This window comes from Mycolicibacter hiberniae (assembly GCF_010729485.1).
Classification (GTDB): domain Bacteria; phylum Actinomycetota; class Actinomycetes; order Mycobacteriales; family Mycobacteriaceae; genus Mycobacterium; species Mycobacterium hiberniae.
In genome coordinates, this window is sequence record NZ_AP022609.1 from 2,398,190 (window position 1) to 2,455,860 (window position 57,671).

Consider the following 57,671-nt stretch of genomic DNA (forward strand, 5'->3'; position numbering starts at 1 on the left):
GACGCGGGCCGCGAGCTGTTCCTGGAACTCATCGACGCATCCGACATCGTGGTAGAGAATTTCCGGCCCGGCACGTTGGAGCGCTGGGGGCTGGGCTTCGACGTCCTGCGCCAACGCAACAAGGGCATCATCTTGGTGCGGGTCTCCGGCTACGGACAGACCGGCCCGGACGCCCACAAGGCCGGATACGCCTCGGTCGCCGAGGCCGCGAGCGGCTTGCGGCACATGAACGGCTTTCCCGGCGGGCCCCCGCCCCGGCTGGCGCTTTCACTCGGCGACAGCCTCGCGGGCATGTTCGCCGCCCAAGGTGCGCTGGCAGCCCTGTACCGGCGCACCGTCACCGGCGAAGGCCAGGTAGTCGACGTCGCCTTGACCGAATCCTGTTTGGCCATTCAGGAATCCACTATCCCCGACTACGACATCGGCGGCGTGGTGCGCGGGCCGTCGGGCACCCGGCTCGAAGGCATCGCCCCGTCGAACATCTACCAGTCGGCCGACGGCAGCTGGGTGGTGATCGCCGCCAACCAGGACAGCGTGTTCGCCAGACTGTGCCAGGCCATGGGCACCCCCGAGCTGGCGACCGACCCGCGGTTCGCCGACCACATCGCGCGGGGCCGCAACCAGGACGAGCTGGACGCCATCATCGCCGCGTGGGCCGCGCAGCGGCAGCCCGACGTCATCATCGCGACGCTGAGCGACGCGGGGGTGATCTCCGGCCCGATCAACACCGTGGCCGAGGTGGTCAAGGACCCCCAGCTGCGGGCGCGCGGCATGCTCGCCGAGCACTGGGACGAAGGCGCCGAGCGCACCGTGTTGGGGCCCGGTGTCATCCCGGTGCTGACGGAGAGCCCGGGCACCATCCGCAACGCCGGTTCGGCACGCCCCGGGCAGCACAACGAGGAGATCTACACCGGTCTGCTCGGCAAAACCACGGCGGAGTTGGACGCCCTGCGCTCCGAGGGGGTGCTGTGAGCACATTGCCCGGCCAGGTCAGCATCCGCGAGGTGGCACTGCGTGACGGCTTGCAGATCGAGGCGCCGATCCCGCTGAGCGCCAAACTCGAACTGCTGGCCGCGATCGCCGCCACCGGAGTGCGCGAGGTCGAGGTGACCTCTTTCGTCTCCCCGACCAAGGTTCCCGCCCTGGCTGATGCCGCCGAGCTCGCCGCCGAACTCTGGCGCTACCCCGAGTTGGAGTTCTCCGCGCTGGTCGCCAGTCCCGGCGGCGCCGCCCGCGCGGTGGCCGCCGGGCTGAAGTCGCTCGAGTACGTGGTCTGCGCCTCGGATACCTTCAGCACCGCCAACGTCGGACGGCCCACCGCACAGGCGGTCGCAGCGATCAGCGACATCGCCGGCATCGCCCACGACGCCGGCGCCTCGGTCGAGGTCATCATCGCCACCGCGTGGGACTGCCCGTTCGACGGCCCGACCGCGCCCGGGCGCGTCACCGACATCGCCGCCACGGCAAGCGCGCTGGGGGTCGACCGACTGGCCATCGCCGACACCATCGGCACCGCCACGCCACGCCGGGTCACCGACCTGATCGCGGCGGTGGTGCCGCTCATCGGCGACATCCCGTTGGGAGCACACTTCCACAACACCCGCGGCGCGGGGCTGGCCTGCGCCTACGCCGCTATTCAGGCCGGAATCACCCGGCTCGACGCCTCCGCCGGCGGGCTGGGCGGCTGTCCCTTCGCTCCCGGCGCCACCGGCAACATCTCCACCGAGGATCTGGTCTACCTGCTGGGTGACTGCGGTATCGAGACCGGCATCGACCTAGACGCCGCCATTGCCGCAGCCGGCGTGGCCAGTTCGGTCGTCGGCCATACGCTGCCCAGCGCCCTGCTGGCCGCCGGCGACCGGAAGCGGGACTGAGCGCCTCGATGTCCACCCAGCGTGAGCTCAGTTCAAAAGGACGCCTGACACGCGGGGCGATCGAGCAAGCCGCCAGGGAGTTGTTTGCCGAGCGCGGTTTTCACGGGACCACGCTGGCCGACATCACGTCATCGGCCGGAAAGTCCACGGCGGTGCTCTACCGCTACTTCAACGACAAGGAAGATCTGCTCGCCGCTTTGGCGGAGTCCTTCCTCACCGAGGTTGTCGAGCCCTCGGGGCTGAACATGCGGCTGCCGAAGTCCCCGGAGGACACTGAGTTCTTCTCGTCGGTGGTCAATGCCTATTGGTCGATGTTCAAGCCGAACATCGGTGTCATGATCGCCGTCGCTCAACTGGCGGGGACCAGCGAGAGATTCGCCGCGCTGCAGAACGAGTTCCGGCGGTTCGGCCGGGACATAGTGGCCGAATCGGTGCGACGCGCCCAGCAGCAGGGCTATGCTCTCGACCTCGACGCCGACCACATCGCGGCCGCCATCGCGCTGCTGTTCGAGAACTTCACCGTCGTGTTCGTCGGACCCTCGGGTCCGGACTGGCGGATCAGCGACAGCGACGCCATCGCAACGCTGTCGACGATCTGGAGAAAGACGCTGTACGGCCGTTGACTGTGCCCGCCCAAAAGACCATCTGAAGGAGAAGCAATGGACTTCACACTGCCGGAACACCTTCCCGGACTGCTCGCCGAGATGGACGAGTTCATCGAGCGCGAGATCGCGCCGCTGCAGTCCGATCACATGCAGTATTTCGACCACCGCCGGGAGTTCGCCCGTACCGATGTGGAGCGCGGCGGAGTCCCCCGGCGCGAGTGGGAGGAGCTGCTCGACGAGATGCGCCGGCGCGCCGACGCCGCCGGCTGGCTGCGCTACGCGTTGCCGTCCTCGCTGGGCGGTCGCGACGGCACCAACGTGGACATGGCGGTGATCCGGGAGCACTTGGCGCACAAAGGCCTGGGCCTGCACAACGACCTGCAGGACGAGTCGTCGATCGTGGGCAACTTCCCCCAGGTCATCATGATGGAGCGGTTCGGCACCGACGAGCAGCGCAAGGAGTTCTCCGAGGCCCTGATCACCGGCGAGCGATCGATGGCCTTCGGCTTGACCGAACCGGACCACGGTTCGGATGCCACCTGGCTGGAGACCCGCGCTGAGCTCGACGGTGACACCTGGGTGATCAACGGCGCCAAGCGTTTCAACACCGGTGTGCATCGTGCCACTCACGACCTGGTCTTCGCCCGAACCTCCGGCGAGGCCGGATCGGCACGCGGCATCACCGCTTTCCTGGTGCCCACCGACACCCCGGGGTTCACCGTCCCGTTCTACTGGTGGACCTTCAACATGCCCTCCGATCACGGCGAGGTCGAGCTACGCGACGTGCGCGTTCCCGCCGGCGCGGTGCTCGGCGAGGTCGACGGCGGTCTCGACGTGGCCCAGACATTCCTGCACGAGAACCGGATCCGGCAGGCCGCCTCGAGTCTGGGCGCCGCGCAATACTGCATCGACCGCGCGGCCGAGTACGCCCGCAAACGCATCGTGTTCGGCAAGCCGCTGTCGGTCAACCAGGCGGTGCAGTGGCCCTTGGCCGAGTTGCAGACCGAGGCGCAGATGGTGCGGCTGCTGGTCAACTACGCGGCCTGGCACCTGGACCGCGACCACCACCTGGAGGTCTCGGACAAGGTGTCGATGGCCAACTACCGGGCCAACCGGCTGGTGTGCGAGGCCGCCGACCGAGCAATGCAGATCTACGGCGGCCTGGGCTACTCCCGCCACGAGCAGTTCGAGCACATCTACCGGCACCATCGCCGCTACCGGATCACCGAAGGCGCTGAGGAGATCCAGATTCGCCGCGTTGCGCAGCGGCTGTTCGGGTTCGACCGGCGGCGATGAGCGTCGAGCAGCTGGCCGACCGGCTGGCCGGGGTGCTGGAGCCGGTCTTGGGCCCCGTCACGGTCGAGGGCCTGCGCGCCCTGACCGGCGGCGCCAGCCGGGCCACCTGGGCTTTCGACGCCGTACCGGCGACCGGCGAGCGCCGGTCGTTGATTCTGCGCACCGGTCCGCTCGATGAGATCCACGCCAGCATGGAACTCGAGGCGGAGGCGCAGCGTGCCGCAGGCGAGGCCGGTGCGCCGGTGCCGAACGTGCTGATCGCCGACAATTCTCCTGCGGCAGTGGGGAACCCGTATCTGATCTGCGACCTGATCAGTGGCGAGACGGTCGTTCGACGAATCGAGCGCCAGCTCGACGACCCCGGCCGTGAGCGGCTGCTGACTCAGTGCGCACAGGCACTGGCCGCTATCCACCGGGCCGACCCGGGCGGCATCGCGCTCAGCGCCGAAGATCAGCTCACCGCCTGCCGGGCGCAGCTCGACAGCATGCCCGACACCACGGCACCCTTCGAATGGGCATTTCGACGGCTGGCCGCGCACCGTCCCCCGCCGGTGCCGGCGCAGCTGGTCCACGGCGACTTCCGGATGGGCAACCTCATGGTCAGCGGCGACGGCGACCTGGCAGGCGTACTGGACTGGGAGCTGGTACACGTCGGCGACGGGTGCGAGGACCTGGCCTGGTTCTGCCTGCGGGCCTGGCGCTTCGGCGCGCCCCTGGAACGCGCCGCCGGCGGGCTGGGCGGAATCGACGCTCTGCTGGCCACCTACGAGCAGGCGACCGATACCCGAGTGGATAAAGACCGATTCGACTGGTGGTTGCTGTTGGGCACACTCCGATGGGGCATCATCTGCCGCTACCAGGCGCATCGTCACCTGAGCGGTCAGACCCGTTCGGTGGAACTGGCCACCATCGGCCGGCGAGTCTCAGAGACCGAGTGGGATCTGTTGCGGCTGCTCGACGGGGTCCGGCCGTGAGCGCCGGGGGCCGCCGGCCCACCGCTGCCGAACTGGTCGCCGCGGTCACCGAGTTCCTGGACACGGCGCTGGTGAACAACGCCCAGGCCGGCACCGACGGCCAGGTCAGATTCCACGCCCGAGTCGCGGCCAACGCGCTGCGAATTGTCGAGCGCGAGCTCAACGACACCACCGCCGGTGCCGTCACCGACGCACTGGCGGGCCTGGGCTTCGCCGACGAGGCCGAGCTGGCCGCGGCCATCCGGGCCGGCGACCTCGACGACCGGCCGGCGGAGCTGACAGCCTGCCTGTACACCCTGGTGGAGCATCGGCTGGCAATCGACCATCCGGGATACGCCCAGTAGCTCCCAAGAGTGACTGTGCGACAGTCGCTTCGACGGTGCTGCGCCAAACCCGGTGTGGCCGAGGCACCCGCGCAGTAGCATCTGCACCGTGTCCGACTCCAATGCCGCGCTGCGAATCCTTGTCTACAGCGACGACGCCGCGACTCGTGAACGGGTGATCACCGCGTTGGGCAGGCACCTGCACCCCGACCTGCCGGAACTGAGCTATGTCGAGGTCGCGACCGAGCCGGTGGTGATCCGGCAGATGGATGCCGGGGGAATCGACCTGGCCATCCTCGACGGCGAGGCCACGCCGGCCGGCGGCATGGGCATCTGCAAACAGCTCAAGGACGAGCTCTCCCCGTGCCCCCCGATCGTGGTGCTGACCGGCCGCGCCGACGACGTCTGGCTGGCCAAGTGGTCGCGCGCGGACGCCGCGGTGGCCCACCCGGTGGACCCCATGGCGCTGAGCCATGCGGTGCTGGGACTGCTGCGCACGCCGACGCCCCGCTGACGCGGGCGCCCAGCTTCGGCTCTCCTGCGTCGAGCCTCGCTGAGCCGCCCGGCTGATACGGCGGCCCCAGCTTCGGCTCTCCTGCGTCGAGCCTCGCTGAGCCGCCGGATTAGGGCAGCTCAGGGGCGAATTCCCCTGTCGCCGTTACCGCTACAGGTGACGCCCGTCACAGTTGGCGGCAATTTCGTATTCTTCCCCAACCGCCTCGTGGCAGCGGGCTAGGCTGTGCTTGAAGTCACATCGGCGCCCGGAAGGGAACTACGTCACTGAGCATGAACCTGTACCTGCCGATCCTGGTCCTTGCCGCGCTCGCCGCCGGTTTCGCCGTATTTTCAGTGGTCATCACCGCCCTGATCGGCCCCTCGCGCTACAACCGGTCGAAGCTGGAAGCCTACGAATGCGGCATCGAGCCCACCGACCAGCCCGTGAGCGGCCCGCACGCCCCGCCCGGGCAGCGGTTCCCGGTGAAGTACTACCTGACCGCGATGCTGTTCATCGTCTTCGACATCGAGATCGTTTTTCTCTACCCCTGGGCGGTTGCCTTCGACGGACTGGGCATATTCGCCCTCGTCGAAATGGTGCTGTTCGCCGCCATCGTGTTCGTCGCCTACGCCTACGTCTGGCGGCGCGGGGGCCTGAATTGGGACTGATTTGGAGTAGGCGGCATACATGGGATTAGAAGAGCAGCTCCCCAGCGGACTCCTGCTGTCCACCGTGGAGGACCTGGCCGGATACTTCCGTACCGGTTCACTGTGGCCGGCGACCTTCGGGCTTGCCTGCTGCGCGATCGAGATGATGTCGACGATGGCGCCCGACTACGACCTGTCCCGGTTCGGGATGGAGGTGTTCCGCGCCTCCCCGCGCCAGGCGGACCTGATGATCGTGGCGGGCCGGGTCAGCCAGAAGATGGCGCCGGTGCTGCGCCAGATCTACGACCAGATGGTGGAGCCCAAGTGGGTGCTGTCGATGGGGGTGTGCGCCTCCTCCGGCGGCATGTTCAACAACTACGCGATAGTGCAAGGAGTTGACCATGTCGTCCCAGTCGACATCTACCTGCCCGGCTGCCCGCCCAGGCCGGAGATGCTGATGTATGCAATCCTCAAGCTACACGAGAAGATTCGCTCGATGCCCTTGGGCGCCAACCGGGAGCAGGTGATCACCGCGACCGAGGAGGCGGCCCTGTCGGCCCCCTCCACCTGGCAGCTGAAGGGGCTGCTGCGATGACCGAACCCAACGGCAGCCCCGAAGACGTGATCAAGGTGCGTCGCGGCCTGTTCGGCCCGCCGGGCAGCGGCGACACGTCCGGATACGGGCGACTGGTGGCCGAGGTCGCCCTGCCCGCAGAGACGCCGCGGCCCTACGGCGGATACTTCGACGAGCTCGTCGACACCCTGACTGCGGGCTTGCAGCGCAACGGGATTGAATTCGATGACGCGGTCGAGAAGGTCGTGGTGTACCGCGGCGAGCTCACCCTCTACGTCCGTCGCGCGCAGCTCCCGGCGGTGGCCCAACTCCTGCGCGACGATCCGGCACTGCGCTTCGAGCTGAGCCTGGGAGTCTCCGGTGTGCACTACCCCGGCGACGTCGACCGCGAATTACATGCGGTCTATCCGCTGCGTTCCATCACTCACAGCCGCCGAGTCCGGCTGGAAGTCACTGCCCCCGATGCGGATCCGCACATTCCGTCATTGTTCGCGATCTATCCGACCACGGACTGGCACGAACGAGAGACCTATGACTTCTTCGGGATCATCTTCGACGGCCATCCGTCGCTGACCCGAATCGAGATGCCCGACGACTGGCACGGCCACCCGCAGCGCAAGGACTACCCGTTGGGCGGCATCCCCGTCGAGTACAAGGGCGCGCACATACCGCCGCCGGACCAGCGGAGGGCTTACAAGTAATGAGCACCGACACACCGCACACCGTCTTGAATGTCGGTGGGCAGGAATGGGATCAGGTTGTCGAGGCCGCCAAGGCCGCTGACCCCGGCGAGCGCATCGTGGTCAACATGGGCCCCCAGCACCCTTCCACCCACGGCGTGCTGCGGCTGATCCTGGAACTCGAGGGCGAGACGGTGACCGAAGCCCGTTGCGGCATCGGCTACCTGCACACCGGCATCGAGAAGAATCTGGAGAGCCGCTACTGGACCCAGGGCGTCACATTCGTGACGCGGATGGACTACCTTTCGCCGTTCTTCAACGAAACCGCCTACTGCCTGGGCCTGGAGAAGCTGCTCGGCATCACCGATGACATCCCCGAGCGTGCCAGCGTCATCCGGGTTCTGATGATGGAACTCAACCGGATCTCCTCGCACCTGGTGGCGCTCGCTACCGGGGGCATGGAACTGGGGGCCTTGTCGGTGATGCTGTTCGGCTTCCGGGAACGCGAGCTGGTGCTCGACATCTTCGAGGCCATCACCGGTCTGCGGATGAACCACCAGTACGTCCGGCCCGGCGGGGTGTCGGTCGATCTACCCGACGACGCGATTCCGCAGATCCGCGACTTCTTGAAACTGATGCCCAAGCGGCTCAAGGACATCGAAGATCTGCTGACCGAGAACTACATCTGGAAGGCCCGCACCAAAGGGGTGGGCTATCTGGACCTGACCGGGTGCATGGCGCTGGGCGTCACCGGCCCGGTCCTGCGCTCGACCGGCCTGCCCTATGACGTGCGGCGCGCCGAACCGTATTGCGGCTACCAGGACTACGAATTCGATGTGATCACCGATGACGGCTGTGACGCCTACGGCCGCTACCTGATCCGCATCGCCGAGATCAAGGAGTCCCTGAAAATCGTCGAACAGTGTGTAGAACGGTTGGCCAAGCTGCACGGAGAGCCGGTGATGGTCTCCGACCGCAAGATCGCCTGGCCGGCCGACCTCAAACTCGGCAAGGACGGGCTCGGCAACTCGCGCGAGCACATCGGCTGGATCATGGGCCACTCGATGGAAGGGCTTATCCACCACTTCAAGCGAGTCACCGAGGACCTGTGGGTGCCGCCCGGACAGGTGTTCGTCTCCGTCGAGTCGCCCCGCGGCGAACTGGGGGTGCACATGGTCAGCGACGGCGGTACCCGCCCCTACCGGGTGCACTACCGGGACCCGTCGTTCACCAACCTGCAGGCCGTGGCCGCCATGAGCGAGGGCGGGCTGATCGCCGACGTGATCGCCGCGGTTGCCAGCATCGACCCGGTCATGGGCGGAGTGGACCGGTGAGCGCGGCGGCCGGCGAGTTCGACCGGGCCGGCGTCAACAAGACCGGGCGCGGCCGGTTGATGCCGCCCACCGCCGGAACCGATGGCAACCGGGTCTTCCTGCAGTTGGGCCGCCAGCCCGAAGAACCCAACCAGTTCAACTACCCGGACGCTCCGACCAGTTACGCCCCCGATGTTCGGGCCCGGCTGGAGGCCGACGCCAAGGAGATCATCGGGCGCTACCCGCAGCCCCGCTCGGCGATCCTGCCGCTGCTGCATCTGGTGCAGGCGCAAGACACCTACATCACCCCGGCCGGGCTGGCTTTCGTCGCCGAGCTGCTCGGGCTGACCAGTGCCGACGTCTCCGGTGTGGCGTCGTTCTACTCGATGTACCGCCGTGATCCCACCGGCAAGTACCTGGTCGGGGTGTGTACCAACACGCTGTGCGCGGTGATGGGCGGCGACGCCATCTACGACGAGCTCAAGAGTCATCTGGGTGTCGGCAACGATCAGACGACTGAGGACGGGGCCATCACCTTGCAGCACATCGAGTGCAACGCGGCGTGCGACTACGCACCCGTGGTGATGGTGAACTGGGAGTTCTTCGACAATCAGACCCCGGAATCGGCCCGCGAGCTGGTGGACAAGCTGCGCGACGACGCCGAGGTGCGGCCCACCCGCGGGATGCCGCTGTGCAGTTTCGCCGCCAACGAACGAATTCTCGCCGGTTTCCCCGACGAGCGCCCCGACGACGGCCAGGGCGGCGCCGGTGCGGCGACGCTGGCCGGCCTGCAGGTGGCCCGTGAGCACGGGATGACAGCGCCGGAGCCAGACGCAAACACCCGTGGGGGCGAGAAATGACACGCGCCGAGGGCACACCGCTGACACCGGTGCTCAGCAGCTACTGGGACGACCCCGAATCGTGGACGCTGGAGACCTACCGCCGCCACGACGGCTACACCGGGATGCGGCGCGCGCTGTCGATGACCCCCGACGAGGTCATCGACCTGGTCAAGGACTCGGGGTTGCGCGGCCGGGGCGGCGCCGGGTTCTCCACCGGGACCAAGTGGTCCTTCGTCCCGCAGGGCAGCGAGGGCGCCGGGGCCCGCCCCCACTACCTGCTGGTCAACGCCGACGAGTCCGAACCCGGCACCTGCAAGGACATGCCGCTGCTGATGGCCACGCCGCACGTGCTCATCGAGGGCATGATCGTGTGCTGCTACGCCATCCGGGCCCGCCACGCCTTCATCTACGTGCGCGGCGAGGTGGTTCCGGTGGTCCGCCGGCTGCAGGCCGCGGTGGCCGAGGCGTACGCGGCGGGGCTGCTGGGCACCGACATCGGCGGCAGCGGCTTCGACCTGGACATCACCGTGCACGCCGGGGCGGGCGCCTACATCTGCGGTGAGGAGACCGCGCTGATCGAGTCGCTGGAGGGCTACCGGGGCCAGCCCCGGCTGCGCCCGCCGTTCCCCGCCGTGGCCGGGTTGTATGCGTCGCCGACGGTGGTCAACAACGTCGAATCGATTGCCAGCGTTCCCGCCATCCTGCGCAACGGAGCCGAATGGTTCCGCTCCATGGGCACCGAGAAGTCCCGCGGGTTCACCCTGTATTCGCTGTCGGGTCACGTCAACCGGCCCGGCCAATACGAAGCGCCGCTGGGCATCACACTGCGCGAACTGCTCGGCTACGCCGGCGGGATACGCGACGGGCACCGGCTGAAGTTCTGGACGCCGGGTGGGTCGTCGACCCCGATCCTGACCGAGGAGCATCTCGACATCCCGCTGGACTACGAGGGCATGGCCTCGGCCGGATCCATGCTGGGCACCAAGGCGTTACAGATCTTCGACGAGACCACCTGCGTGGTCCGTGCGGCCGCGCGCTGGTCGGAGTTCTACAAGCACGAATCCTGCGGGAAATGCACACCCTGCCGGGAGGGCACCTACTGGCTGGTGCCCATCTACGAGCGGCTGGAATCCGGCCGGGGCACCCCCGAAGACCTCGACACCCTGCTCGACATCGCCGACGTCCTGTTCGGGAAGTCCTTCTGCGCCTTGGGCGACGGCGCGGCGATGCCGGTGAAGTCGTCGATCGAGTACTTCCGTGACGAATACATCGCCCACCTCGACGGGGGCTGCCCGTTCGACCCGAAAGCGAGCATGTACGTGGCAGGTGGAATCCGCGGCGGTGTGGCGTGACTCAAAGCGCTCAGCCGGATGGTCAGGAAACGGTCACCCTCACCATCGACGACCAACAGATCACCGTCCCCAAGGGCACCTTGATCATCCGCGCGGCCGAGCAGCTGGGCATCGAGGTCCCGCGGTTCTGCGACCACCCGCTGCTGGACCCGGTGGCCTGGTGCCGGCAGTGCATGGTCGAGGTGGAAGGCCAGCGCAAGCCGCAGCCGTCGTGCGCGGTGGCCGCCGCCGACGGCATGGTGGTACGCACCCAGCACACCTCCGCCGAAGCCGACCGGGCCCAGCACCTGGTGATGGAGCTGCTGCTGATCAACCACCCGCTGGACTGCCCGACCTGCGACAAGGGCGGAGAGTGCCCGCTGCAGAACCAGGCGATGGCACACGGGCGCTCCGAGACTCGCTTCGAAGAGGCCAAGCGGCACTACCCCAAGCCGATCAACATCTCCGCCCAGGTGCTGCTGGACCGGGATCGCTGCATCCTGTGCGCACGCTGCACCCGGTTCGCCAACGAGATCGCCGGGGACAAACTCATCGAGATGATGGACCGCGGCGCCCTGCAGCAGGTCGGCATCTACAGCGACACCCCGTTCGACTCCTACTTCTCGGGCAACACCGTCCAGATCTGCCCGGTGGGCGCTCTCACCGGCGCCTCCTACCGATTCCGGGCCCGGCCCTTCGACCTGGTTTCCACGCCGAGCGTCTGCGAGCACTGCGCCTCGGGCTGCGCTCAGCGCACCGACCACCGGCGCGGCAAAGTGATGCGGCGACTGGCCGGCGACGACCCGGACGTCAACGAGGAGTGGAACTGCGACAAGGGCCGCTGGGCCTTCACCTACGCCACCCAGAGCGACCGCATCACCACACCGCTGGTCCGCGACGACAGCGGAAACCTGGTTCCCACCTCCTGGCCGCACGCGGCGGCGGTTGTCGCTCGGGGCCTGGCTGCGGCCCGCGGCCACACCGGGGTGCTGGTCGGCGGCCGGATGTCGGCCGAAGACGCCTACAGCTACGCCAAGTTCGCCCGGCTGGCACTGCACAGCGATGACATCGACTTCCGGGCGCGGGCGCACTCCGCCGAGGAGGCCGCGTTCCTGGCCGCCCGGGTGGCCGGCCGCGGTATCGAGGTCAGCTATGCCGACCTGGCGGCCGCGCCGGTGGTCCTGCTGGCCGGGCTGGAACCCGAGGAAGAGTCGCCGATCGTCTTCCTGCGGCTGCGCAAGGCGGCCCGCAAGAACACCACCCAGGTGATCAGCGTCGCCCCCTTGGCCGATCGCGGCCTGGCCAAGATGTCCGGCACCCTGCTGCCCGTCGTTCCCGGCGGCGAGGCCGCCGCTCTGGACGACCTGCACACCGCCGACATCGGGCAATCGCTGCGCCAGCCGGGCGCGGTGATCCTGGTCGGCGAACGTCTGGCGAGTTCGCCGGGAGCCCTCTCGGCGGCGGTCCGGCTGGCCGAGGCCACCGGCGCCAAGCTGGCGTGGGTGCCCCGACGTGCCGGCGAGCGCGGCGCGCTGGACAGCGGCGCGCTGGCCGGGCTGCTCCCCGGCGGGCGTCCGCTGGAGGACCCGGGCGCGCGAGCCGAGGTCGCACGGGCATGGGGCCTCGACGGCCCCGACGGCCTGCCGTCGCAGGCCGGGCGCACCACCGACGCCATCCTGGCGGCCGCCGGCGACGGCACCCTGCAGGCACTGCTGGTCGGCGGGGTCGAACCGGCCGACTTGGCCGACCCGGCAGCGGCTTTGGCGGCCCTGGACGCGGTGGGCTTCCTGGTCAGCCTCGAGCAGCGGCACAGCGAAGTCACCGAACGCGCCGACGTGGTGCTGCCGGTCGCGGTCGCGGCCGAGAAAGCCGGCACCTACGTCAACTGGGAGGGCCGGCACCGTCGGTTCGGCGTCGCCCTGGGAGACAGCGGCGCCCTCCCGGACCGGCGGGTGCTCGACGTCATCGCCGAGGAAATGGGCGTGCCGCTGGGTCTGTCCACCCTGGAAGCGGCCCGCGAGGAGCTGGCGGCGCTGCGTAGCTGGGCCGGTGACCGGCCCGCCGGGCCGGACGTGGCCGCGGGCCCGCCGCCGCAACCCGGCAGCGGTGAAGCGGTGCTGGCCGGCTGGCGCATGTTGCTCGACGAAGGACGGTTGCAGGCCGGTGAACGCAACCTGGCGGCCACCGCCCGCACACCGGTGGCGCGCCTGTCGGCCACGACAGCCGCCGACATCGGTGCCGCAGCAGGGGATCCCATCACGGTCAGTACCGAGCGCGGCCGAATCACCTTGCCGCTGGCGATCACCGACATGCCGGACAACGTGGTGTGGCTGCCGATGAACTCGGCCGGCTCGGCGGTACACCGGGACCTGGGGGTCAGCCCCGGCGCGACAGTACAGATTGGACGCACACCATGAGCGATCCTTTGTGGTTGATGCTGGTCAAGGTGCTGGGCATCTTCTTGTTTCTGCTTCTGACGGTTGTCCTGGCAATCGTCATCGAACGCAAAGTCGTGGGCCGCATGCAGATGCGCCCCGGCCCGAACCGGGTGGGGCCCAAAGGCTGGCTGCAGAGCCTCGCCGATGCGATCAAGCTGGCACTCAAGGAGGACATCACCCCCTTCAACGTCGACCGGGTGATCTACGCTCTGGCCCCGGTCATTTCGACGGTGCCGGCGATCACGGCGTTCGCGGTGATTCCCCTGGGTCCCGAGGTCAGCATCTTCGGCCACCGCACCGCGTTACAGCTGGCAGACCTTCCGATCGCGGTGCTGTTCGTCCTGGCGATGTCCTCGATCGGCGTGTACGGAATCATCCTGGCCGGCTGGTCGTCGGGTTCGGTCTATCCCCTGCTCGGTGGAATCCGCTCCACCGCCCAGGTGATCTCCTACGAGGTCGCGATGGGACTGGCGTTCGCCTCGGTGTTCCTCTACGCCGGGACGATGTCCACCTCGGGAATCGTGGCGGCCCAGGACCGGGTGTGGTTCGCGTTCCTGTTGATGCCGGCCTTCCTGGTGTACCTGACCGCGATGGTCGGCGAGACCAACCGGGCGCCGTTCGACCTGCCCGAGGCCGAGGGCGAACTCGTCGGAGGCTTTCACACCGAATACTCGTCGCTGAAGTTCGCGCTGTTCTTCCTGGCCGAATACATCAACATGACCACGGTGTCCGCGGTCGCCGTCACGCTGTTCCTCGGCGGTTGGCACGCACCGTTCCCGTTCAACATGTGGCCGGCCGCCAACACCGGCTGGTGGCCACTGTTGTGGTTCACCGCGAAGCTGTGGGGTTTCATCTTCGTCTACATCTGGCTGCGCGGCACCCTGCCCCGGTTGCGCTACGACCAGTTCATGGCGCTGGGCTGGAAGATCCTGATCCCCGTGGCGCTGACCTGGGTGCTGCTCGCCGCCGGGATGCGCAGTCTGCGCAACGACGGCTACGAGAATTGGCAACTGGCACTGGCCGGCCTGAGCACGCTGACCACGGTCGTGGTGCTGCTGGCGCTGCACCGGCGCTTCAGCGCGTTGAACACCCGTCGCTCCGAATCGGCGCCGGCGCCTCCCGTCGTCGCACCGGAAGGATCATTCCCCACCCCACCGCTGCCGCAACGCCCGTCGTCGCGGGCCAAGGAGGACATCCATGGCTAGCCTCAGAGACGCCCTGGCCGGGTTCGGCGTCACGTGGAAGACGATGTTCAAGCGGCCGATCAACGACGGCTACCCGGAGCGCAAGAAGCCGACGGCGCCGCGGTACCACGGCCGGCACCGCCTCAACCGGCACCCGGACGGGCTGGAGAAATGCATCGGCTGCGAGCTGTGCGCGTGGGCCTGCCCGGCCGACGCGATCTATGTGGAGGCCGCCGACAACACCGACCAGGAGCGTTTCTCCCCCGGCGAACGTTATGGCCGGGTCTACCAGATCAACTACCTGCGCTGCATCGGCTGCGGGCTGTGCATCGAAGCCTGCCCCACCCGCGCACTGACCATGACCAACGAATACGAGATGGCCGCCGACAACCGTGCCGAGCTGATCTGGGAGCGCGAGCAGTTGCTGGCACCGCTGGAACCCGGCATGGTGGCCCCGCCGCACGCGATGCCGCCCGGCGCCACCGAAAAGGACTACTACTTGGGCAGGGTCAGCCCGAACGGACTCGACGCCGACCCTGATCTGTTCGTCATGCTGGACCGAGTGAAGCAGGGCAAAGCCTGATGGGCGGCCAACTGCTCGCCGCCGACATCGTCGTGCGCACCTCCACCGGGGAGGCGGTCACGTTCTGGATCCTCGGCGTGGTCGCCGTCATCGGGGCCATCGGGGTGGTCACCGCCGCCAAAGCGGTGTACTCGGCACTGTTTCTGGCGATGACGATGCTGATCCTGGCGGTGTTCTACTTTGTCCAGGACGCGATGTTCCTCGGCGTGGTGCAGATCGTGGTCTACACCGGCGCGGTGATGATGCTGTTCCTGTTCGTGATGATGCTGATCGGTGTCGACTCGGCCGAGTCATTGGCGGAGACTCTGCGCGGCCAGCGGGTCGCCGCGACGCTTTCGGGCATCGGGTTCGGGATGCTGCTGATCGCCGGGATCGGTGGGGCGACCATGCACCTGCGCGGTATCAGCACACCGGCAGCGACCCCGACCGGATCGGCGGACCTGAGCCAGCACAACGTCGAAGGCCTCGCGGCGCTGATCTTCACCCGCTATCTGTGGGCGTTCGAGCTCACCAGCGCGTTGCTGATCACTGCGGTGCTCGCAGCGATGGTGCTGACCCACCGTGAGCGACTGCAGCCCCGAATGACCCAGCGGGAGCTGTCTATCCAGCGCTTCCAATCCGGCCGGCGGCCCACACCACTGCCCACCCCCGGTGTCTACGCGCGCCACAACGCCGTGGACGTCGCCGCTCGCCTGCCCGACGGGACGTTCTCGGCGCTGTCGGTGTCGGACACCTTAACCCACCGCTGGGTCGACGCCACCGGCAATGCCGAACACGCCGCCGACCCGTCCGCGGGAACTCCAGCCGGCAACGGGGAGGACCAGTGAATCCGGAGAACTACCTGTACCTGTCGGCGATGCTGTTCACCATCGGCGCCACCGGAGTGCTGTTGCGCCGCAACGCCCTGGTGATGTTCATGTGTGTCGAGCTGATGCTCAATGCCGCCAACCTGGCGTTCGTCACCTTCGCGCGGCTGCACTCTGCGCTCGACGGCCAGATGGTGGCGTTTTTCACCATGGTCGTCGCCGCCTGTGAGGTGGTGATCGGCCTGGCCATCATCATGACGATCTTCCGGGCCCGGCGATCGGCCTCGGTCGACGATGCGAACTTACTGCGCGGCTAGGAGTTTGGGAGCCCTATGACGAATCTGAGCCAGCTGAGCTGGCTGCTGGTTGGCCTGCCGACCGCCGGTGCGCTGATCCTGTTACTCGGCGGGCGCCGAACCGACCGGTGGGGGCACCTGCTGGCCTGCGCCACGGTGCTCGGCTCGTTCGGGATCGGCCTGGCCCTGCTGGCCGACATGCTGGGCCGAGGCCCCGACGACCGGTCGATCCACACCCACCTGTTCAGCTGGGTGCCGGTGGGTGCCCTGCAGGTCGACTTCGGAGTGCTCATCGACCAGCTCTCGATCTGCTTCGTGCTGCTGATCACCGGCGTGGGCGCGTTGATCCACATCTACTCGACCGGCTACATGAAGCACGATCCCGACCGCCGGCGCTTCTTTGCCTACCTGAACCTGTTCGTCGCCGCGATGCTGCTGCTGGTGGTCGCCGACAACTACCTGGGCCTCTACGTCGGCTGGGAAGGCGTCGGTCTGGCGTCCTACCTGCTGATCGGCTTCTGGTACGCCCGGCCGGTGGCGGCCGCGGCGGGCAAAAAGGCCTTCGTTTCCAACCGCGTCGGCGATATCGGACTGTCCTTGGCCATGTTCGTGATGTTCGCCGGATTCGGCACGCTGTCCTTCGACGGCCTGTTCGGCGCGGTCGGCGAGGCCGGTCCCAGCGGCCTGACCACTGCCATCGGTCTGCTGCTGCTGGTGGGCGCCTGCGCCAAGTCCGCACAGGTGCCGCTGCAGGCGTGGTTGTTCGACGCGATGGAAGGCCCGACACCGGTATCGGCGCTGATCCACGCCGCCACCATGGTGACCGCCGGCGTCTACCTGATCGTGCGGTCGGGCCCGGTGTTCGACCTGTCCCCCGACGCCCGCCTGGCCGTGGTCGTGGTCGGCGCCCTCACGTTGCTGTTCGGTGCCATCATCGGCTGCGCCAACGACGACATCAAACGGGCCCTGGCCGCCTCCACGGTGAGCCAGATCGGCTACATGGTGCTGGCCGCGGGCCTGGGCCCGGCCGGCTACGCGGTGGCGATCATGCACCTGCTCACCCACGGTTTCTTCAAAGCCGGACTGTTCCTGGGCTCCGGGTCGGTGATGCACGGAATGAACGACGAGCAGGACATGCGTCGCTACGGCGCCCTGCGCAGCTTCATGCCGGTGACCTTCGTGACGTTCGGGTTGTGCTACCTGGCGATCATCGGGGTGCCGCCGTTCGCCGGCTACTGGTCCAAGGACGCCATCATCGAGGCCGCACTGGCCACCGGCGGCACCCGCGGCTGGGTCCTGGGGGCCGTGACCATCCTGGGCGCCGGTATCACCGCCTTCTACATGACCCGCGTGATGCTGATGACGTTCGGCGGCGAACGCCGTTGGGCGGCCGACGAGAGCGAGGTGACCGCGGAGCGGGCACTGCAGCACCCGCACGAATCGCCGTCGGTGATGACCTGGCCGATGATCGTGCTGGCGGTCGGCGCCGTCTTCGCCGGCGGTGCGCTGGCCGTCGGCGGGCGCTTGGAGCACTGGCTGGAGCCGGTGGTCAGCTCGGTGGCGGCGGTCGGCGAACACCACGCAGCGCACGCCATCCCGGCCTGGCTTACCGGAGCCATCACCCTGGGAGTCGTCCTGGTCGGTGTCGCGGTGGCCTACAACATGTACGGCCGCAAGCCGATACCGATCACCGCTCCCACCGACGTCTCGGCGCTGACGGTGGCGGCCCGCAACTATCTCTACGGCGATGCCTTCAACGAGGAGGTGCTGATGCGTCCGGGTAACCGACTTGCCCAAGACCTGGTCAAGGTGGACGACGGGGTGGTCGACGGCTCGGTCAACACCGGAGCGGGGCTGGTGGCGATCGCCTCATATCTGGTGCGGCGCCTACAGACCGGCTTCGTGCGCTCGTATGCGCTGACGATGCTCGCCGGTGCGGTCCTGGTCGTGGCGATGGTGCTGGCGGTGCAGCTGTGAACGCCAACACGAGCGTGCCCTGGCTGAGCCTGCTGTGGCTGCTGCCACTGGTCGGCGCCGGACTGGTGATCGTGTTGCCGGCCGGCCGGCCGGGCCTGGCGAAGTACACCGGCCTGCTGGTCAGCCTTGCCACGCTGGGGGTGGCCGTCGTGGTCACCGTCGGGTTCGACACCACTCCGGTGGCCGCCCCCTACCAGTTCGTCGAATCCCATTCCTGGATTCCGGCGTTCGGGGCGAGCTACACCCTCGGGGTGGACGGCATCGCGGTGATCCTGGCGTTGCTGACCGCCGGGCTGGTGCCGCTGTTGATGCTGGCCGGATGGAACGACGGGGAGACCGGCGCCGATGCTGACGACGCGCCGCGCCCGGCAGTTCGCGCGCGGGGACCGCACGCATTCGCGGCGCTGACGCTGACCGTCGAGGCGATGGTGCTGATCTCGCTGGTCTCGCTGGACGTCCTGCTGTTCTACGTGTTCTTCGAAGCCATGCTGATCCCGATGTACTTCATGATCGGCGGCTTCGGCAGGGGCGCGAAGCGTTCCCAGGCAGCCCTGAAGTTCCTGCTGTACAACCTGTTCGGGGGCCTGATCATGCTGGCCGCCGTGATCGGGGTCTACGTGGCCAGTTCCGGGGCAGGCTCGTCTGGCGGTACGTTCGACTTCCGGGAACTGGTCTCGACCTTCTCGCCGGCGACCACCACCGTGGATCCGGGCGTCCTCAAGCTGCTGTTCGCCGGCTTCATGTTCGCCTTCGCGGTCAAAGCTCCGCTGTGGCCGCTGCACCGGTGGCTGCCCGACGCGGCGGTGGAATCCACTCCCGCGACCGCGGTGCTGATGATGGCGGTGATGGACAAAGTGGGCACCTTCGGGATGCTGCGCTACTGCCTGCAGTTGTTCCCGGACGCGTCCACCTATTTCCGGCCGACCATCATCGCGCTCGCGGTCATCGGAGTGGTCTACGGCGCGATGGTGGCGATCGGGCAACGCGACATCATGCGGTTGATCGCCTACACCTCGATCTCCCACTTCGGGTTCATCATTCTGGGGATCTTCGTGATGACCAGCCAGGGACAGAGCGGTTCGACGCTGTACATGCTCAACCACGGATTGTCCACGGCGGCCTTGTTCTTGATCGCCGGATTCCTGATCGCCCGGCGCGGCGGCACTCGGGCGATCGCCGACTACGGTGGCGTGCAGAAGGTGGCCCCGGTGATGGCCGGCACCTTCATGGTCGCCGCGATGGCCACCCTCTCGCTGCCGGGCCTGGCCCCGTTCATCAGTGAATTCCTGGTTCTCATCGGCACGTTCAACCGGTATTGGGTGGCGGCGGCGGTCGGCTCCACGGCGTTGGTGTTGTCGTCGATCTACATGCTGTGGCTGTACCAGCGGGTGATGACCGGGCCCGTCGCGCACGGCAATGAACGCATCCACGATCTGGTCCCGCGCGAGTTGCTGGTCGTCACACCGTTGATCGCGCTGTTGCTGTTCCTCGGCTTCTATCCCAAACCGGCGCTGGACATCATCAATCCGGGCGTCGAGCACACCTTGACCACGATCGGCCAGACCGACCCGGCACCGCTGACCGCTGAGGGGGCGCACTGACCATGGCGGGCATGCCAATCCCATCTGTCGAATACGGCCTCGTGTTACCGCTGCTGATCGTTTTCGGCACCGCGGTGGCCGGTGTGGCCGTCGAAGCGTTCGTCGCGCGTCGGGCGCGCTATGCGACCCAAGTGCTGCTCGCCGTCGGCGGCCTGGCCGCCGCGTTCGCCGCAATCGTCGAAGTGGGCCGCGAGCTGCCGGCCGACGGCCGTGTCGCGGTGCTGGGCTCGATGGCGGTGGACCGGCCGGTGCTGGTGCTGCAGGCCACCATCGCACTGGTGGGGATCATGGCCGTGGTGTTCATGGCGGAGCGCAACATCGGCACCGGCGTTGCCGAAGGTCCGGGAGCCGCGGCCGCGCCGACGGCACCGCCACGCGCGGGCATGGACTCGTTCACGCCCCAGGCGTCGGCGGTACCCGACAGCGTCGCCGAACTCGACGCCGCCCGGGCCGGGGTGACCCAGACCGAGGTGTTCCCGCTGACCGTGCTGGCGATCGGCGGCATGATGGTGTTCCCCGCCGCCAACGATCTGGTCACCATGTTCGTGGCACTGGAAGTGCTCTCCCTGCCGCTGTATCTGCTGTGCGGTCTGGCCCGCTACCGCCGCCTGCTCTCCCAGGAAGCAGCCCTGAAGTATTTCTTGCTGGGCGCGTTCTCCTCGGCGCTGTTCCTGTTCGGCGCCGCTTTGCTGTACGGCGCCACCGGGACACTGACCCTGACAGAGATCGGCGAGCGGCTGTTCGCCCACAGCGGCGACCCGCTGGCGCTGATCGGTGCCGGCCTGATCCTGGTCGGCCTGTTCTTCAAGGTCGGCGCCGTGCCCTTCCATTCATGGGTGCCCGATGTCTATGTCGGGGCGCCGACACCGGTCACCGGATTCATGGCGGCCGCCACCAAAGTCGCCGCCTTCGGGGCGATGCTGCGCATCCTCTACGTCGCGCTGCCGGCGCTGCACGACCAGTGGCGTCCCCTGCTGTGGCTGATCGCAATCGTGACCATGGTGGTCGCCACCATCGCGGCGATCACCCAGACCGAGGTCAAGAGGATGCTCGCCTATTCCTCGATCGCGCACGCGGGTTTCGTGCTGACCGGCGTCTTGTCGGCGATCCCGGCCGGCATCTCGGCGACGCTGTTCTACTTGGTCGCCTACAGCTTCTCCACCGTGGGCGCCTTCGCCGTGGTGAATCTGATCCGCGGCTCCGGCGGTGAAGAGGAACTCGACATGGCCCGGTGGGCCGGGCTGGGCCGGCGCTATCCGGTGGTGGGCTTGCTGTTTTCGATGTTCCTGCTGGCCTTCGCCGGCATTCCGCTCACCAGTGGCTTCATCAGTAAGTTCGCGGTCTTCAAGGCCGCCGCCGAAGGCGGTGCCGCACCGCTGGTGGTGGTGGGCGTGGTCGCCAGCGGTGTGGCCGCCTACTTCTACGTCCGGGTGATCGTGTTGATGTTCTTCACCGACTCCCCTGCCGATCCGCCGAACCTGGTTCTGCCCAGCGTGTGGAGCAAGGCGGCGATCGCCCTGTGCGCAGCGGTGACGGTGTTGCTGGGAGTGTTCCCGCAACCGCTGCTGGACCTGGTGGACGCGGCAACGCAATTCGCGCAGTAAGCGGGGTATGCCCGTCGCCCCGGGCGGGTACACCCCCGGATATGGGCGACGAGTCATTTCAGCAGCTGGTCAGCATGCTGGACTACACCATGTTCGTAGTCACCACCCGGGCACACGACGAGACCTCGGGCTGCCTGGTGGGCTTCGCCACCCAGACCAGCATCGATCCGGCGAGATTCCTGGTGGGAATTTCCAAACGCAATCACACCTTCGCCGTGGCGGCCGCATCCGAGCACTTGGCCGTCCACGTGCTGGCCCGCCAGGACAAGGAGCTGGCCCGGCTGTTCGGCAGCCAGACCGGGGACGACATCAACAAATTCGAGCACTGCGCCTGGCACCGCGGTCCGGAGGGCATGCCCATCCTCGATGCGGCACCGGGCTGGTTCGTCGGCAAGACCCTGCGCCGCATCGACCTCGGCGACCATCTCGGCTACCTGTTGGAGCCGGTCGCCGCGGAAGCCGACCAGCGCACCGACGACTTGTTGTCGCTTGCCGACGTCGGGGACCTGGAACCGGGCCACAGCGCCTGAGCGATCACCGCCGCAGCGCTCAGGCCGGTTCGCGCGGCGGCAGACCCGCGGCCCGGTAGATCGCGTCGATGACGGCCATGTTCTCGATCGCGTCCTGCGGGGTGGTCCGAACCGGGGCACCGCGCAGCACGGCGGCGGCGAACGCGTCGAGCTGGTAGGCATAGGAAGCCCGATGGCTGAACCGCTCCACCCGCCTGCCCCGCCGGGAGCGAACGCCCAATCGGTGAAAGTACTGGGGCATCAATGGGTTGATGGCGCGCAGCTCGCCGTGTTCGCCGATCACGCGGGCACTGATCTGCAACAGATTCGCCGACCACAGCGAGCAACGGATCGTCCCGGTGTGCCCGCCCGGAAATCGCAGCCGCGCCGTCATCGCCCGGTCCACGAACTGATCACGCAGTTTCGCCTGCGCCTGCACGACGTCGGGGGTCCCTCCGCCGAACGTACGGGCCATGTGGACCGCGTAGCAGCCGGCGTCCATCAACGCTCCGCCGGCCAGCGGGTAGTGGTAACGGATGTCGGAGAATCGCGGCAGGGGAAAGCTGAGCGCGGCGTCGACCCGCTGGAGCTTGCCCAATTCACCCGAGGCGATTATCTCCTCGATGCGAAGTGTCATCGGGTGATAGCGGTAGTGGAACGCCTCCATCACCACCAGGTCGGTGCGCGCGGCGGCCGCGGCGATCGCACGGGCTTCATCGGCGTTGGCGGTGAGCGGTTTCTCGCACAGCACGTGCTTGCCGGCATCCAGCGCGGCGCGGGTCCACCTGCCGTGCAGGTGGTTGGGCAACGGGATGTACACGGCATCGACGGCCGGGTCGGCGATCAGCGCGTCGTAGCTGTCGTGGACCCGCTCGATGCGGTGTTTGCCCGCGAAGGCACGGGCGCGAGTGACGTCGCGCGCTGCCACGGCGCTGACCACCACTTCCGGGTTGGCGGCGGCCGGTTTGACCAGTGCATCCGGGGCGATCCGGGCCGCCCCGAGCACTCCGATGCGCAGCACCGGGGTGGTTCCGGTCATGCCTCGGCGCTCCGGATGAGACGGAAACCGGCCACCCGGCGGCCGGGCAGCGCCGAGGTCGTCATATCGACTACCTTGCGTGCCTGCTCGGGTACCGCCGTGGCGGGGTCGAGCACCGACAGGTAGACCTCGTGGGCGGCCAGCGACTCCACCGCGGTGTCGAGGTAGGCATCCACGTCCTCGACGTGACTGGGTCCCGGCCCGCCCTGGAAAAGCCAACGAGGCGTGGACGCCATGGCGTCCCAGGCGTCGGTGACCGCGGCAGCGAATTCGATGTGGTCGCGCTGGTTGGGCATCCCCGGTGCGAACTCGGGGGCTCCGTAGACCGCGACCACCACGTCGGGGCGATCGTGCGCGATCACCGAGGCGATCTTGGCCCGCAGGGCCGGCTTGTTGACGATGTTGCTGTCCGGGAAGTCCCAGAACTCGACGCCGGCGACCGGGTCCACGCCCACGATCGCCGCGGCCCGCCGTTGCTCGGCCTCCCGCAGTGGGCCCGCCTGCTGCGGATCCATCCCGGCGATACCCCGCTCGCCCCTGGATGCCAGTGCGTAGCGGACACGCTTGCCGGCGGCGGTCCACTTCGCCACCGCTGCCGCGATGCCGTATTCGGGGTCGTCGGGATGCGGAACCAGCACCAGCATCGAGGCCCAGTCCGCCGGGAATGGCAGCGGTTCGTTCGGTGCGGACATGGCCTTAGGTGAGCACACCAAGGGCGATGATGTCCGCCGTCTGGTGTACCCAGTCGTCGTCGAGGGCGTCCTGCGGGCGCAGCATCATGCTGAACAGGGCTGCGCCGCCGATGATCTCGACCAGCCGACCGGCGTCCACGCCTGCGCGCAGATCGCCGCGGCTCACCGACTCGGCCACCCAGTGGCGGGTCACCTCGAACAGGCCCTGGAATCGCGACAGCACCCGCGCGGTCAACTCGGCGTTGGTCGACATGTCGGCGAACAAGCCGGGCAGGGCGGCCCGCACCGCCGGATCGGTGAATGCGTCACGCGCCCCGGCCATCATCGCCTGCAGAATGCCGAACGCGTTCCCGGGTACGGCGATTACCGCGCTCGGCGGAACCGAGAAGACGGCTTCGTGCACCAATTCGGCTTTGCTGGGCCACCGGCGGTAAAGCGCGGTCTTGGTGGTCCCCGCTCGCTCCGCCACAGCCGCCAGACTCAGATTGGCATAGCCGACTTCGACAACCAGCTCCGCCGCGGCCTGCAATATGGCAGCGTCAATGCGGGGGTCGCGAGGCCGTCCGGCGCCGGGTGCCTTGTCAAGGGCTGAAGGTTCTGCTTTCATACCGCTACCTGTCGTATCGTAATTACCCTGACGGAGGATACCGCCGTGGTCGACCAACCGACTGTAGAAGTGGAAAAGGACGTTGGCCGACTCCAACGTTCCAGCCGCGACGTCACCACCCTGCCCACGGTAATGTCTCGCTGGCTTGCCACGCAGTTGCCCGGCGAGATCACGCCGGAGATCAGTGTGGAAAGCGGCGTGGACACCAACGGCATGTCCTCGGAGACCATCATGCTCGCCGCGCACTGGCCGGCCGATGACGGTGCGGAGCAACAGCGCTGGGTGATGCGGGTGGCACCGGCACCCGAAGACGTTCCGGTGTTTCCGGCCTACCGCCTCGATCACCAATTCGAGGTGATGCGGCGGGTGGGCGAACTCACCGATGTCCCGGTGCCGAAAGTCCGCTGGCTCGAACCGACCGGCGACGTGCTGGACCGGCCTTTCTTCCTGATGGATCGAGTGGACGGCGACGTGCCACCCGACGTCATGCCCTACACGTTCGGCAGCAACTGGTTCGCCGACGCGACAGCCGAACAGCAGCGCAGCCTGCAAGACCGCACCGTCGAGGTGCTGGCCAAGCTGCACGCCATCGGCGATGCGGCACAGACCTTCTCCTTCCTCGACGAGCACACCGACGGAGACACTGCGCTGCGGCGCCACTTCGAGAAGGTGCGGCAATGGTACGAGTTCGCGGTACCCGACATGGGTCGCTCGCCGCTGCTGGACCGGGCCATGGCCTGGCTGGAGCAGAACTGGCCGGCCGACGCCGCAGCCGGCGAGACCGTGCTGTGCTGGGGCGACTCCCGCATCGGCAATGTGCTTTACCGTGATTTCCACCCGGTTGCGGTGTTGGACTGGGAAATGGTGACGCTGGGGCCACGCGAGCTGGATGTCTCGTGGCTCATCTTCGCGCACTTGGTCTTTGAAGAACTCGCTGGCCTGGCGGGGTTGCCCGGGCTTCCGCAGGTGCTGCGCGAAGACGATGTTCGGGCCACCTACCGGGACCTGACCGGCGTCGAACTCGGCGACCTGCACTGGTTCTACGTCTACGCCGGCGTGATGTGGGGGATCGTCTTCATGCGCACCGGCGCCCGCCGTGTGCATTTCGGGGAGATGGAGAAGCCGGAGAACCCCGAGTCGCTGTTCTACCACGCCGGACTGCTCAGAAAGTTGATGGGAGTACAGAGCTGATGCTGGGGCCACTCGACGAATACCCGGTCCATCAACTGCCGCAGCCGATCGCCTGGCCGGGCTCCTCGGACCGCAACTTCTACGACCGTTGCTACCTCAACGCCCACGACCGCACCGGCGAGATCTTCGTGATCACCGGATGCGGCTACTATCCCAACCTCGGCGTCAAAGACGCCTTTGTGCTGGTGCGCCGGGGCGATACCCAGACCGCGGTACACCTGTCCGACGGAATCGACTCCGACCGGCTCAATCAGCGCGTCGGCGCCTACCGCATCGAGGTCACCGATCCCCTGCGCTCACTGCGGGTGGTCATGGATGAAACCGACGGCATTGCCCTCGATCTGGTGTGGGAGGGTCTGTTCGACCCGGTACAGGAGCAGCGCCACATCCTGCGGACCGGCACCAGGGTGACCCTGGACGCGCAGCGTTTCGCCCAACTGGGCACCTGGAGTGGGCGCATCGCGATCGACGGCGAGGAGATCGCCGTGGACCCCGCCGTCTGGATCGGTTCGCGTGACCGCTCCTGGGGCATCCGCCCGGTCGGTGAACGCGAGCCCGCGGGACGACCGGCCGACCCGCCGTTCGACGGCATGTGGTGGCTCTACGTACCCATGGCATTCGAGGACTTCGCGGTGGTGATGATCGTCCAAGAGGAACCCGACGGGTTCCGCTCGCTCAACGACTGCAGCCGGATCTGGCGCGACGGCCGCGTCGAACAGCTTGGCTGGCCCCGGATTTCGACCCGCTACCGATCGGGCACCCGGATCGCCACCGGCGCCACCATCGAAGCCACGCGCCCGGATGGCACGCCGGTGGTGTTCGAGGTGGAATCCAAACTGCCGGTCCCCATTCACGTCGGCGGCGGTTACGGCGGCGACATCGACTGGCTGCATGGCGAGTGGAAGGGCGAGAAGTTCACCGAGCGCCTGACCTATGACATGACCGATCCAGCCATCCTGGGGCGGGCCAGCTTCGGAATGATCGACCATGTGGGGCGTGCGGTGTGCCGCGACGGCGACGCCGCCCCGGTCGAGGGCTGGGGCCTCTACGAACACGGCGTGTTGGGCCGCCACGACCCGAGCGGGTTCCCCGACTGGGTCACGATGGCGCCCTAGGGTATAGCCGCCGTCAACGCAGGTTGGCGACGATCTCACCGATCAGCGCCGGCGCGATCGGTGCCGCCTGGTAGACGCAGACCGTGTCGGCGACTCCGTCGACCCGGTCACGGATACGCGCCGCCACCTGCGCCGGCGTGCCGCAGGCGGCAATGGTGTGCAGGATTTCGTCGTTGATCAGCGCACCCATCTGCGCCCACCTGCCCTGCTTGGACAGTGCGTTGAGTTCAGGTTGCAGGTCCTGCCAGCCGTGGGCGGCCAGCACCGGGGCGTAGGCCGGAGTCGAAGCATAGAATCCGAGCAGTGTCCGGGTGGCGGCCTCGGCGGCCTGCCGTTGCGCCTCGGTGGCGCCGGTGGCCACGATGATCTCCGGAACCACGGTGAAGTCCTCGGCACGGCGCCCGGCGCGGTCGAGCCCAGCACGCACCGCGGGCAGGGTGTTCTGGTGCAGAAATCGCTTGGTGGAGAACGGCATCACCAGCAGTCCGTCTGCATGCTCAGCGGCAGCTCGGGTCAGCAGCGGACCCAGCGCGCCGATGAAGATCGGCGGTGCGCCATAGGGGTTCGGCCCCGGCGAGAATGTCGGGGTCATCAACGTATGCCGGTAATAGTCGCCCCGAAAATCCAAGCGGACACCGGTGTTCCAGGACTCGAAGATCGCCCGCAGCGCCGAGACGAGCTCCACCATGCGGTCCACCGGCCGGTCGAACGCGGCGCCGAATCGCTTCTCGATCTGGGTGCGCACCTGCGTGCCCAAACCGAGAATGAAGCGCCCGCCGCTGAGCAGCTGGTGGTCATTGGCCTGATGCGCCAAATGGATCGGGTTACGCGGGAACGCGATCGCGACGTTGGTCATCAGGTCCAGGCCGCCCACGCCGGCAGCCAGCGTCAATGGGGCGAACACGTCATGCGGGCCCTCGAAGGTGAACACCCCGTCGACGCCGGCATCGCGAAGCTCGCGGGCCTGAGCGACCACACCGGTCAGCCCGCTGAGGGCAGCCAGAACCTTCAATGCAATTCCGGGGACTCTACGAGCGGAACTCGGCGCCGACGGCCACGTCGCCCGCCGCCCCGGTGGCCATGTCGGCCAGGGCACGCAGTTCTCGGTTCACCACGGCGGGGTGCTCGAGGATCGAGCAGTGTCCCCCACTGAGTTCGATGAACCGGGCGAGGTTGGGCACGGCGTCGGCGATCCGGTGCGACACCCGCAGCGGCAACAACTTGTCGCGGGTGCTGCCGATGACCAGCGTCGGCACGGTCAGCCCGTCGAGGTTGATGAAAGACCCCTGACCGAGCGAATCGGCCAGCACCCGCACCCAGTGGCCGCGGCCGGCCGCCGGAGTCTTGGCGAACAGGTCGCAGATCAGCGCGTTGACCCAGGGGTCGGCCTCACCGCCGACGGCGAGCATGCGCACAAATCTGCGAACCGCCACATGCGCCGGCCCGGCGATCGGGACGTTGCCGAACGTCAGCAGCGCGCGGCGCGCGGTTTCCACGCGCACCCGTTGCACCGGCGGCGGCACCCGGAACAGGTCCACCTCGGCCAGCAGATTGCCGGAGGTCGTATTGATCAGCGCGACGGCATCGGCCCGCTCCTGCACGCGGTGGCGGAACCTGTCCGACCAGGCGTTGATCGCGATGCCGCCCATCGAATGGCCGGCGATGACGGCCCGCTCCCCCGGCGCCAGGGTGGCCTCGAGCACCGAGTCCAGATCCGATGCCAGGTGGGTCAGGCTGTATCCGCCACGCCGGGGTACCCCGCTGCGTCCGTGACCACGGTGGTCGTAGGCGATCACCCGGTGGTCGGTGCTCAGGTCGGCGATCTGGTGGCCCCACACGCGGATGGCGCAGGTGATGCCGTGCGCGAGCACAATCGGGTAGCCGTCCGGCGGACCGAAGACCTGGGTGTGCAGGCGGGTTCCGTCGGCTGCCCGGACCTCCATGGTGCGGGCCGGCGGCAACTCCGCCGGGAACGTGCCAGCATTCCGCCGCCGGCTGGACCGTTGAGCACTCATCGCCACACCTCATCGGTAATGCGGCAACACTGCCGCATCGCGAGCATACGCCTGAGTGGACTAGGTTTTCGGGGAGGCACTACAGACGGAGGGCTCGCCCATGCGCGCGGTACAGATTTCCCAACTCGACGGGCCGGCTGCGGCGCAGGTGGTCGAGCTGGAGGAACCGGTCGGTGATGACCTGGTCGTCATCGACGTGCACGCGGCCGGGGTGGCGTTTCCCGACGTGTTGCAGTCCCGCGGGCTCTATCAGCACAAGCCGGAGCTGCCGTTCGTGCCCGGTGGCGAGGCCGCCGGTGTGGTGCGCAGCGCCCCGGCCGGCGCACATGTGCGTCCCGGCGACCGGGTGGCGGTGCTGACCATGCTCAACGGCGGAATGGCGCAGGTGATCGCGGTGCCGGCCGCGCAGGTGTTCGCGCTGCCCGACTCGGTGTCGTTGGAGGCCGGCGCCGGACTGCTGTTCAACGACCTGACGGTGCTGTTCGCGCTGACCACGCGCGGTCATCTGACCGAGGGGAGCACCGTGCTGGTGCACGGCGCCGCCGGCGGAATCGGCACCTCCGCGCTGCGGCTGGCCGGACCGCTCGGCGCCGCGCGGGTGATCGCCGTCGTGTCCACCGAGGCCAAAGCCGAGGCTGCCCGCGCTGCCGGGGCCACCGACACCGTGCTCGCCGACGGGTTCCGCGAGGCGGTCGCCGAGTTGACCAGAGGGCGCGGCGTGGACCTGGTGCTCGACCCGGTCGGCGGCGACCGGGTCACCGACTCGCTGCGGTCCCTGGCTCCCGCCGGCCGATTGCTGGTGGTGGGTTTCACCGGCGGCGACATCCCGACGGTCAAGGTCAACCGGCTCCTTCTCAACAACATCGACGTGGTCGGGGTCGGCTGGGGTGCATGGGTGACGTCGCATCCGGGCGAGCTGGAGCGGCAGTGGGAGACCCTGAAGCCGCTGCTGGCATCCGGCCAGGTGGCGCCGCCGAAGCCGCACGTGTTCGGGCTCGATCAAGCAGCTGAGGCGTTGGCCGCACTGGAGAATCGCACCGCGGCCGGCAAAGTCGTGCTGCGCATGCGCGACTAGTTGCCCCTGGCGTCCTCACGCCGGCCGGGCGCGAAGTGGTCGAACGCGGCCCGCATCTCGCCCACCGTCTTGTCGGTGCCCTGCAGCGAAAGCGTCACGTCACCGAATGACGCTGCCCCCGGTCTGCTGCGGCCGCCGACCGCGGCAGCGTCGTTGAGGTAGAGGTAGGCCAGCTGCACCCGGCCGGCGTCCACGGTCCTGACCCGCTCGATCGCGCTCCAGGGAATCACCCGGTTGCCGCCGCGCCGCCGGTAGACACCGTCGGCGTCGATGCGGACCTCCACGCCCGACTGAACCAGCCGGCCGGCGAGCACCGCCACGCCGAGACCGAAGAACACGATCGCGCACCAGCCGAAGATGCCCAGCGCCTCCGGCGACCAGCCGCGGATGGGGCCGACCGGACCGAATCCCCCGACCAGCCACACTCCGGCCAGGACGAACGCGACGGCAATGGCGAGCAGGACGGCGATTTTGCCCCGGTCCAGGTGCGCTTCGAACGGCATGGTGACCTCCCCGGCGACGACTGTACGGGGGGCAGCGGGGCGCCGAAAGCCGGATTCGCACACTTCAGACGGTTCGTCTGCCAAGATGTCAGACAGTCCATTCACTAGACACAATGTCCAGCTAAGCCCCATGCGGCGGGAGGAGCGCGACACGATGGCCTCGACGGCCGATGGCCTGGGACCCCAGCCGGCGCACTACGATCCCGAATGGGTCCGCGCCAAGTACGCGCTCGAACGCGACAAGCGGCTGCGACCCGAAGCCGTGAACCAGTTCATCGAGGTCACCGCGGATTTCTCCCACTACGCCGACGACCCGTGGACCGAGCGCGCCGAGCGGGCCCCGGTACACGACCACGTCCAGGTGGCGATCATCGGCGCCGGCCTGGGCAGCCTGGTCGCGGCCGCGCGACTGCGGGAGTCGGGCTTCGACGACATCCGGTTGATCGACACCGCCGGCGACGTCGGCGGCACCTGGTACTGGAACCGCTACCCCGGCGTGCAGTGCGACGTCGAGTCCTATATCTATCTGCCACTGCTCGAAGAGCTGAACTACGTCCCCACCGAGCGCTACGCGCACGGCCCGGAGATCCGCGAGCACCTGCAGAACATCGCCCGGCACTATCGCCTGTACGACAACGCACTGCTGGGCACCACCGTCACCGGCCTGCACTGGGACGATGCCGCCAAGCGATGGCAGATCACCACCGATCGCGGCGACACCTGCACCGCCACCCTGGTCGCCGTATCGCCCGGTTCGCTGACCCGGCCGAAGCTTCCGGGCATCCCGGGCATCAACGAGTTCCGCGGCCACACCTTCCACACCAGCCGGTGGGACTTCGGCTACACCGGCGGCGACGAATCCGGCGGGCTGACCAAGCTCACCGACAAACGGGTCGGCGTCATCGGCACCGGGTCGACGGGACTGCAGTGCATCCCACACCTCGCCGAGTGGGCGCAGCAGCTCTACGTCTTCCAGCGCACCCCGAGCACGGTTTCGGTGCGCGGCAACCGCCCCACCGACCCCCACTGGGCGGCCGGCCTCAAACCGGGCTGGCAACGCGAACGCATGGAGAACTTCACCCGCGTCACCTGCGGAGTGGAGATGGAGCTCGACCTCACCGATGACGGCTGGACACACAAGGCACTCGAACTGAGCGAGGCCGCCGTAGCGCGCGAGACCCAGCGACTGGGCCGAGAGATGACGGCCACCGAGATCGCCGACTTTCTGTTCCACGCCGACTACCTCGCGATGGAGCGGTTGCGCGCGCGGATCGACCAAACCGTGCGCGACCGCAAGACCGCCGAGGCGCTCAAACCCTGGTATCGGCTGAACTGCAAGCGCCCCGGCTACCACGACCAGTACCTCGACGCCTTCAACCGGGACAACGTCAGGCTGGTCGACACCGACGGGCGCGGCGTCGAGCGCTTCACCGAGACCGCGGTCGTGGTCGACGGGGCCGAGCACGAGGTCGACGCGCTGGTCTTCGCGACCGGCTTCGAGGTGGGCACCGAATTCACCCGGCGGCTGGGTTTCGAGATCATCGGCCGCAACGACGTGCGGCTCAGCGACGCCTGGGCGAAGGGCATGCGGACCCTGCACGGTCTGCAGGCCCACGGCTTTCCCAATTGCTTCTTCCTCGGCTACACCCAGTCCGGTGTCTCGCCCAACTACACCCACACCGCCGAAGAACGCGCCCGCCACTTCGCCTACCTGGTCACGACATTCGTGCAGCGGGGCGCACGCACCATCGAGGCCACCAAGGCCGCCGAGGACCAGTGGCTGGCCGCAATGGAGGAAGCGTCGGAGAAGCCCAAGGCCTTCTACGCCGAGTGCACGCCGAGCTACCTGAGCTCCGAGGGCGATCGGGAGAATCCGCACGGCATGCTCTCGACCAACTTCGGCGGCAAGCCCGTCGACTTCTTCGCAATGTTGCACGCCTGGCGCTGCACCGGCCGGCTCGACGGGGTGATCCTGCAATGACCGGACCGGCATCGGCTGCCGGAACCGACCCGGCCGCTGCGAGATTGACGATGCGCGACCGGCAGCGCATGATGACCCGCGACCACATCATGGCCGCGGCGCTGGAGGGCTTCGCCGAGCGCGGCTACGTCGCGGTCACCATCGACGACATCGTGCGCCGGGCCGGCATCGGCCGGGCAACCTTCTATCTCCATTTCGACTCCAAAGCCGCGGTGCTGCGCGAGCTGCGCAGCACCGCGATGACCGTCTGGGCCCAGCAGGACGCCCCGCGCGGGGGTGCGTCCGGCCGGCCGTCGATCAGGGCGTTCTTCGAGAAGCTGGTCGACTTCTACACCCGGACGCCGCAGCTCTACATGGCCCTGCATCAGGCGAGGGCGGCCGACCCGGAATTCGCCGCCGCGCACCGAGAGACGATGGAGGCCAACGTCGTCGAGTGGACCGAGGCCGGCGTCATGCCCGGCGCGACCGAGGCCAAACTGCGGCTGGCCATCGCCATGATGTACACCATGGTCGATTCGTTCATGCATCTGTGGTTAGTCGACGGCTGGCCGCTGGAGCGCGAGGCCGCGATCGGCGCGATGACCGACGCCCTGCACGCCACGATGCGCTGAAACACCGGCCCGAGCCATTGCGGCATCTATCGTGGCACAACGCGCCGCAGGACCGCTGCGCGCGCAGTTCAGACGAGAGGTTGGCGCGATGACCGCACCGGGACGGCGGCACAGCGTCATGCAGTCGCTCACCGGGCTCAGTGTCCGCTATGTGGAGCGCCTGATGCCCGACCCGTATCTGTTCGCGGTGATACTTACGCTCATCGTCGCGGGACTGGTCGCAACGCTGGTCGATGGCGCCTCGGGCAGCGGCATGCTGCAGGCCTGGTACGCGGGCGTGTGGGGACCGGACAACATCTTCACGTTCGCCTTCCAGATGGTGCTGATCCTGGTGACGGGTTACACGTTGGCCGAAGCGCCCGCGCTGAAGCGGGCCATCGCGGCCATCGCGGAAAAGCCACGCACCCAAACCCAGGCGGCCTTGCTCTGCTTTGCCGTCAGCGCCGTTCTGTCCCTGCTGAACTGGGGTCTGGGCCTGGTCTCCGGCGCGCTGATCGCCCGCCAGGTCGCACGCCGCTTCCCCGATTCGCATTTCGGCTACCTGGTCGCCGCGGCGTTCACCGGGTTCATCGTCTGGACGCAAGGCCTGTCCTCATCGATCGCGCTGGCCAACACCGATCCCGGCAGCCCCATCAACGTGATCCACAAGATCGCCGGATTCACCGTGCCGTTGAGCCAGACCATCTTCCAGCCGTACAGCTGGCTGTCGGCGATCGTGGTGTTGGCCGTGCTCGCGGTCGCGCTGTGGCGCATGGAGCCCTCCGAAAGCCTTGCTCCCGATCCCGCGGTGTTCGACGACCAGGACGCCGTCGACAGTCCGGGCAACCGGACGTTCGCCGAATGGCTGGAAAACCTGTGGGTGCTCAACGTCGTGCTCTTCGCCGCGGGCATCACGTATTTCGCCGCCAGCGGCTTTGTGCTCAATGTCTCCTCGATGATCATGCTGTTCACCGTCACCAGCGCGCTGCTGCACCGCACTCCGATCCGGTTCATCCGGGCGTTCACCGGTGCGGCGAAGGTCTCCGGGCCCCTGCTGCTGCAATATCCGCTGTACGGCGGTCTGGTCGGGCTGTTGGCCTATCAGGGCGCCGAGGGCACCAAGCCACTGCAGACCCTGCTGGCACAGACCCTGGTGAACGGCGCGACTGAGTACACGTTGCCGTTTCTCACGTTCGTCGGGTCGGTGATCATCAGCCTGTTCGTGCCGTCCGGCGGCGGCCATTGGGCGGTGCAGGGGCCGATCGCCGTCGACTCCGCGCTGGCGATCGGCCAGCACTCCCCCGGTTATCTGGGCCTGGTCTCCATGGCCGTCGCTGTCGGCGAGGGCGTGACGAACATGATCCAGCCGTTCTGGCTGCTGCCGTTGCTGGCGATCGCCAAGCTGCATGTCCGCCAGGTCATGGGATTCACCCTGGTGGCATTTTTCATCGGCTTCACCGTGTTGGGAGCGATGACATTGATTGCCCCGTTTGTGGTGTGACGCTTCAGCGCTGCCCCGACGCGGCGGCGTACCGGTGCACCCCGTAGACGGCGACCCCGAGTGCGAAGACCGCCAGCCCGGCCAGTACCGAGGTCCGCGGCATGGCGAACGCCACGGTGACGCACCCCGCCAGCCCGACGAGCGGAATCAGCCGCGGCGGGCGGCCTTCGCGGGCCGACAATGTCAAGGCGGAAGCGTTCGCCACCGCGTAATAGACCAGCACCGCGAACGACGAGAACCCGATCGCGCCGCGGATATCGGTGGTGGCGGCCAGGACTGCGACCACTACTCCCACCGCCAGCTCGGCTCGGTGCGGCACCCCGAACCGGGAATGAACCGCAGCCAGCGCTTCGGGCAGATATCGGTCCCGTGCCATCGCCAGCGTCGTGCGCGAGACCCCCAAGATCAGCGCCAGCAGCGATCCCGTCGCCGCCACCACAGCCGCCACACGTACCGCCGGAGACAGCCACGACGCCCCGGCGTCGACGACAATCTGTGTCAGCGGCGCCGGTGATTCCGCAAGGCGCTGCGGGCCAAGAACATTCAATGCCGCTATCGCTATCAGCGCGTAGAAGACCAGGGCGACCCCCAGAGCGATCGGGATAGCCCGGGGAATGGTGCGGGCCGGATCGCGAACCTCCTCACCCAGCGTGGCGATGCGCGCATAGCCGGCGAACGCGAAGAACAGCAGTCCCGCCGCCTGCAACACCGCACCCAGCGGCGCCGAGGGCACCGGTGTCACCGGGAGCGGCGCGGGACCGCCGGCGAACGCGGTCACGATCACCGCGGCCAGTACGGCCAGCACCACCGCCACAATCGCCCGGGTCAGCCACGCCGACTTCTGCACCCCCGCCATGTTCACCGCCGTCAGCGCCACCACTGCGCCCACGGCCACCGCGTGCGGATGCGCCGGCCACGCGTAAACCCCTACCGTCAACGCCATCGCCGCACACGAGGCCGTCTTCCCGACCACGAAACCCCACCCGGCCAGGTATCCCCAGAAGGGGCCCAGCCGCTCCCGGCCGTACACGTAGGTGCCACCGGAGGCCGGGTACAGCGCCGCCAGCCGTGCCGACGAGGTCGCATTGCAGTAGGCGATCACCGCCGCGATGGCCAATCCCAGCAGCAGCGCCCCGCCCGCCGCCCGCGCGGCCGGAGCCATCGCCACGAAGATTCCCGCACCGACCATGGAGCCCAGTCCGATCAACACGGCGTCGAAGACACCCAGCCGGCGCGGCAAGGGCGCATGCGGCGCACCGCCGGGCGCCGGCATCTGCGGCTCATCCGGCATCGAAGATCCCCACCCCGCAGACACGTCGACAGCTCATCGATTGGTCTGTTCACGATAGGCGGCGACCGCTGCTACGTCATCGATGCCGAGGCTGTGTGGCAGTTCTTCACACCTGTGAAGGACTCGTTGACGCGGTTTGGCGTGACGTTCGCGATGGTGCAGTGTCGATGACATGTTGCCCGTGCTCGACCTGTCTGACGCTGACACCGACCCGGAGCGTTTCCGCGTTGCGTTGCGGGAGGCGGCACACACGTTCGGTTTCTTCTACTTGACCGGACACGGTGTCCCAGCCGCTCAGATCACGGCCCTCCTGGCCCTGGCCAGGACGTTCTTCGCCCTGCCGGTAACCGAGAAGAACCGAATCAGTCAGTTGAAAAGTCCGCAGTTCCGCGGCTACTCACGGCTGGGCGGTGAGCTGACGAACGGCCTGGTCGACTGGCGCGAGCAGATCGACATCGGTCCAGAGCGACCCGTACTGCCCGAGGCGCAGGGCTACTGGCACTTGCAGGGCCCCAACCTGTGGCCCGATCAGCCCGCCGGCTTCCGGGAGGCCTTCGAGCGCTGGGACCGCTTGCTGTCGGCGGTCGGCCTGCGGCTGCTCAGACAGTGGGCGGTGTCGCTGGGGGCAACCGACGACCTGTTCGACGCCGCGTTCGTTCTGCCGGCGACCCTGATCAAGGTCGTGCGCTACCCCGGCCGTGCCGACGGCGAACAGGGAGTCGGTGCACACAAAGATTCGGGGGTGCTGACGCTGCTGCTGGTAGAGCCCGAATCCGACGGATTGCAGGTGGAGCTGACCACCGGTGAGTGGGTCAACGTGCCGCCCGTCCCGGGTGCCTTCATCGTCAACATCGGCGAGCTTCTCGAGGTCGCCACCGGTGGCTATCTGCGGGCCACCCAGCACCGGGTGCTGTCACCGAAGCCCGGCACCGACCGCGTGTCCATCCCGTACTTCCTCAACCCTGCGCTGGACGCCACGATCCCCGTGATCACCTTGCCGCCGGAACTGGCCAGACTGGCCCGTGGTGTCGAGGCCGATCCGGACAATCCCATCTTCAACACCTACGGCGAGAATGCCTGGAAGTCCCGCACCCGAGCGCATCCCGACGTCGCCGCACTTCATCACGGAATCACGCCGCCGATCTCCGGCGCTTCGAGCTACTGAGCATTGGCGTCGCCGTGATCGCAAACCTGTCGATGACGAGACTCCTGCCCTAGTCTTCCCGGGATGTTCGACGTGCGCAGGCTGGTGGTGCTGCAGGAAATCGCACGTGCCGGATCGTTGAGCGCGGCAGCCGTCGCGCTGAATTACACCACTTCGGCGGTGTCGCAGCAGGTCACCGCTCTGGAACGCGATCTGTGCTGCGCCCTGTTGGTGCGCGGCCCGTCGGGTGCGCGCCTTACTCCGGCAGGGCGCAAGCTGCTCGAACATGTTCCGGCGATCATGGGTGCGGTTGCCGCCGCCGAACGCGACCTCGCGTCGATCACCGCCGCGAGACCCGGCGTGGTGCGCATCGCGTCGTTCGCCAGCGCCGCCGCGGTAATCCTTCCGCCCGCGATCGCCCAGGTGCGCCGCGCGCTGCCCGGCGTTGGCGTGGAGTTGGTCGCCGTAGACCCCGACGACGGAGTCGAACTACTGCGCAGCGGAGACGCCGACGCCGCAATGGTCACCGAAGTCCCCGGCGCCCGACCGGAGTTTCCCGGGATCAGCACCATGGGGGTCTACAACGACGAGTTCTTCGTCGTTCTGCCACTCGGGCACCGCCTCGCGGGACGGGCCGAGGTAACGCTGGCAGACCTCGCCAGCGACAACTGGGTGGTGAGCACCCAGACGGGCCAGTGTCCCGACACCCGGGTTTTCCGAAACGCTTGCCAGCGTGCCGGATTCGAGCCGACGGTCAGTTACCGCGCGGAAGAGTACGCAACCGTGCAAGGCCTCGTCGCTGCTGGGCTCGGCGTATCCCTGGTACCGTCGCTGGCCGCGTTGGGGTCGCGCCCCGACGTCGCCGTGCGAAGGGTGGCCGGACATCGCCCCGTGCGCACGGTCGCCGTCGCCACCACCGCTCCCCCGGCGCCGGCCAGTGTTCTGGCAGCCGTGATCGGGTTCATCGCCGCTGCCGGGGCGGCAACCGCGGAAAACGCCGTGTGCAGTGTTGCTGCACACGCTTCCAGCGTCGCTTGAACCAGCTGTTCAACTCCGCCCCGCTTTCCTAAGTTTCTCCTCCAAGCCACAACGCTCGAACTACACCATCAGGAGTCATCAGCGATGCCCATCAGCGACACCGCCGTACCCGTTCTGCGGTCGGTTGAGGACGTTTTGGACACCGCGGCCACCATCGCGGCCTCCGTTGCCGCCGGAGCCGTCCAGCGTGAGATCGACGGCACCCTGCCGACCGACGCGCTGACGCAGATCAGCAACTCAGGCCTGCTGGGCATTCTGGTACCCGCGAGCTTCGGCGGGCCGGACCTGCCCCGCTCCACCGCCGTTGAGGTGCTGCGCGTCCTCGCGCAAGCCGACTCCTCAGTCGGCCAGTTATTGCTGTCGCACTACGTTCTGACCGCCGCTCTTGGCGGCCTCGCGTCGCGTGAACCCGCCCCGAGGATCTACCGAGACGTCCTCAACGGCGCCCAACTCGGCAACGCCAGCGTCGAACGCGGCACCCGCACCAGCGTGGAACGCACCACCACCGTGACCCGCCATTCCGACGGTGGTTGGGTGCTCGAGGGCACCAAGTTCTACGCCACTGGATCACTCGGCGCGACGTGGATCGCAGTGGCCGCACGTATCGGTGGAACCGACCACGGCGCGACCGTCTTCGTTCGCCCCGACGACCCGGGTGTCACCTTGAACCTGGATAAGTGGTCAGCCTTCGGACAGCGCGGAACAGCCAGCGGGGAAGTCGTTCTGGACAACGTGCATGTCGCCGATGACCTCGTCATCGACGAAGGACCCGACCCCGACCCCATAGCGGCGGACCCATCGGTGTTGGGGGCCTTCGATCAGGCGCTGCACACGGCCATCGATGTCGGCGCCGCTCGCGCCGCCCTCGAAGACGGTGCACGGTTCGTCGCATCGCGCAGCAGGCCCTGGTTCGAGGCGCAGGTCGAGCGCGCCGCCGACGAATCACACGTCGTCCGCCGATTCGGCGAGCTGACAGCCAAGCTCTACGCCCTGGAAGCTTTGTTGGCCCACGGCGCGCGCCTGGTCGACGACGCGCTAGCGGCACCGGTGCTGACTCGCCCGGCAGCGGCGGCCGCCTCTCTTCAGGTGGCCGCCGCAAAGGCGCTCGCTCAGGAGTACTCCGTCGAGATCGCCGGCGGAATCTTCGAACTCGCCGGAGCCTCAGCCACCGATGCCAAATTCGCGCTCGACCGGCACTGGCGCAACCTGCGTGTGCACACCCTGCACGACCCCGCGCGATGGAAATACGTCCACCTGGGACGACACACCCTCGACGGAACTCTTCCGCCTCGGCTCGGACTGCTCCTGTGACACCACAATCCGACGGAGCGCTGGTGGCCAGCTTCTACCTCACCGGCAGTATCAACGTCCCCACGACCCAGGCCGCGTTCCACCTCGTCGGCCAACGCCTGCAGCCCGGCGTGCGCCGTGTCCCCGACGGCGAGCCCGGCGACCGCGCGAATTGGGTGCTCAACCTTTCGGCCCACTTCCTGTCCAACGCGACCCTGGACGTCTCCGACAACCGCGCCAGAGTTCGGCCGGCAACGGCGGTCTCCTTCGGCCACGTCGACTACCACTCGTCGGCGCTTGCGTCATACCGAGACTTTCGCACCGCCCGCGACTCCGGTGTCCTGGCGCCCGACAGCAGGTTCCTGGTGTCGATCGCCACCCCGTTCAACGCAGTGAACTCGTTCGTCCACTTCGAATCACAGGTCGAAGTGGCCCTGGCATACGAATCTGCACTGCGGCGCAGCGTCAATGCCATCCAGGATGCGATCCCACCCGCCGACCTGGCCATCCAGTGGGACCTGCCCACCGAACTGGCCACCATCGAAGGATGGTTCCCCAATCCCTACCCGGACCACGAAGCAATCTTCGCGGCCACCGCGCGGCTCGCGGGCTGGGTCGCTGACGACGTCGACCTGACGTTTCACCTGTGCTACGGGGACTCGAAGTTCGGCGCCTCACCATTTATGGGCGAGCCGCCGACCGAAGAGGCCGCCGCGCGCGGCGGCCGACACATCCTGCCGCGTGATACGTCCGCGATCGTCGCGTTGTCCAACGGCCTGGCTCGTCACATCTCACGCCCTATCAACGCGATTCAGGCCGCCACAGTGGCCACATGGACCAAACGTGCCCACTGGCAGCCGCTTGCAGGGCTGGCCCTGGAACCCGAAACGGAGTTCTATCTCGGCCTGCTCAACGCCGACGACGGCGCCGCCGGTGCTCGGCGACGGGCGGCCATCGCTGCCGAATTCCTGCCCCGGTTCGGGCTGTCCACCGAGTGCGGACTCGGACGGCACTCCCCCGAACAACTCGAAGCCGTGCTCGTCGCCTGGCAGGAGCTGTCCACCACGGACGATCCCGTCCTGCTGCCGTCCTGAGCGCTCACGGTCCCCCATGGTGACGTGACTGACCTTCATTTGGTGGAATGCGCCTTGTGCTTCTTCGCAGTGGCGTTGTCAGGCCGAGTTCTTCGGCTGGGATGGGCACAGACCTTGCGATGAGCCATGAACAAGGAGCAGACACGTTGAGCAGCTACGGTTTCGACCTCGGTAGCTACAGTCGGGCCACCACTTCGTCCGCTGCCGAGAGTCAACTCTGGTTCGACCGGGGCCTGAACTGGATATTCGGCTTCAACCACGAAGAGGCCACTGCGTGCTTCCACGAGGCGCTGCGCCACGACCCCGGCTGCGCCATGGCGTGGTGGGGCGTGGCGTATGCGGCCGGACCCAACTACAACAAGCCCTGGGAGCTGTTCGACGAACGCGAGACCCTGGAGGCTCTCGCGCTCGCACGGCAGGCGAGCGCCAAGGCGCTGTCCCATGCCGCGGATGCGTCACCCGCTGACCGGGCACTGATCGAAGCCCTTCAGTTCCGCTATCAGGCGCAGCGTCCCTCGGGGGATCTGCAGGGGTGGAATGAGCAGTACGCGCACGCGATGCGGCAGGTCTATACGCGATTCGGCGACGACCCCGACATCGCAACATTCTTCGCGGAAGCGCTGATGAACCTCAACCCGTGGAACATGTGGGATCTGCGAACCGGTGAGCCCACCGCAGGGTCACACACCCTGGAGTGCCGAGAGGTGCTGGAAACCGCCATCACCCAGCGCCGCACGCGGGGTGAGGCTGCCCATCCGGGTCTGTGGCACCTGTACATCCACCTCATGGAGATGTCCGCCACGCCCGAAGCAGCCCTGCGCGTTGCCGACGAATTGCGCCGCCTGGTACCCGATTCGGGACATCTGGCGCACATGCCCACCCACATCGACATCCTGTGCGGGCACTACCAGGACGTCGTCGACTGGAACGACACCGGTATCGAGAGAGACGTCAAGTACTGGCGATACGCGGGCGCGCAGAACTTCTACTCGAACTACCGCGTGCACAACTACCACTTCAAGCTGTACGGCGCGATGTTTCTCGGCCGGTTCGGTCCCGCCATGGACGCGGTGCGCGACATGCACGACACCATCCCCGACGAACTGGTGGAGATCGAAAGCCCGCCGATGGCGGACTGGCTCGAAGGCTACAAATCCATCGGCACCCATGCCCTCGTCCGCTTCGGCCGCTGGCACGATCTGATCGCCGCACCGCTGCCCGACAATCCGGCACTGTTCTGCATGACCGCGGCCATGAACTACTACGGCAAGGGCGTAGCCCACGCCGCACTCAAACAACACGATGACGCGGCGGCAGCACAGCGCCTCTTCGAACACACCGCGGCCACGGTTCCCGAGAGCCGGCATCTGCACAATGTGCGCTGCGTCGACATACTCGGCGTCGCCCGCGAACTGTTGGCCGGCGAGATCGCCTACCATCGGGGCGAATTCGATGCCGCCTTCAGCCACCTGCGCGAGGCGGTGCGCCTGGAAGATCTGTTGCCCTACGACGAGCCGTGGGGATGGATGATGCCCAGCCGCCACGCGCTGGGCGCGCTCCTGCTCGAGCAGGGACACGTCGAAGAAGCGACCCGCGCCTACGAAGCCGATCTGGGCCTCAACGACGACGTGATCCGCTCCAACCGGCATCCCAACAACGTGTGGGCACTGGTGGGACTGCACCGATGCTATGAGCTGCTGGGCAGACACGACCAGGCCCGCGCCATCAGACCGCAACGCGACGTCGCCCTGGCCTGGGCTGACGACGACATCCGCTCCTCCTGCTTCTGCAGCCTGCCGGCCGCCGCGCCGTCATCAACGCCGCACTGCTGCTAGCACTGGTCTTGCAGCTCACACCTCCGTCAACGCACCGCACCCTGACGTGTGCCCACCGATAAGCGACTGACAGCGCTGCAGCGGCTTATGCTGCCCGATATGGCCGACTTCACCGCGTCGCTGCCACCGGAACTGGACACCGTTCCCTCCGCTGAGGGACCGCTGCCGCCCCCTTCTGCCGTCGTCGGTCGACCCTATGCACTGCCCATCGACATCCTCGGGGAGCTCCACGGGCCGCTGTTCTACGCCGACTACAGCGGTGTGCGAAAGCTGTACGCGTGCTCACCGGAGCTGGTCGACGAGCTCTGCGACGAGAGCCGGTTCGCCAAGAACCCCATGCGGCCGTTGGAGCGGGTCCGCCAGCTCGCCGGTGACGGTCTGTTCACCGCGTACCACGGTGAACCGAACTGGCAGAAGGCCCACGATGTCCTGATGCCGGGTTTCAGCTATGCCGGGCTGCGCAACTACCACGGCGCCATGCTCGACATCGGCACCCAGCTGATCGAGCGTTGGGATGGCTGCCTCGGGCATCGGCCGGCGGACGCGTCGACCGACCTGCAGAAGCTCGCGATGGACACCGTCGCCCTTGCCGGCTTCGGTGCGCGCTTCGACTCGTTCAGCCACGAGGGCCTTGCCCCCATCCCGCAGCATTTCACCGCGGCCTTGGGAAAGCTCGCAGCGACCGAGGGCACCGCCGACCTCGACCAAGAACTGGAGTATCTGCATCGCAGCTTTGACGAGCTGATCGATCAACACCAAGCGACCGCCTCACCCGAACTCGACGATCTGCTCTACGTCATGCTTGGGCGCGACCCCGACGGCGCGCCACTGCTGACTACGGACAACATCCGCAACCAGATCATGACGTTTCTCATCGCCGGACAGTTGACCACCTCGGAATTGATGCCCACCGCGCTCTACAACCTGCTGCATCATCCGGCAGTGCTGTCGCGTGTCGCGGCCGAAGTCGATGCCGTGTTCGGCGTGGACGCCGACTACCTTCCGAGCTACGACGACATCGGAAAGCTCGGGTACCTGCGGCAGGTGATCAACGAAACGCTGCGCTTGTCCCCGCCCGTACTCAGCTTCGACCGAACCGCCTTGGCGGACACAGTCATCGGCGAGAGGTACCCGATCAGACGAGGCGAGGCCGTCACGGTGCTCACGGGCGCCCTGCATCGTCAGCCCGCATGGGGTGACAACGTAGAACTCTTCGATCCGGACAGGTTCGACCCCGCCCGATCCGCCGAGCAGCCCGGCGCCGTGTTCAAACCCTTCGGCACCGGAGCGCGATCCTGTATCGGCCGTCAGTTCGCCCTGCACGAGGCCACCATGACGATCGCCCGGTTGGTCCACCGGTATCGCCTGATCGATTCGCAACACTATGTGCTGCAGTTCGACAGCGAACGCAGCCGGCGCCCGATGGGTTTCCTTCTCGACCTGATACGGCGAACACCACAGGACCGCCGCAGCCCTGCCGCCCCGCCAGCCCCGACGCCAGAGCGGAATTTGGGGGTCAGCTCCGCCGTCAAAACTGGCACCACGTTAGCCGTGCTGCATGGCTCGAACCTCGGAACCTGCCGCGCACTGGCCAAGCAGCTTGCCGAAGAGGCCACCGACCTTGGCTGCCTGGTCACCGTCGCTCCGCTGGACGACTTCGCCGGAGCCCTGCCGCAGACCGATGCGGTCGTCATCGTCGCCGCGTCGTACAACGGTCAGCCGACCGACGACGCACGAGCCTTCCTCGCCTGGCTGCTCGGAGCGGACGCCGGACTCGACGGCGCTCCATATTTCGCGGTACTCGGGGTCGGGGATCGCAACTGGGCCGACACCTACCAGGCGGTACCCAAGCACATCGACCAACGCCTGACCGAACTGGGCGCCCAGCCGCTGATCCCGCTGACCTGCGCCGACACCTCAGGGGATCTCACCGGGACGGTCGAAGAATTCTCCGCGGCGTTGCGCGAGGCGCTGTACGAGCACTTCGGCGATCCGGACGCGACGCCGGTCACCGACGCCGACGCCGACGAGCCGCTCTACGACATGCATGCCATCATCGGCCCAGTCACTGCGGCGATCGACGCCCGGTTCGGGGTGACACCGATGACCGTCCTGGACAACACCGCACTGGTGGGCGACGACGCGGTGCCCGGGGGAGCCAAAAATTTTGTCCGCGTTGCTCTTCCCGAGGGAGTCGAGTACCAGACGGGTGATCACCTGACGGTCCTCGCGGACAATCCCCCGGATCTGGTCGCCACGGTGTTGGAGCTTCTTGGGATCGAAGGCGAGCGGCGGCTGTCGATCAATCCTCGACGCGCCTCGCGGCGGCTGATCGCACTCGACCGGGAGGTGAGCGCACGCGAGTTACTGACCCACTTCGTTGAGTTGCGAAAGCCGGTTACTTCAAGCCAATTACGGCGGCTGGCAGCGGCCAATGCGTGCCCGCCGGAGCGCGAGCGCCTCGAGCAGCTCGCCGCCTCGGCCGATCCCTGCCCCCTCAGTCCATTCGAATGCCTGGTGGAGTTCCCAGCGTGCGCACTGACCGGCGCTGAGCTACTCGAGCTGCTGGAGCCGATGACGCCGCGCCACTACTCCATCGCGTCGTCCTCGCGCCTGACACCGGGCCTGGTCGGGCTCGTAGTCAGCGTGCTCGATGCGCCGGCCCGGTCCGGCTCAGAGCTGTTCCACGGACTGTTTCGGGGCGTGGCGTCCAATCATCTGGCCGCCGTCGCTCCGGGTGCACAGATTCGGGCGCGGGTCGATCCGGCCCGCCAGGCGTTCCGTGCCGGTGCCGACCCCGCGAAGAATGTGATCCTGGTCAGCGCGGGTACGGGTGTTGCCCCGTTCCGCGGCTTCCTCGGCGATCGCTTGGCGGCCAAACAGGAAGGGGCGCCCTACTCTCCGGCCCTGTGTTTCTTTGGCGTCCGAAATCCGAACGTGGACTACATCTTCCGCGAGCAGTTCGAGGCCGCCGAAGCGGCGGGGGTAGTCCGGATGCGCCCCGCCTTCTCCCGTGCGCCGCAGGACGGCGTGCGCTACGTACAGGACCGGATCGCCGCGGACGCCGACGAGGTTTGGGCACTGCTCGGCGACCCGGCGAAGCACGCACACGTCTACGTATGTGGTGACGGCGCCAAGATGGCGCCGGCGGTGCGGCAGGCCTTTATCGACATCTACCGTGCGCGCGCCGGCCGCGACGAGAGCCAAGCTCGCCAGTGGCTTATCGGCTTGGTGGAGTCCGACCGCTACGTCGAGGACGTGTGGGCTGGTTGAGCCGGCGGCGGTGTGCACGTTCCTGCCGCATTGCCGCTCCGCTTGCGGATTCCCAGGGTCGCCTCAGCAAGCCGTGCTACTGTCAGTGACGCACATCATCGCTTGATGGGCATGAACAATGAAAGAAGCAAAGTAAATGGCACAGGGTACTGTGAAATGGTTCAACGGCGAAAAGGGCTTCGGCTTCATCGCTCCTGATGGCGGAGCGCCCGACGTCTTCGTTCACTACTCCGAGATCAGCGGTGGCGGATTCCGCAGCCTCGAAGAGTCGGCTCGGGTTCAGTTCGAGGTCGAGCAGGGTGCGAAGGGTCCGCAGGCTGTAGGCGTTTCGGTCATCTGACCGACCGCACAGACTTCAAGAGGCTGTCGCAGCGAAAGCTGCGGCAGCCTTTTTGTCGTCTCGGCCCCGACCGCCGTCGGGGCGCCGACTACCCGGACGCGAGAAAGCCGCGGACCGGAGTGGGCCCGCGGCTTGGTCGATCGACAAGTTCGGATTCTTGTTCGTCGGAACGTGGGAGCCTGTCGGCGCAATAGCGCCGAAGTGACAGCAGACGGTCGCCTGCCAGGAATCCTGACGTTCACAAATCCGTTCGCAAACCCCATGAAAACGGCCCCCGGAGAAATCTCCGAGGGCCGTTCTACCTAGTAGCGGGGACAGGATTCGAACCTGCGACCTCTGGGTTATGAGCCCAGCGAGCTACCGAGCTGCTCCACCCCGCGTTGGTATCTACGACACTACCGAACGAGTGGCCAGGGGCCAAATCGCCTGGCCCCGGCACCGTGGCGTCGTCCCTCTCGTCCCAACTCCGCTATGCCATGCTGCATTCCGGAGCCACCGTGGAAGCGGACTCGTCGCCAACATCAGCCGGCTGCATCGTCGGGTTGTCGGGTCGCTGACCCGCGCCGCGGGCCGTGGCGGCCAGTCCTGGTGATCGCGAGCGTGCGTCTACAGTGACCCACAACGCAACTGCACTCGGCGACGACGGAGGCTGTCCGAATGGCCAACCATGAGGACACCTTGGGGCCCGACAGCATGCTGTGGCACTTCGTGGCCGACCGGCGCTACCTGTTCGTACTCCCGCGGGCGGTGTGCCTGCTGCTGCTGCATCCCGGCATCGCCGCCGGCATCAGCGAGCACGCCTTGACGCCCCAGCGCATCTGGCTGCACAAGAAGCGCACCTTCACCCAGGCGGTCAACTACGCGTACTCCGACCTCGACCTACGACCCCAGATGCGCTTTGCCCACGAACATGTCAAGGGCGTCGACGATCTGGGACGCAAGTACCACGCGCTGAATCCCGACCTGTTTCATTTTCAGCACGCCGCGTACGTCGAGTCGCTGGTCTTCATGGTCAACACCTTCATCCGTCCCCTCGACGCCGGGGAACACGAGCAGCTCTATCGGCAGTGCTGTGACTGGTATCGCCGATACGGCATTTCGACGCGGCCGCTGCCGGCGACCTGGCTGGAATTCGTCGACTACTTCGAGGACTACTGCTCGGCGAACCTGGTGGCCGGGGCACACTTCGAGCAGTTCCGCGAGCAGATCTTCGCGCCCACCGATTGGTGGATCCGCGCGGTCCCCCAGCCGGCGATCCGTGCCCTGCAGCATCCCCGCGCCCGAGAACTGACCGGCGTCAACGTGACTGCCGCGGACCGGTGGTCGTTGCGGCAGTTCGTCAAGTTGAGCCGGCTGTCCCCGATGACGCCCCGGCACCACTGGAACGCCCGGGCACGCGCCGCGCTGGGCGCCGCCGCTGCGCGCGGCGCCAGCACACCCCTGGGCGCGGACCTCGGCTGAGTGCCGCTGCTTCTACTTGGCGTTGTTGAACTTGGCCATGGCGTCGTCGAGGCGCTGCAGCGCCGCGCCGTAGCCCGCGAAGTCTCCGCGGCGCTGGGTGTCGCGCACCGCCGCGATGGCTGCGTCGATCTCACGCAGCGCAGCGGCTTTGGCCGGGGACAAGCCGGCCTCGGCGGACGACGGCGTCGGCACCGCCGCGGCAGGCGCCGGAGGTGCCGGTGCCGTGCCCTGCGCGGCACCGCCGCTTTCGGTCGGTGCGATGTCGGTGGCCGCCGCGCTGGCGCCGGGCCCGAACAGCCCGGTGAGCGCGTCGGAGACCGTTGGCCCGTAACCGATCTTGTCGTTGTACATCATCGCCACCCGGATCAGGCGTGGGTACGACGACGCGGCGTCGCTGGTGCCCGGCGAGGCATAGACCGGTTCGACATAGAGCAGGCCACCCTGCGCGACCGGCAGGGTCAGCAGATTGCCCCATCGGATGCGGTTCTGGTTGTCACGCCCGATCACACCCAGGTCCTGGCTGACCGTGGTGTCGGTGGTGATCGCGTTGTTGGCCAGCTTGGGACCGTTGACCTGCCCGGGAATGGTGAGAACGGTGATCTTGCCGTAGGTGTCGGGATCCGAGCTGGCGCTGATGTAGGCGGCCAAGTAGTCGCGCTTGAACCGGTTCATCGCGCTGGTCAACTGGTAGGAAGCCGAACCGTCTTCCTTCACAAGGTTTTTCGCGACGATGTAGTACGGGGGCTGGAAACTGCTGGCCGTCGGGTTGGGGTCCAGCGGAACATCCCAGAAGTCCGACGTGGAGAAGAAGGTCACCGGATCGTTGACGTGGTATTTCGCCAGCAGCATGCGCTGCACCTTGAACAGGTCCTCGGGGTAGCGCAGATGCTCGGCGAGCTCAGGCGAGATGTCCGCCTTGGGCTTGACCGTTCCCGGGAAGACCTTCATCCAGGCCTGCAGCACCGGATCCTTCTCGTCCTGGGCGTACAGGCTGACGGTTCCGTCGTAGGCATCGACGGTGGCCTTCACCGAGTTTCGGATGTAGGACACCCGCCGGTCGGGCAACAGACGATTGAACTCGACGTCTTTGGAGTCCATGGTCGCCGAGGACAACGACGTGAGCTCGGAGTAGGGGTAGTTGTCCAGCGTGGTGTAGCCATCGATGATCCACACCATCCGCTTGTTGACGATCGCGGGATACACCGTGGAGTCCGTGGTCAGCCACGGCGCCACCGCCTGCACCCGTTCCGCCGGGTCACGGTTGAACAAGATCTTGCTGTCGGCGCCGATCACCGAGGAGAACAGGAAGTTGCGTTCGGCGAACTTTGCGGCGAACACGCTGCGGCCCAGCCAGTTTCCGATCGGTACCCCGCCGGTGCCGGTGTAGGTGTAGTTCTTCGTCTCGGTGTTGGTTTCGTAGTCGTACTCGCGGTCGGGACCGTTGCGCCCCACGATCGCATAGTCGGAGACGGCGTCGGCGATCACCGGGCCGTAGTAGATGCGCGGCTGCTCGAGCCGGGCCGGACCGTTGGAGACCACCCCGCCGTTCGCGCCGACAACGTTGACCAGGAACTCCGGGTATCCACCGTTTTGGTTGGGGTCGTTGGCGATCCCGCGCACGGTGTTGGCCGGCGAGGCGATGAAGCCGTTGCCGTGGGTGTACACGGTGTGCCGGTTGATCCAGTCGCGCTGGTTGTCGATCAGCCGGCCCGGGTTGAGCTCGCGGGCGGCCACCACGTAGTCGCGCAGCTGGCCGTCACCGTCGCGATACCGGTCGATGGTCAGCTGGTCGGGGAAGAAGTAGAAGTTCTTGCCCTGCTGAAACTGGGTGAATGCGGGGCTGACGATGGTCGGGTCCAGCAGCCGAATGTTGGACGTGGTGGCCGCGTCGGCGCCCACCTGCGCCGCCGTCGCTCGCGCGTCGCCGCGGTAGTCCCGGTAGGTCACCACATCCTCGGTCAGCCCGTAGGCCTGCCGGGTCGCGGCGATGGAGCGGGAGATGTATTCGCTTTCCTTCTGCGCCGCGTTGGGCTTGACGCTGAACTGTTCGACGATCAGCGGCCAGCCCGCGCCGACCACGACCGACGACAGCAGCAGCAGCACCAGACCGATCGCCGGGATCTGCAGGTCGCGCAGCACGATCGCGGAGAACACCGCGACCGCGCAGATCAGCGCGATCGCCAGCAGGATCATCTTGGCGGGCAGCACCGCGTTGATGTCGGTGTAGCCGGCCCCGGTGAAAGGCTTGCCCGTGCGGGTGTGGCTGAGCAGCTCGTAGCGATCCAGCCAATAGGCGGCGGCCTTGAGCAGCACCAGGGTGCCGATCAGGCTGACCACCTGGATGCGCGCCGGACGGCTCAGAGCACCGGCGCGCTCGGACAGCCGGATGCCGCCGAAGATGTAGTGCGTCGCCAGATTCGCGATGGTGGCCAGGCACAGCGTCGCCAGCGCCAGCCCCACCACCAGCCGGTAGAACGGTAGGTCGAAGGCGTAGAAGCCCATGTCCTTGCCGAACTGCGGATCGGTGATCCCGAAGTCACCGCCCCGCAGGAACAGCTGGATGCGCACCCAGTAGCTCTGCGCCACGATCCCGGCCAGCACACCGATCGCGGCCGGAATCCCGAACCCGAACAGCCGCAGCCGCGAGAGCACCGTGGTCCGGTAGCGGGCCACCGGGTCGTTGACACCGTTGCTGGGAACAAAGACCGGCCGGGCCCGGAAGGCCGTGGCCATCGCGGCGAAGACGATCCCGCCGACCAGCAACGTCACCACGACGAACGTGATCAGCCGGGTCAGCAGGGTCGTGACGAACACCGAGCGGTAGCCCAACTCGCCGAACCACAGCCAGTCGACATAGCCGTCGATCAGCCGCGGCCCCACCAACAGCAGCGCGATCACGACGAACGCGCTGCCGACCATGATCCGGCTGCGCGCGGTCAATTTCGGCATCCTTGCGGTGGGCCGCATTGCCACGTGCCACGCTCCCTAGCTCAGTTGTCCCTGACGGCCCCACTGTAGCCAACTCCGGGATCAGCAAGAGGGCGGCTGACCTCCCTCGGTGACGGTGCGCAGTGCACCCACCGCCTGGGCGAGGCTGTCGACCTTGATCAGCTGCAGGCCCTTGTTGTCGGCCCGCGCCTCGTAGCAGTTGTCGGCCGGGACCAAAAACATCGTCGCGCCGGCCTCGCGGGCGGCCGTCATCTTGTGGGCGATCCCGCCGATCGACTCCACCTGACCGTTGGATTTGATGACCCCGGTGCCGGCGACGAAGTTCGATCCGGCCAGGGTGCCGGTGGTCAGCTTGTCCACCACGGCCAGCGAGAACATCAGCCCCGCCGAGGGCCCGCCGATGTTGGCGAGGTTGAAGTCGATGCTGAACGGCGCCCAAGGCGCGTCGAGGACCGAGACACCCAAAAAGCCGTTGGGCCGGTCCTTGTTCTCTCCGAGCGTAATCCGCGCGGTGCCGGGTGCGGCGTTCTTGCGCCGGTAGTCGATGGCCACCGTCTCGCCCGGTTTGGTGTCGGCCAGCCGCGCGGTGAACTGCTCCACGGTGTAGACCGGTTTGCCGTTGACCGCGTCCACGGCGTCGCCGCGCTGCAGGGCCCCCGCGGACGGTCCCGGATCGTGGACGTCGGCGAGGGTGACCGCCGACGGATACCGGAGGTAGCCCAGGGCGGCGTATTCGGCGCTCTGCTCGGAGGCCCGGAAGTCGGCGGTGTTGCTTTCGTCGACTTCCTCGCGGGACTTGCCGGGCGGATAGACCAGGTCACGAGGCATGAGTTGCTCCCGCCCGGATAGCCACAGGGCCAGCGCCTCCCCCAGGGTCAGCCCGTCGCGCTGCGAGACCGTGGTCATGTTCAGGTGACCGGTCGTCGGGTGGGTGGTGGTCCCCTCGATGGCCACCACCTGCTTGCCGTCGATGGCGCCGAGCGTGTCGAAGGTGGGCCCCGGCCCCAGCGACACGAACGGCACGGTCACCGCCGTCAGCAGTACGCCGAACATGACTACCGGCAGCACAGCCGCCAACAGCGTCAGAATCCGCCTGTTCACCCCGGGTATGGTAAACGGCCCCGGCGCCGGCGCGGACGGCCCGATCGCTGCGGGCGGCGTGTCGTACCGCCGGACGGTGCCGGTGGGTACGGTTGTGTCTATGGCTGATCTGCCCTTCGGTTTCTCATCCGGGGACGACCCCGACCGCGAGCGAGGCTCTGGGCCCACCGACCCGTTCGGCATGGGCGCCGGCTTCAATATGGCCGATCTGGGCCAGGTTTTCACCCAGCTCGGACAGATGTTCAGCGGCGCCGGCCGGGTGAGCGCCGACGGCCGCCCGGCGGGACCGGTGAACTACGACCTGGCGCGTCAGGTCGCGATCAAATCGATCGGCGCGGTGTCCCCGGTCAGCGCATCCACCGCGACGGCCATCGGCGATGCGGTGCGCCTGGCCGAAACATGGCTCGACGGTGCCACCCCGTTACCGGCCGGCACCACCCGCGGGGCCGCCTGGACGCCGGTGGACTGGGTCGAGAACACCATCGCCACCTGGCAGCGGCTGTGCGACCCGATGGCCGAACAGGTTTCGTCGGTGTGGGCTTCGGCGCTGCCGGAGGAGGCCAAGAGCATGGCCGGCCCGCTGCTGTCGGTGATGTCGCAGATGGGCGGGTTGGCGTTCGGCTCCCAGTTGGGTCAGGCGCTGGGACGGTTGTCCGGGGAGGTGCTGACCTCCACCGACATCGGACTGCCGCTGGGGCCGAGCGGCGTGGCCGCCCTGCTTCCCGGGGCGATCGAGGAACTGGCCGGCGGCCTGGAACAGCCGCGCAGTGAGGTCGTCACCTTCCTGGCCGCCCGCGAGGCCGCCCACCATCGGCTGTTTTCCCACGTGCCGTGGCTGTCGCACCAATTGCTCAGCGCCGTCGAGGCCTACGCCCGCGGAATGAAGATCGATATCCGGGGTATCGAGGAACTGGCCCAGGGCTTCGATCCGTCGGCGATGACCGATCCGGCCGCGATGAACGAACTGCTCAACCAGGGCGTGTTCGAGCCCCAGTCGACCCCCGAGCAGCTGGCCGCGCTGGAGCGCCTGGAGACCCTGCTGGCGCTCATCGAGGGTTGGGTGCAGACGGTGGTCGATGCGGCACTCGGCGACCGGATTCCGGGCACCGCGGCGCTCTCGGAGATGCTTCGCCGGCGTCGGGCCACCGGTGGACCCGCCGAGCAGACCTTCGCCACCCTGGTCGGTCTGGAACTACGGCCACGCAAGCTGCGCGAGGCCGCCGCGCTGTGGGAGCGGCTGACGGCCGCGGTCGGGCCGGACGCCCGCGACAAGGTCTGGCAGCATCCCGATCTGCTGCCCGAGGCCGCCGATCTGGACAATCCGGCGGCGTTCATCGACCGGATCATCGGCGGTTCCAGCGACATCGATTCGGCCATCGACCAGGCGATCGCCGAATTCCAGCGCGAGGCCAACAAGCCCGACGACGACAGCTGACCGCACGACGCCGAGCGCCCCGGTCGCACTGTGGATAACCGGCGGGGCGTCGGCGGCGGCCATGCCAGGGTCAGACCGTGTCCACCGATACCTACACCCTGGACCCGGCGCTGCCGGTGCTGCTGCGTCCCGACGGGACGGTGCAAGTCGGGTGGGATCCGCGCCGGGGTGTGCTGGTGCGCCCACCTCGCGGGCTGACCGCGTCCGCGCTGGCCGCCCTGTTGCGCGCGATGCAGCTCCCGGTCACCGCTGCCGCGCTGCGTCACCAGGCCGCGGCGTACGGCACCGTGGACGCCGAGGAGCTGGACGGCCTACTGACCGCGCTGGTCACCGCGCGGGTGGCGGTCCGCGGCGGTGGGGCGCGCCGCCGGTGCCGCACCGTGTCGCTGCGGGTGCACGGCCGGGGTCCCCTGTCAGATCTGCTGGTCGAATCGCTGCGGTGCACGAGCGCGGTCGTCCGGCGCAGCAGTCAGTCGCACGCCGCGGTCAGCACGGCGGGGACCGATCTGGTGGTGCTGGCCGACTATCTGGTCCCCGACCCACGGCTGGTGCGCGAATTGCACGCCGAGCGGGTGGCCCACCTGCCGGTACGGGTGCGCGACGGAACCGGAGTGGTCGGCCCGCTGGTGCTGCCGGGTGTCACCAGCTGCTTGGGCTGCGCAGACCTGCACCGGCGGGACCGGGACGGCGCGTGGCCCGCGGTAGCCGCCCAGCTGCGCCACACCGTGACGCCCGCCGACCGGGCGACGGTGCTGGCCACAGCGGCGCTGGCGCTGAGCCAGGTCGACCAGGTGGTGGCGGCGGTGCGCGGCAATCCGGCCGGCCCGGCCCCACCGACGCTGGACGCCACCCTGGAAGTGGATCTGGCGAGCGGATCTATCCTGACCCGCCACTGGATTCGTCATCCGCTGTGCGACTGCTGAGCTGGCATGCGCCACCAGGAATTATCAACGCGGTGACCGGCGCCACAACAACGTCGTGGATGATAGAGACGTATCAGGGATCATGTTATACGTGACACAATCGAGGGAGGTCCGCTACGTGAGCAACGAGGTATCCATCGAGGTAGCAGCGCTGATGGCTGGCGTGAGTTACGAGACTTTTCTAAGCTGGATGCACCATGCCGGTGGCATTTTGGTTATGCCGGATACAGCAGACCCGCGCTGTGGTCGCCGGGTGTCGGGTGGGGTTCCGATGCATGTGCGCTCGTGCGGGTGCCAGTTCGTCGCTAGCCCTCACCCCGACGTGGTTGGGCGCGATCCACTGGCGGTTGCCTTTGGGGCCGGGACGGTTGTTGTTGACGCCCCTGGTCGATTCACCGCCACCGAGTTCACCGCCGACGATGGCACCGCGTTCGGCAGCCTCTACCGGACGGCTGACAGCTGCGACGGTGATCCCGAGTTTCGGCTAATAACTGATTGGCTAGGCAGCCGCCCGTGGATCGAGACCGGTTACGACGAGGTTGACGACCCGACGATGGTTGACGGGTATTCCGAGCACTACGTCTTCCAGCTCGCCGGGGATCGCGCGTGAGTGTCGGTGGCCGGTGCGACGCTGGTGTGATGATGCGAGTGCTACTTGTTGCGGCGGTATTGGCCGGTGGTGCGCTGGCGCCTCCCGCTGCCGCCGATCCAATTCCGGCGTATTGCTATGACCAACGGTTGTGTGACGGGGATTTCGGTAGCACCTACTACTGCCCGGACACCGGCAGGTGGGTTGGGCCGTTCGGCGCGTGTGATGCGTTGGTAACTGGTGGGTATAGGCCCGGTGGTCAACGCCCTAACGAGGGTAACTGGGACGCCGAGGACGATTGGTGACCGTCGTGTGAAGCTGGTCACAATAGAGGGTGGTTTTGGGGGTAAATGTAAAAATACTCACGTATATACCATGGGAGGGGTAAGCCTATAGGGTTATCCCCGACTGGTGACTTCGGTCACAGTAGAGGGTGTTTTTCAACTTTTTGTGAAAAGTCGAACCCATATACCATGGGAGGGGTAAAGGGCTACGCGCTCATACCCTCATAGATTTCAGCACCGCAGTTTTGGCGAACTCCGGCGGTGTCGAGAGTGGCAGAGGTTCTATCGACTTGACTCTGCCGTGTTGGCCTGTGGCGGTCCTAGACTCCCGCCGCAGGTCAACTTTTTTTAACCCACCATGTCGTTAGTAACGCGGGCGTCAGCGGCGTCCACAGTTCAATCCGATGCGTCAGCGGCGCATCACATAAAGGAAAATCATGGCTAATCCACGATGCACACGGCACGACGCGATCGCCCGTCGCAATGGAGCGTGTCTGGCCTGTGCCCGCGAGCGTCAGCGTCGGTTTCGTCAGCGGCGGAATGAGGCTTACGCGTTGGTTCAGGTAATGCAGAAAACTCTTAGCGCGGCTTAGCCCGCTAATTCAAGCGTAGAGCGACTTTATCCGCTCTGCGGTATGCCCTATCCAAAAGGTTGGGAAAATCCCCCTGGATTGATTCTAGGGCTATTTATGGTGCCGTGATGGTGCCATGGGAGGTAAAAATGGCAGTTGATCTAAATGAGCTAGACCCCGAGACGATTATCTATATCGCTCAGTTGCGTAGAGAATGCGCAGCTCATCGGGTGGAACGGAACGCGGCCCGCGATGAACTCGCGGCGGTTACCGCCGAACGCGATGAGGCCAGGGCTATCGGGCTTGGGCTGGTGGAACAGATCGAAGCATTGCAGGCAAAATGAGCCGGCCTTTGCAGGTGGTGGATAACGCGGTACCCATCTGCCCGGAGTGTGGTGAGTTGGATTGCGATTGCGCTGAGCTGTTACAGCGGGTTGACCCGGAAGATGTTCGCGGTTTTAATCCGGTGGCTTGGTCGCGGGTGATTCAATCCGAGCGGCCTATCCGTTTAGACCCCAATTCGGGCGCTCTATGGTCTCACTCTGGTGGTGTCTGGTCTGAGGACCGGAATGCCGTGGGTGATGTTCTGCCTATCAAGATGGGTAAGTCTTACCGCCGGAATAAGCACCTTGGCACGGTGACCGACCGGTTGCGTGCGGAGTTGAAGCACGATGAGCGGTTTATCCACCCGGATAAACCGGATGACCGTTATGTGTCTCTGCCGTCTGGTTTGTTCGATTTCACCAACGGTGAGGTTGTTCCGCACGATCCCGACATGCTGATTACCTACCAGTTGGACGTTGATCCGACGTTCTCGGTAGAGACACCGGAGTTTGATCGGTTTTTGGCCGACGTGCTACACTCCGGCGATATTGACCGGGTGCTCGACATCCTGGCCTATCTCCTGCGGCCTGGTAATCCGTCGCAGCGTGCGATCATGCTTACCGGCACGGGACGCAATGGTAAAAGTGTTTTGCTCAATTTGATCGAGGCGATAGTCGGTCGGCACAGTATGGCGGCGGTGCCGCTCCAGCGACTCAGCACCCGATTCGCCGCCGCACGCCTCTACGGCAAGGCGATCAACCTGGTCGGTGAAATTGATGGCGGTCACGTCGAAAGTACCGGCGCGTTCAAACAGATGACGGGCGGCGACCTGCTTGAGATGGATGTCAAGCATTCACAGGCATTTGCGGCTCACGTCTGGGCGGTGCCTGTTTTCTCGGCTAACCAGATACCTACGTCGTCGGACACGTCCGAGGGTTATCTCCGGCGGTGGGAGATTATCGAGTTCCCTAACAAGTTCGATGGTTCCGATACCACCATCGAGGCTCGGCTGTTCTCAGAGCGGGCCGCGATTGCCGGCAAGTTGTTGCGTCGCGCCGCAGCGACCGGGTTCACTATCCGGCGTTCTGCGCCGGGTGATGCCGCACGGGAATCGTTCGCGAATCGTTCCGATCCTGTCCGGGCATGGTTGGCTGATGGTGAGATATTGCCGGTAGGTTTCACCGCCCGGACGCGTTCTTACGATTGCTACCGATTGTGGATCGAGGATGGTAACGGGAAACAGGCCCTTACCCGCAATAAGTTTTACGAGCGGGTCGCCGCTGTGCTCGGTCCAGCAAAGAAAAACCGCGATGGCACCTACGGCTGGGATTTTCCCTCTAGCACCTAAAAGTTGCCGTCATTCGGCCAAAAGTTGCCGTCATTTGGGCAAGAGTTGCCGTCAAACTGCCGTCACCTAGAAGTCCGTAACCGCAGCTCACTTGTGGTTGGTCACTGCAATGACGGCAGTTACGGCAACTTTTTTGAAAAAGGTGCCTATACGTAGGGCTTCCAGCCCGCGTCAGCGCCTACACCCTCTAGCAAACTTTTTGGTAGCCCGCGCGCAGCGCATGGTGCCCCCGAATCGAGCTTGGCGAGTGAGGGCACTATCCCCTTCCCCGAGCACCGCGAGGGATCTAATCAACCTTTTGAATGGAGTCTTGGAATGAACTTTGTCTCTGATCTTTTGGAGAATCTTGAGTCGGGTTTCGGTCGTCGTGTCGTGTGTGATGTGACCCACGACGACATCGAACTACCTAAACCGATGACCGTGTTGGATGTTCTTGCCGGTTTCAATAACTCGTGTGTCGAGGTGTTGTGATGGCGCACGGCGACAGTACGGCACCGTGGGCTAAATCCCGTGATGAGCGTTTCGCAGAGTTTGTAAAGCGCACCGACAGTTACAACGCTGCCGTCGTGGCGGCTGGTGATGAGCCTTGGCATAAAGATGATTTGCAGGTTCGCCGCGATTTGTGGGACCGGCGTTTCCGCCGTCCCGAACCTACTAAAAGCTTGTCCATTCCGAGTGTCCAGGGGTTGAATTGAGTACCGAAACTATTCCATCTGATGTCATTACGCCCGAAGATGGTGAAAACCCGCCAGAATTGATTACAGACACCGTTACGGACGTTTCCGCTGGTGGCCCTAAGCCTAATCGTGAGGCTCGTTACCGTGTAGAGCGTAACGAGGCCCGTTCTCATGTTGAGCAGCTTCAGCGCCGGGACGCCGAGCGGTTGGCCGCAAAAGGCCTCAGTAACCCCGCCGATCTGTTTACGTTGGGCGGTATCGAATTGGGTGAGCTGTTGGATGAGTTGGGGTTTGTTGATCCTGACAAAGTGTCTGCGGTGGTCTCTGACATTCTCGGTTCCCGTCCGGGTTTGAAGTTGGTGGACGCTCCCGTTGATCGTTCGCAAGGTTTCGGCTCATCTGTTGCCAGCACTGGTCCGACTTGGGGGAATCTGCTTAGAG

At 67.0% G+C, this 57,671-nt stretch carries 52 protein-coding genes and 1 tRNA gene (2 of these 53 running past the window's edge); 43 read left to right on the top strand and 10 right to left on the bottom strand.

The features are described from left to right. From G6N14_RS11315 to G6N14_RS11415, 22 genes are all read left to right on the top strand, one after another. Positions 1 to 972 carry the 3' portion of a CaiB/BaiF CoA transferase family protein gene (locus G6N14_RS11315; RefSeq protein ID WP_085133905.1) on the top strand. The gene continues 255 nt to the left of window position 1, outside the view, so the window shows 972 of its 1,227 coding nt (coding positions 256–1,227); its start codon lies beyond the left edge, outside the window; its stop codon occupies positions 970 to 972. Next, positions 969 to 1,874 carry a hydroxymethylglutaryl-CoA lyase gene (locus tag G6N14_RS11320; RefSeq protein WP_085133906.1) on the top strand — a complete coding sequence of 302 codons (906 nt, stop codon included), beginning with the start codon at positions 969 to 971 and terminating at the stop codon, positions 1,872 to 1,874. Before G6N14_RS11315 ends, G6N14_RS11320 begins: the two co-directional genes overlap by 4 nt. Before the next feature lie 8 nt (positions 1,875 to 1,882). Further along, a complete protein-coding gene (locus G6N14_RS11325; RefSeq protein WP_085133907.1) occupies positions 1,883 to 2,497 on the top strand; it encodes a TetR/AcrR family transcriptional regulator in 615 nt (204 codons plus the stop codon). 36 nt (positions 2,498 to 2,533) lie between these two features. Continuing rightward, complete coding sequence (locus tag G6N14_RS11330) at positions 2,534 to 3,775, top strand: acyl-CoA dehydrogenase family protein (RefSeq protein ID WP_085133908.1); 1,242 nt, start codon at positions 2,534 to 2,536, stop codon at positions 3,773 to 3,775. Further along, positions 3,772 to 4,749 (top strand): phosphotransferase family protein, encoded by a 978-nt coding sequence (locus G6N14_RS20880; RefSeq protein WP_179960830.1) that lies wholly within the window; start codon positions 3,772 to 3,774, stop codon positions 4,747 to 4,749. The genes G6N14_RS11330 and G6N14_RS20880 overlap by 4 nt, the downstream gene beginning before the upstream one ends. Beyond that, the gene (locus tag G6N14_RS20655) at positions 4,746 to 5,093 is read left to right on the top strand and encodes a DUF6285 domain-containing protein (RefSeq protein ID WP_179960831.1); all 348 of its coding nucleotides are present in this window, start codon (positions 4,746 to 4,748) and stop codon (positions 5,091 to 5,093) included. The genes G6N14_RS20880 and G6N14_RS20655 overlap by 4 nt, the downstream gene beginning before the upstream one ends. A gap of 88 nt (positions 5,094 to 5,181) precedes the next feature. Then, the gene (locus tag G6N14_RS11340) at positions 5,182 to 5,586 is read left to right on the top strand and encodes an Rv3143 family two-component system response regulator (protein WP_085133977.1); all 405 of its coding nucleotides are present in this window, start codon (positions 5,182 to 5,184) and stop codon (positions 5,584 to 5,586) included. Positions 5,587 to 5,858: 272 nt separating this feature from the next. Next, positions 5,859 to 6,236, top strand: coding sequence for an NADH-quinone oxidoreductase subunit A (locus G6N14_RS11345; RefSeq protein ID WP_085133909.1), 378 nt, complete (start codon positions 5,859 to 5,861; stop codon positions 6,234 to 6,236). 19 nt (positions 6,237 to 6,255) lie between these two features. Further along, positions 6,256 to 6,810 (top strand): NuoB/complex I 20 kDa subunit family protein, encoded by a 555-nt coding sequence (locus G6N14_RS11350; protein WP_046322135.1) that lies wholly within the window; start codon positions 6,256 to 6,258, stop codon positions 6,808 to 6,810. After that, positions 6,807 to 7,490, top strand: coding sequence for an NADH-quinone oxidoreductase subunit C (locus tag G6N14_RS11355; RefSeq protein ID WP_085133910.1), 684 nt, complete (start codon positions 6,807 to 6,809; stop codon positions 7,488 to 7,490). Before G6N14_RS11350 ends, G6N14_RS11355 begins: the two co-directional genes overlap by 4 nt. Next, positions 7,490 to 8,803: an NADH-quinone oxidoreductase subunit D gene (locus G6N14_RS11360; RefSeq protein ID WP_085133911.1), complete on the top strand. Its 1,314-nt coding sequence runs from the start codon at positions 7,490 to 7,492 to the stop codon at positions 8,801 to 8,803. The genes G6N14_RS11355 and G6N14_RS11360 overlap by 1 nt, the downstream gene beginning before the upstream one ends. A gap of 59 nt (positions 8,804 to 8,862) precedes the next feature. After that, positions 8,863 to 9,642 carry an NADH-quinone oxidoreductase subunit NuoE gene (gene nuoE / locus G6N14_RS11365; protein ID WP_085133978.1) on the top strand — a complete coding sequence of 260 codons (780 nt, stop codon included), beginning with the start codon at positions 8,863 to 8,865 and terminating at the stop codon, positions 9,640 to 9,642. After that, a complete protein-coding gene (nuoF, locus tag G6N14_RS11370; RefSeq protein ID WP_085133912.1) occupies positions 9,639 to 10,976 on the top strand; it encodes an NADH-quinone oxidoreductase subunit NuoF in 1,338 nt (445 codons plus the stop codon). Before nuoE ends, nuoF begins: the two co-directional genes overlap by 4 nt. Further along, positions 10,973 to 13,372 (top strand): NADH-quinone oxidoreductase subunit G, encoded by a 2,400-nt coding sequence (locus G6N14_RS11375; RefSeq protein ID WP_085133913.1) that lies wholly within the window; start codon positions 10,973 to 10,975, stop codon positions 13,370 to 13,372. Before nuoF ends, G6N14_RS11375 begins: the two co-directional genes overlap by 4 nt. Next, a complete protein-coding gene (nuoH, locus tag G6N14_RS11380) occupies positions 13,369 to 14,598 on the top strand; it encodes an NADH-quinone oxidoreductase subunit NuoH (protein ID WP_085133914.1) in 1,230 nt (409 codons plus the stop codon). Before G6N14_RS11375 ends, nuoH begins: the two co-directional genes overlap by 4 nt. Then, on the top strand, positions 14,591 to 15,160 hold the full coding sequence (gene nuoI / locus G6N14_RS11385; RefSeq protein ID WP_046320489.1) for an NADH-quinone oxidoreductase subunit NuoI: 570 nt from the start codon (positions 14,591 to 14,593) through the stop codon (positions 15,158 to 15,160). The genes nuoH and nuoI overlap by 8 nt, the downstream gene beginning before the upstream one ends. After that, positions 15,160 to 15,987, top strand: coding sequence for an NADH-quinone oxidoreductase subunit J (locus G6N14_RS11390; protein ID WP_085133915.1), 828 nt, complete (start codon positions 15,160 to 15,162; stop codon positions 15,985 to 15,987). Before nuoI ends, G6N14_RS11390 begins: the two co-directional genes overlap by 1 nt. Further along, a complete protein-coding gene (gene nuoK / locus G6N14_RS11395; RefSeq protein ID WP_046320487.1) occupies positions 15,984 to 16,283 on the top strand; it encodes an NADH-quinone oxidoreductase subunit NuoK in 300 nt (99 codons plus the stop codon). The genes G6N14_RS11390 and nuoK overlap by 4 nt, the downstream gene beginning before the upstream one ends. A 15-nt stretch (positions 16,284 to 16,298) precedes the next feature. Then, a complete protein-coding gene (gene nuoL / locus G6N14_RS11400; RefSeq protein ID WP_085133916.1) occupies positions 16,299 to 18,239 on the top strand; it encodes an NADH-quinone oxidoreductase subunit L in 1,941 nt (646 codons plus the stop codon). Beyond that, positions 18,236 to 19,840 (top strand): NADH-quinone oxidoreductase subunit M, encoded by a 1,605-nt coding sequence (locus G6N14_RS11405; protein WP_085133917.1) that lies wholly within the window; start codon positions 18,236 to 18,238, stop codon positions 19,838 to 19,840. The genes nuoL and G6N14_RS11405 overlap by 4 nt, the downstream gene beginning before the upstream one ends. A gap of 2 nt (positions 19,841 to 19,842) precedes the next feature. Further along, positions 19,843 to 21,444, top strand: coding sequence for an NADH-quinone oxidoreductase subunit NuoN (gene nuoN, locus G6N14_RS11410; protein ID WP_085133918.1), 1,602 nt, complete (start codon positions 19,843 to 19,845; stop codon positions 21,442 to 21,444). Positions 21,445 to 21,485: 41 nt separating this feature from the next. Beyond that, a complete protein-coding gene (locus G6N14_RS11415; RefSeq protein WP_085133919.1) occupies positions 21,486 to 21,974 on the top strand; it encodes a flavin reductase family protein in 489 nt (162 codons plus the stop codon). A 19-nt stretch (positions 21,975 to 21,993) separates the two neighbouring features. Here G6N14_RS11415 and G6N14_RS11420 read toward each other — a convergent pair whose 3' ends face one another. Genes G6N14_RS11420 through G6N14_RS11430 form a run of 3 tightly spaced genes read right to left on the bottom strand, consistent with a single transcriptional unit; the run spans position 21,994 to position 24,291 of the window. Beyond that, entirely contained in the window at positions 21,994 to 22,992 is a 999-nt protein-coding gene (locus G6N14_RS11420) for a Gfo/Idh/MocA family protein (protein ID WP_085133920.1), read from the bottom strand. Next, on the bottom strand, positions 22,989 to 23,684 hold the full coding sequence (locus tag G6N14_RS11425) for a PIG-L deacetylase family protein (protein WP_085133921.1): 696 nt from the start codon (positions 23,682 to 23,684) through the stop codon (positions 22,989 to 22,991). The genes G6N14_RS11420 and G6N14_RS11425 overlap by 4 nt, the downstream gene beginning before the upstream one ends. 4 nt (positions 23,685 to 23,688) lie before the next feature. Continuing rightward, complete coding sequence (locus G6N14_RS11430; RefSeq protein ID WP_085133922.1) at positions 23,689 to 24,291, bottom strand: TetR family transcriptional regulator; 603 nt, start codon at positions 24,289 to 24,291, stop codon at positions 23,689 to 23,691. Between the two features lie 45 nt (positions 24,292 to 24,336). On the opposite strand from G6N14_RS11430, the gene G6N14_RS11435 reads away from it, so the two are divergent. Together G6N14_RS11435 and G6N14_RS11440 are read left to right on the top strand one after the other, a co-directional pair. Then, positions 24,337 to 25,482, top strand: a complete 1,146-nt coding sequence (locus tag G6N14_RS11435) for a phosphotransferase family protein (RefSeq protein WP_085133923.1) — start codon at positions 24,337 to 24,339, stop codon at positions 25,480 to 25,482. Next, the gene (locus G6N14_RS11440) at positions 25,482 to 26,597 is read left to right on the top strand and encodes an Rv3169 family protein (protein ID WP_085133924.1); all 1,116 of its coding nucleotides are present in this window, start codon (positions 25,482 to 25,484) and stop codon (positions 26,595 to 26,597) included. Before G6N14_RS11435 ends, G6N14_RS11440 begins: the two co-directional genes overlap by 1 nt. A gap of 13 nt (positions 26,598 to 26,610) precedes the next feature. On the opposite strand, the gene G6N14_RS11445 is transcribed toward G6N14_RS11440, so the two are convergent. Next, positions 26,611 to 27,609, bottom strand: a complete 999-nt coding sequence (locus tag G6N14_RS11445; protein WP_085133925.1) for a TIGR03617 family F420-dependent LLM class oxidoreductase — start codon at positions 27,607 to 27,609, stop codon at positions 26,611 to 26,613. A 16-nt stretch (positions 27,610 to 27,625) separates the two neighbouring features. Continuing rightward, positions 27,626 to 28,612, bottom strand: a complete 987-nt coding sequence (locus tag G6N14_RS11450; RefSeq protein WP_085133926.1) for an alpha/beta fold hydrolase — start codon at positions 28,610 to 28,612, stop codon at positions 27,626 to 27,628. Positions 28,613 to 28,712: 100 nt separating this feature from the next. On the opposite strand from G6N14_RS11450, the gene G6N14_RS11455 reads away from it, so the two are divergent. Further along, positions 28,713 to 29,687 (top strand): NADPH:quinone oxidoreductase family protein, encoded by a 975-nt coding sequence (locus G6N14_RS11455; RefSeq protein WP_085133927.1) that lies wholly within the window; start codon positions 28,713 to 28,715, stop codon positions 29,685 to 29,687. Here the strand turns inward: G6N14_RS11455 and G6N14_RS11460 are convergent. Beyond that, positions 29,684 to 30,190, bottom strand: coding sequence for an STM3941 family protein (locus tag G6N14_RS11460; RefSeq protein ID WP_163787137.1), 507 nt, complete (start codon positions 30,188 to 30,190; stop codon positions 29,684 to 29,686). The genes G6N14_RS11455 and G6N14_RS11460 overlap by 4 nt on opposite strands. Before the next feature lie 154 nt (positions 30,191 to 30,344). Here G6N14_RS11460 and G6N14_RS11465 point away from each other — a divergent pair, with 154 nt between their 5' ends. The 3 genes from G6N14_RS11465 to G6N14_RS11475 all read left to right on the top strand — a co-directional run bounded on the left by G6N14_RS11465 (position 30,345) and on the right by G6N14_RS11475 (position 34,262). Next, a complete protein-coding gene (locus tag G6N14_RS11465) occupies positions 30,345 to 32,171 on the top strand; it encodes a flavin-containing monooxygenase (protein WP_085133979.1) in 1,827 nt (608 codons plus the stop codon). Further along, positions 32,168 to 32,782, top strand: coding sequence for a TetR/AcrR family transcriptional regulator (locus G6N14_RS11470; RefSeq protein WP_085133929.1), 615 nt, complete (start codon positions 32,168 to 32,170; stop codon positions 32,780 to 32,782). Before G6N14_RS11465 ends, G6N14_RS11470 begins: the two co-directional genes overlap by 4 nt. A gap of 88 nt (positions 32,783 to 32,870) precedes the next feature. Further along, positions 32,871 to 34,262 (top strand): TIGR00366 family protein, encoded by a 1,392-nt coding sequence (locus tag G6N14_RS11475; protein ID WP_085133930.1) that lies wholly within the window; start codon positions 32,871 to 32,873, stop codon positions 34,260 to 34,262. 4 nt (positions 34,263 to 34,266) lie between these two features. Here G6N14_RS11475 and G6N14_RS11480 read toward each other — a convergent pair whose 3' ends face one another. Then, entirely contained in the window at positions 34,267 to 35,535 is a 1,269-nt protein-coding gene (locus tag G6N14_RS11480; protein ID WP_085133980.1) for an APC family permease, read from the bottom strand. 190 nt (positions 35,536 to 35,725) lie between these two features. Between G6N14_RS11480 and G6N14_RS11485 the strand changes: the two genes are divergently transcribed. The 7 genes from G6N14_RS11485 to G6N14_RS11515 all read left to right on the top strand — a co-directional run bounded on the left by G6N14_RS11485 (position 35,726) and on the right by G6N14_RS11515 (position 45,567). Beyond that, positions 35,726 to 36,718 (top strand): isopenicillin N synthase family dioxygenase, encoded by a 993-nt coding sequence (locus G6N14_RS11485; RefSeq protein WP_085133931.1) that lies wholly within the window; start codon positions 35,726 to 35,728, stop codon positions 36,716 to 36,718. Positions 36,719 to 36,781: 63 nt separating this feature from the next. Further along, positions 36,782 to 37,735 carry a LysR family transcriptional regulator gene (locus G6N14_RS11490; protein WP_085133932.1) on the top strand — a complete coding sequence of 318 codons (954 nt, stop codon included), beginning with the start codon at positions 36,782 to 36,784 and terminating at the stop codon, positions 37,733 to 37,735. Between the two features lie 84 nt (positions 37,736 to 37,819). Further along, a complete protein-coding gene (locus G6N14_RS11495) occupies positions 37,820 to 39,046 on the top strand; it encodes an acyl-CoA dehydrogenase family protein (RefSeq protein ID WP_085133933.1) in 1,227 nt (408 codons plus the stop codon). A gap of 23 nt (positions 39,047 to 39,069) precedes the next feature. Then, entirely contained in the window at positions 39,070 to 40,119 is a 1,050-nt protein-coding gene (locus G6N14_RS11500; protein WP_085133981.1) for a hypothetical protein, read from the top strand. Positions 40,120 to 40,265: 146 nt separating this feature from the next. After that, the gene (locus tag G6N14_RS11505; RefSeq protein WP_109559656.1) at positions 40,266 to 41,954 is read left to right on the top strand and encodes a tetratricopeptide repeat protein; all 1,689 of its coding nucleotides are present in this window, start codon (positions 40,266 to 40,268) and stop codon (positions 41,952 to 41,954) included. Positions 41,955 to 42,053: 99 nt separating this feature from the next. Then, positions 42,054 to 45,227 carry a bifunctional cytochrome P450/NADPH--P450 reductase gene (locus G6N14_RS11510; protein ID WP_085133982.1) on the top strand — a complete coding sequence of 1,058 codons (3,174 nt, stop codon included), beginning with the start codon at positions 42,054 to 42,056 and terminating at the stop codon, positions 45,225 to 45,227. Between the two features lie 136 nt (positions 45,228 to 45,363). Continuing rightward, on the top strand, positions 45,364 to 45,567 hold the full coding sequence (locus G6N14_RS11515) for a cold-shock protein (protein ID WP_085133935.1): 204 nt from the start codon (positions 45,364 to 45,366) through the stop codon (positions 45,565 to 45,567). A gap of 306 nt (positions 45,568 to 45,873) precedes the next feature. On the opposite strand, the gene G6N14_RS11520 is transcribed toward G6N14_RS11515, so the two are convergent. After that, positions 45,874 to 45,947: transfer RNA gene (locus G6N14_RS11520), tRNA-Met, on the bottom strand. A 277-nt stretch (positions 45,948 to 46,224) separates the two neighbouring features. Between G6N14_RS11520 and G6N14_RS11525 the strand changes: the two genes are divergently transcribed. Beyond that, positions 46,225 to 47,028: an oxygenase MpaB family protein gene (locus G6N14_RS11525; RefSeq protein ID WP_234808774.1), complete on the top strand. Its 804-nt coding sequence runs from the start codon at positions 46,225 to 46,227 to the stop codon at positions 47,026 to 47,028. A gap of 12 nt (positions 47,029 to 47,040) precedes the next feature. Here the strand turns inward: G6N14_RS11525 and G6N14_RS11530 are convergent, their stop codons facing one another. Both G6N14_RS11530 and G6N14_RS11535 read right to left on the bottom strand, forming a co-directional pair. After that, complete coding sequence (locus tag G6N14_RS11530) at positions 47,041 to 50,001, bottom strand: UPF0182 family protein (RefSeq protein WP_085133936.1); 2,961 nt, start codon at positions 49,999 to 50,001, stop codon at positions 47,041 to 47,043. A gap of 57 nt (positions 50,002 to 50,058) precedes the next feature. Beyond that, positions 50,059 to 51,078, bottom strand: coding sequence for a YlbL family protein (locus tag G6N14_RS11535; RefSeq protein ID WP_085133937.1), 1,020 nt, complete (start codon positions 51,076 to 51,078; stop codon positions 50,059 to 50,061). Positions 51,079 to 51,178: 100 nt separating this feature from the next. Between G6N14_RS11535 and G6N14_RS11540 the strand changes: the two genes are divergently transcribed. From G6N14_RS11540 to G6N14_RS11570, 7 genes are all read left to right on the top strand, one after another. Next, positions 51,179 to 52,513, top strand: coding sequence for a zinc-dependent metalloprotease (locus G6N14_RS11540; protein WP_085133984.1), 1,335 nt, complete (start codon positions 51,179 to 51,181; stop codon positions 52,511 to 52,513). Positions 52,514 to 52,590: 77 nt separating this feature from the next. Beyond that, entirely contained in the window at positions 52,591 to 53,436 is an 846-nt protein-coding gene (locus G6N14_RS11545) for a TOMM precursor leader peptide-binding protein (RefSeq protein ID WP_179960832.1), read from the top strand. A gap of 118 nt (positions 53,437 to 53,554) precedes the next feature. After that, positions 53,555 to 54,046, top strand: a complete 492-nt coding sequence (locus tag G6N14_RS11550) for a hypothetical protein (protein ID WP_133054884.1) — start codon at positions 53,555 to 53,557, stop codon at positions 54,044 to 54,046. 984 nt (positions 54,047 to 55,030) lie between these two features. Continuing rightward, positions 55,031 to 55,225 carry a hypothetical protein gene (locus G6N14_RS11555; protein ID WP_163787139.1) on the top strand — a complete coding sequence of 65 codons (195 nt, stop codon included), beginning with the start codon at positions 55,031 to 55,033 and terminating at the stop codon, positions 55,223 to 55,225. After that, entirely contained in the window at positions 55,222 to 56,553 is a 1,332-nt protein-coding gene (locus G6N14_RS11560) for a DNA primase family protein (protein WP_085133939.1), read from the top strand. Before G6N14_RS11555 ends, G6N14_RS11560 begins: the two co-directional genes overlap by 4 nt. 470 nt (positions 56,554 to 57,023) lie before the next feature. Then, the gene (locus G6N14_RS11565; protein ID WP_133054886.1) at positions 57,024 to 57,248 is read left to right on the top strand and encodes a hypothetical protein; all 225 of its coding nucleotides are present in this window, start codon (positions 57,024 to 57,026) and stop codon (positions 57,246 to 57,248) included. After that, positions 57,245 to 57,671 carry the 5' portion of a hypothetical protein gene (locus G6N14_RS11570; RefSeq protein ID WP_133054887.1) on the top strand. The gene runs 17 nt beyond the window's last position, so the window shows 427 of its 444 coding nt (coding positions 1–427); it begins with the start codon at positions 57,245 to 57,247; the stop codon falls past the right edge of the window. The genes G6N14_RS11565 and G6N14_RS11570 overlap by 4 nt, the downstream gene beginning before the upstream one ends.

Bases quoted from the DNA above. Each gene is read 5' to 3' on its own strand.
- G6N14_RS11540 (WP_085133984.1), top strand. From the start codon at position 51,179: ATGGCTGATCTGCCCTTCGGTTTCTCATCCGGGGACGACCCCGACCGC.
- G6N14_RS11490 (WP_085133932.1), top strand. From the start codon at position 36,782: ATGTTCGACGTGCGCAGGCTGGTGGTGCTGCAGGAAATCGCACGTGCC.
- nuoH (WP_085133914.1), top strand. From the start codon at position 13,369: ATGAGCGATCCTTTGTGGTTGATGCTGGTCAAGGTGCTGGGCATCTTC.
- G6N14_RS11485 (WP_085133931.1), top strand. From the start codon at position 35,726: ATGTTGCCCGTGCTCGACCTGTCTGACGCTGACACCGACCCGGAGCGT.
- G6N14_RS11415 (WP_085133919.1), top strand. From the start codon at position 21,486: ATGGGCGACGAGTCATTTCAGCAGCTGGTCAGCATGCTGGACTACACC.
- G6N14_RS11515 (WP_085133935.1), top strand. From the start codon at position 45,364: ATGGCACAGGGTACTGTGAAATGGTTCAACGGCGAAAAGGGCTTCGGC.
- G6N14_RS11465 (WP_085133979.1), top strand. From the start codon at position 30,345: ATGGCCTCGACGGCCGATGGCCTGGGACCCCAGCCGGCGCACTACGAT.
- G6N14_RS11430 (WP_085133922.1), bottom strand. From the start codon at position 24,291: ATGAAAGCAGAACCTTCAGCCCTTGACAAGGCACCCGGCGCCGGACGG.
- G6N14_RS11360 (WP_085133911.1), top strand. From the start codon at position 7,490: ATGAGCACCGACACACCGCACACCGTCTTGAATGTCGGTGGGCAGGAA.
- nuoN (WP_085133918.1), top strand. From the start codon at position 19,843: ATGGCGGGCATGCCAATCCCATCTGTCGAATACGGCCTCGTGTTACCG.
- nuoL (WP_085133916.1), top strand. From the start codon at position 16,299: ATGACGAATCTGAGCCAGCTGAGCTGGCTGCTGGTTGGCCTGCCGACC.
- G6N14_RS11420 (WP_085133920.1), bottom strand. From the start codon at position 22,992: ATGACCGGAACCACCCCGGTGCTGCGCATCGGAGTGCTCGGGGCGGCC.
- G6N14_RS11330 (WP_085133908.1), top strand. From the start codon at position 2,534: ATGGACTTCACACTGCCGGAACACCTTCCCGGACTGCTCGCCGAGATG.
- G6N14_RS11495 (WP_085133933.1), top strand. From the start codon at position 37,820: ATGCCCATCAGCGACACCGCCGTACCCGTTCTGCGGTCGGTTGAGGAC.
- G6N14_RS11555 (WP_163787139.1), top strand. From the start codon at position 55,031: ATGGCAGTTGATCTAAATGAGCTAGACCCCGAGACGATTATCTATATC.
- G6N14_RS11355 (WP_085133910.1), top strand. From the start codon at position 6,807: ATGACCGAACCCAACGGCAGCCCCGAAGACGTGATCAAGGTGCGTCGC.
- G6N14_RS20880 (WP_179960830.1), top strand. From the start codon at position 3,772: ATGAGCGTCGAGCAGCTGGCCGACCGGCTGGCCGGGGTGCTGGAGCCG.
- G6N14_RS11325 (WP_085133907.1), top strand. From the start codon at position 1,883: ATGTCCACCCAGCGTGAGCTCAGTTCAAAAGGACGCCTGACACGCGGG.
- G6N14_RS11565 (WP_133054886.1), top strand. From the start codon at position 57,024: ATGGCGCACGGCGACAGTACGGCACCGTGGGCTAAATCCCGTGATGAG.
- G6N14_RS11455 (WP_085133927.1), top strand. From the start codon at position 28,713: ATGCGCGCGGTACAGATTTCCCAACTCGACGGGCCGGCTGCGGCGCAG.
- G6N14_RS11510 (WP_085133982.1), top strand. From the start codon at position 42,054: ATGGCCGACTTCACCGCGTCGCTGCCACCGGAACTGGACACCGTTCCC.
- G6N14_RS11440 (WP_085133924.1), top strand. From the start codon at position 25,482: ATGCTGGGGCCACTCGACGAATACCCGGTCCATCAACTGCCGCAGCCG.
- G6N14_RS11475 (WP_085133930.1), top strand. From the start codon at position 32,871: ATGACCGCACCGGGACGGCGGCACAGCGTCATGCAGTCGCTCACCGGG.
- G6N14_RS11480 (WP_085133980.1), bottom strand. From the start codon at position 35,535: ATGCCGGCGCCCGGCGGTGCGCCGCATGCGCCCTTGCCGCGCCGGCTG.
- G6N14_RS11470 (WP_085133929.1), top strand. From the start codon at position 32,168: ATGACCGGACCGGCATCGGCTGCCGGAACCGACCCGGCCGCTGCGAGA.
- G6N14_RS11425 (WP_085133921.1), bottom strand. From the start codon at position 23,684: ATGTCCGCACCGAACGAACCGCTGCCATTCCCGGCGGACTGGGCCTCG.
- G6N14_RS11525 (WP_234808774.1), top strand. From the start codon at position 46,225: ATGGCCAACCATGAGGACACCTTGGGGCCCGACAGCATGCTGTGGCAC.
- G6N14_RS11345 (WP_085133909.1), top strand. From the start codon at position 5,859: ATGAACCTGTACCTGCCGATCCTGGTCCTTGCCGCGCTCGCCGCCGGT.
- nuoI (WP_046320489.1), top strand. From the start codon at position 14,591: ATGGCTAGCCTCAGAGACGCCCTGGCCGGGTTCGGCGTCACGTGGAAG.
- G6N14_RS11450 (WP_085133926.1), bottom strand. From the start codon at position 28,612: ATGAGTGCTCAACGGTCCAGCCGGCGGCGGAATGCTGGCACGTTCCCG.
- nuoE (WP_085133978.1), top strand. From the start codon at position 8,863: ATGCCGCCCACCGCCGGAACCGATGGCAACCGGGTCTTCCTGCAGTTG.
- G6N14_RS11460 (WP_163787137.1), bottom strand. From the start codon at position 30,190: ATGCCGTTCGAAGCGCACCTGGACCGGGGCAAAATCGCCGTCCTGCTC.
- G6N14_RS11560 (WP_085133939.1), top strand. From the start codon at position 55,222: ATGAGCCGGCCTTTGCAGGTGGTGGATAACGCGGTACCCATCTGCCCG.
- G6N14_RS11390 (WP_085133915.1), top strand. From the start codon at position 15,160: ATGGGCGGCCAACTGCTCGCCGCCGACATCGTCGTGCGCACCTCCACC.
- nuoF (WP_085133912.1), top strand. From the start codon at position 9,639: ATGACACGCGCCGAGGGCACACCGCTGACACCGGTGCTCAGCAGCTAC.
- G6N14_RS11350 (WP_046322135.1), top strand. From the start codon at position 6,256: ATGGGATTAGAAGAGCAGCTCCCCAGCGGACTCCTGCTGTCCACCGTG.